Origin of the sequence: Marinoscillum pacificum (genome assembly GCF_024714495.1) — a bacterium.
In the GTDB taxonomy this organism is placed as follows: domain Bacteria; phylum Bacteroidota; class Bacteroidia; order Cytophagales; family Cyclobacteriaceae; genus Marinoscillum; species Marinoscillum pacificum.
The window spans coordinates 230,686-288,356 of record NZ_JAMZMJ010000001.1 but is presented as its reverse complement, the minus strand read 5'-3'; the positions used below and the strand labels follow the sequence as shown (position 1 = coordinate 288,356).

General features: G+C 39.3%; 48 protein-coding genes, 2 pseudogenes and 1 riboswitch (2 of these 51 only partly in view). Of the genes and pseudogenes, 23 read left to right on the top strand and 27 right to left on the bottom strand.

Translation table 11 applies throughout. From position 1 onward, the window contains the following. The 4 genes from NXS00_RS01205 to NXS00_RS01190 all read right to left on the bottom strand — a co-directional run. Positions 1-480: the 5' portion of a hypothetical protein gene (locus NXS00_RS01205; RefSeq protein WP_258097281.1), read on the bottom strand. 177 nt of this gene lie to the left of the window's left edge; the window shows 480 of its 657 coding nt (coding positions 1-480); the start codon lies at positions 478-480; its stop codon lies off the left edge, out of view. A gap of 36 nt (positions 481-516) precedes the next feature. Next, on the bottom strand, positions 517-1,095 hold the full coding sequence (locus NXS00_RS01200; protein WP_258097280.1) for a hypothetical protein: 579 nt from the start codon (positions 1,093-1,095) through the stop codon (positions 517-519). Then, positions 1,085-1,597 (bottom strand): RNA polymerase sigma factor, encoded by a 513-nt coding sequence (locus NXS00_RS01195; RefSeq protein WP_258097279.1) that lies wholly within the window; start codon positions 1,595-1,597, stop codon positions 1,085-1,087. The genes NXS00_RS01200 and NXS00_RS01195 overlap by 11 nt, the downstream gene beginning before the upstream one ends. Before the next feature lie 83 nt (positions 1,598-1,680). Beyond that, positions 1,681-2,811, bottom strand: a complete 1,131-nt coding sequence (locus NXS00_RS01190) for a hypothetical protein (RefSeq protein ID WP_258097278.1) — start codon at positions 2,809-2,811, stop codon at positions 1,681-1,683. Positions 2,812-3,049: 238 nt separating this feature from the next. On the opposite strand from NXS00_RS01190, the gene NXS00_RS01185 reads away from it, so the two are divergent. From NXS00_RS01185 to NXS00_RS01145, 9 genes are all read left to right on the top strand, one after another. After that, entirely contained in the window at positions 3,050-5,260 is a 2,211-nt protein-coding gene (locus NXS00_RS01185; RefSeq protein WP_258097277.1) for a methyl-accepting chemotaxis protein, read from the top strand. Positions 5,261-5,433: 173 nt separating this feature from the next. Continuing rightward, positions 5,434-8,673, top strand: a complete 3,240-nt coding sequence (locus NXS00_RS01180) for a SusC/RagA family TonB-linked outer membrane protein (protein ID WP_258097276.1) — start codon at positions 5,434-5,436, stop codon at positions 8,671-8,673. Positions 8,674-8,684: 11 nt separating this feature from the next. Further along, positions 8,685-10,112: a SusD/RagB family nutrient-binding outer membrane lipoprotein gene (locus tag NXS00_RS01175; protein WP_258097275.1), complete on the top strand. Its 1,428-nt coding sequence runs from the start codon at positions 8,685-8,687 to the stop codon at positions 10,110-10,112. Between the two features lie 14 nt (positions 10,113-10,126). Continuing rightward, the gene (locus NXS00_RS01170; RefSeq protein ID WP_258097274.1) at positions 10,127-10,897 is read left to right on the top strand and encodes an SGNH/GDSL hydrolase family protein; all 771 of its coding nucleotides are present in this window, start codon (positions 10,127-10,129) and stop codon (positions 10,895-10,897) included. Then, positions 10,887-12,377, top strand: a complete 1,491-nt coding sequence (locus NXS00_RS01165; protein WP_258097273.1) for an SLC13 family permease — start codon at positions 10,887-10,889, stop codon at positions 12,375-12,377. The genes NXS00_RS01170 and NXS00_RS01165 overlap by 11 nt, the downstream gene beginning before the upstream one ends. An 18-nt stretch (positions 12,378-12,395) precedes the next feature. Continuing rightward, on the top strand, positions 12,396-14,147 hold the full coding sequence (locus tag NXS00_RS01160) for a hypothetical protein (RefSeq protein ID WP_258097272.1): 1,752 nt from the start codon (positions 12,396-12,398) through the stop codon (positions 14,145-14,147). 38 nt (positions 14,148-14,185) lie between these two features. Beyond that, complete coding sequence (locus tag NXS00_RS01155) at positions 14,186-15,538, top strand: Ig-like domain-containing domain (RefSeq protein ID WP_258097271.1); 1,353 nt, start codon at positions 14,186-14,188, stop codon at positions 15,536-15,538. A 39-nt stretch (positions 15,539-15,577) separates the two neighbouring features. After that, positions 15,578-17,194 carry a phosphoenolpyruvate carboxykinase (ATP) gene (pckA, locus tag NXS00_RS01150; RefSeq protein ID WP_258097270.1) on the top strand — a complete coding sequence of 539 codons (1,617 nt, stop codon included), beginning with the start codon at positions 15,578-15,580 and terminating at the stop codon, positions 17,192-17,194. 151 nt (positions 17,195-17,345) lie between these two features. Next, entirely contained in the window at positions 17,346-18,635 is a 1,290-nt protein-coding gene (locus tag NXS00_RS01145; protein ID WP_258097269.1) for an adenylate/guanylate cyclase domain-containing protein, read from the top strand. Here NXS00_RS01145 and NXS00_RS01140 read toward each other — a convergent pair. Next, positions 18,632-19,861 (bottom strand): Pycsar system effector family protein, encoded by a 1,230-nt coding sequence (locus NXS00_RS01140; protein WP_258097268.1) that lies wholly within the window; start codon positions 19,859-19,861, stop codon positions 18,632-18,634. The genes NXS00_RS01145 and NXS00_RS01140 overlap by 4 nt on opposite strands. A gap of 49 nt (positions 19,862-19,910) precedes the next feature. Here NXS00_RS01140 and NXS00_RS01135 point away from each other — a divergent pair, with 49 nt between their 5' ends. Both NXS00_RS01135 and NXS00_RS01130 read left to right on the top strand, forming a co-directional pair. Further along, a complete protein-coding gene (locus NXS00_RS01135; protein ID WP_258097267.1) occupies positions 19,911-20,852 on the top strand; it encodes an SdiA-regulated domain-containing protein in 942 nt (313 codons plus the stop codon). Next, entirely contained in the window at positions 20,849-24,499 is a 3,651-nt protein-coding gene (locus NXS00_RS01130) for a metallophosphoesterase (protein WP_258097266.1), read from the top strand. The genes NXS00_RS01135 and NXS00_RS01130 overlap by 4 nt, the downstream gene beginning before the upstream one ends. On the opposite strand, the gene arsB is transcribed toward NXS00_RS01130, so the two are convergent. The 9 genes from arsB to metE all read right to left on the bottom strand — a co-directional run bounded on the left by arsB (position 24,496) and on the right by metE (position 32,685). Next, on the bottom strand, positions 24,496-25,539 hold the full coding sequence (gene arsB, locus NXS00_RS01125) for an ACR3 family arsenite efflux transporter (protein WP_258097265.1): 1,044 nt from the start codon (positions 25,537-25,539) through the stop codon (positions 24,496-24,498). The genes NXS00_RS01130 and arsB overlap by 4 nt on opposite strands. 5 nt (positions 25,540-25,544) lie before the next feature. Beyond that, positions 25,545-26,270, bottom strand: a complete 726-nt coding sequence (locus NXS00_RS01120; RefSeq protein ID WP_258097264.1) for an arsenate-mycothiol transferase ArsC — start codon at positions 26,268-26,270, stop codon at positions 25,545-25,547. A gap of 2 nt (positions 26,271-26,272) precedes the next feature. Beyond that, positions 26,273-26,896: a low molecular weight phosphatase family protein gene (locus tag NXS00_RS01115; protein WP_258097263.1), complete on the bottom strand. Its 624-nt coding sequence runs from the start codon at positions 26,894-26,896 to the stop codon at positions 26,273-26,275. Positions 26,897-26,939: 43 nt separating this feature from the next. Next, a complete protein-coding gene (locus tag NXS00_RS01110) occupies positions 26,940-27,275 on the bottom strand; it encodes an ArsR/SmtB family transcription factor (protein WP_258097262.1) in 336 nt (111 codons plus the stop codon). A gap of 121 nt (positions 27,276-27,396) precedes the next feature. Further along, positions 27,397-29,112: a DEAD/DEAH box helicase gene (locus NXS00_RS01105; RefSeq protein WP_258097261.1), complete on the bottom strand. Its 1,716-nt coding sequence runs from the start codon at positions 29,110-29,112 to the stop codon at positions 27,397-27,399. 95 nt (positions 29,113-29,207) lie between these two features. After that, positions 29,208-29,600, bottom strand: a complete 393-nt coding sequence (locus tag NXS00_RS01100; RefSeq protein WP_258097260.1) for an acyl-CoA thioesterase — start codon at positions 29,598-29,600, stop codon at positions 29,208-29,210. Continuing rightward, positions 29,584-30,084, bottom strand: coding sequence for a PAS domain-containing protein (locus NXS00_RS01095; protein ID WP_258097259.1), 501 nt, complete (start codon positions 30,082-30,084; stop codon positions 29,584-29,586). Before NXS00_RS01095 ends, NXS00_RS01100 begins: the two co-directional genes overlap by 17 nt. Before the next feature lies 1 nt (position 30,085). Beyond that, the gene (locus tag NXS00_RS26900) at positions 30,086-30,316 is read right to left on the bottom strand and encodes a cysteine-rich CWC family protein (protein ID WP_373418651.1); all 231 of its coding nucleotides are present in this window, start codon (positions 30,314-30,316) and stop codon (positions 30,086-30,088) included. A 53-nt stretch (positions 30,317-30,369) separates the two neighbouring features. Further along, on the bottom strand, positions 30,370-32,685 hold the full coding sequence (gene metE, locus NXS00_RS01090; RefSeq protein ID WP_258097258.1) for a 5-methyltetrahydropteroyltriglutamate--homocysteine S-methyltransferase: 2,316 nt from the start codon (positions 32,683-32,685) through the stop codon (positions 30,370-30,372). 146 nt (positions 32,686-32,831) lie between these two features. Beyond that, positions 32,832-33,027, bottom strand: a riboswitch (cobalamin riboswitch). Positions 33,028-33,343: 316 nt separating this feature from the next. On the opposite strand from metE, the gene NXS00_RS01085 reads away from it, so the two are divergent. Next, on the top strand, positions 33,344-33,649 hold the full coding sequence (locus tag NXS00_RS01085) for an HPF/RaiA family ribosome-associated protein (protein ID WP_258097257.1): 306 nt from the start codon (positions 33,344-33,346) through the stop codon (positions 33,647-33,649). Between the two features lie 83 nt (positions 33,650-33,732). Here the strand turns inward: NXS00_RS01085 and NXS00_RS01080 are convergent, their stop codons facing one another. Continuing rightward, positions 33,733-34,662, bottom strand: a complete 930-nt coding sequence (locus NXS00_RS01080; protein WP_258097256.1) for an SMP-30/gluconolactonase/LRE family protein — start codon at positions 34,660-34,662, stop codon at positions 33,733-33,735. Then, positions 34,655-35,998 carry an exonuclease domain-containing protein gene (locus NXS00_RS01075; RefSeq protein WP_258097255.1) on the bottom strand — a complete coding sequence of 448 codons (1,344 nt, stop codon included), beginning with the start codon at positions 35,996-35,998 and terminating at the stop codon, positions 34,655-34,657. Before NXS00_RS01075 ends, NXS00_RS01080 begins: the two co-directional genes overlap by 8 nt. A 213-nt stretch (positions 35,999-36,211) precedes the next feature. Here NXS00_RS01075 and yaaA point away from each other — a divergent pair, with 213 nt between their 5' ends. Further along, positions 36,212-36,976, top strand: coding sequence for a peroxide stress protein YaaA (gene yaaA, locus NXS00_RS01070; RefSeq protein ID WP_258097254.1), 765 nt, complete (start codon positions 36,212-36,214; stop codon positions 36,974-36,976). Positions 36,977-37,036: 60 nt separating this feature from the next. On the opposite strand, the gene NXS00_RS01065 is transcribed toward yaaA, so the two are convergent. From NXS00_RS01065 to NXS00_RS01045, 5 genes are all read right to left on the bottom strand, one after another. Next, entirely contained in the window at positions 37,037-37,801 is a 765-nt protein-coding gene (locus NXS00_RS01065; protein ID WP_258097253.1) for an SH3 domain-containing protein, read from the bottom strand. A 44-nt stretch (positions 37,802-37,845) separates the two neighbouring features. Continuing rightward, on the bottom strand, positions 37,846-38,976 hold the full coding sequence (locus NXS00_RS01060; protein WP_258097252.1) for an acyltransferase family protein: 1,131 nt from the start codon (positions 38,974-38,976) through the stop codon (positions 37,846-37,848). A gap of 44 nt (positions 38,977-39,020) precedes the next feature. Continuing rightward, on the bottom strand, positions 39,021-39,581 hold the full coding sequence (locus tag NXS00_RS01055; protein ID WP_258097251.1) for a redoxin domain-containing protein: 561 nt from the start codon (positions 39,579-39,581) through the stop codon (positions 39,021-39,023). A gap of 180 nt (positions 39,582-39,761) precedes the next feature. After that, positions 39,762-41,054 (bottom strand): M20/M25/M40 family metallo-hydrolase, encoded by a 1,293-nt coding sequence (locus NXS00_RS01050; protein WP_258097250.1) that lies wholly within the window; start codon positions 41,052-41,054, stop codon positions 39,762-39,764. A 64-nt stretch (positions 41,055-41,118) separates the two neighbouring features. Then, the gene (locus tag NXS00_RS01045) at positions 41,119-42,312 is read right to left on the bottom strand and encodes an MFS transporter (RefSeq protein ID WP_258097249.1); all 1,194 of its coding nucleotides are present in this window, start codon (positions 42,310-42,312) and stop codon (positions 41,119-41,121) included. A 139-nt stretch (positions 42,313-42,451) separates the two neighbouring features. On the opposite strand from NXS00_RS01045, the gene NXS00_RS01040 reads away from it, so the two are divergent. Both NXS00_RS01040 and NXS00_RS01035 read left to right on the top strand, forming a co-directional pair. Continuing rightward, positions 42,452-42,943, top strand: coding sequence for a VOC family protein (locus tag NXS00_RS01040; RefSeq protein ID WP_258097248.1), 492 nt, complete (start codon positions 42,452-42,454; stop codon positions 42,941-42,943). A gap of 53 nt (positions 42,944-42,996) precedes the next feature. Next, positions 42,997-43,830, top strand: coding sequence for a peptidylprolyl isomerase (locus tag NXS00_RS01035; RefSeq protein ID WP_258097247.1), 834 nt, complete (start codon positions 42,997-42,999; stop codon positions 43,828-43,830). A 22-nt stretch (positions 43,831-43,852) separates the two neighbouring features. On the opposite strand, the gene NXS00_RS01030 is transcribed toward NXS00_RS01035, so the two are convergent. Further along, positions 43,853-45,310, bottom strand: coding sequence for a gluzincin family metallopeptidase (locus NXS00_RS01030; protein ID WP_258097246.1), 1,458 nt, complete (start codon positions 45,308-45,310; stop codon positions 43,853-43,855). Positions 45,311-45,329: 19 nt separating this feature from the next. Further along, a complete protein-coding gene (locus NXS00_RS01025; protein ID WP_258097245.1) occupies positions 45,330-45,839 on the bottom strand; it encodes a hypothetical protein in 510 nt (169 codons plus the stop codon). 141 nt (positions 45,840-45,980) lie between these two features. Here NXS00_RS01025 and NXS00_RS01020 point away from each other — a divergent pair, with 141 nt between their 5' ends. The 6 genes and pseudogenes from NXS00_RS01020 (at position 45,981) to NXS00_RS00995 (ending at position 52,411) form a co-directional block, all read left to right on the top strand. Then, positions 45,981-46,691 carry a membrane or secreted protein gene (locus NXS00_RS01020; protein WP_258097244.1) on the top strand — a complete coding sequence of 237 codons (711 nt, stop codon included), beginning with the start codon at positions 45,981-45,983 and terminating at the stop codon, positions 46,689-46,691. Beyond that, positions 46,688-47,170 (top strand): annotated as a pseudogene (locus tag NXS00_RS01015) (helix-turn-helix domain-containing protein); the annotation flags it as partial. The gene NXS00_RS01020 and the pseudogene NXS00_RS01015, both read left to right, overlap by 4 nt. Before the next feature lie 66 nt (positions 47,171-47,236). Further along, positions 47,237-47,563 carry a helix-turn-helix domain-containing protein gene (locus NXS00_RS26990; RefSeq protein ID WP_506530933.1) on the top strand — a complete coding sequence of 109 codons (327 nt, stop codon included), beginning with the start codon at positions 47,237-47,239 and terminating at the stop codon, positions 47,561-47,563. Between the two features lie 34 nt (positions 47,564-47,597). Then, complete coding sequence (locus NXS00_RS01005; RefSeq protein ID WP_258097241.1) at positions 47,598-48,428, top strand: SDR family NAD(P)-dependent oxidoreductase; 831 nt, start codon at positions 47,598-47,600, stop codon at positions 48,426-48,428. Positions 48,429-48,675: 247 nt separating this feature from the next. Further along, positions 48,676-50,193 carry an amidohydrolase family protein gene (locus NXS00_RS01000; RefSeq protein ID WP_258097240.1) on the top strand — a complete coding sequence of 506 codons (1,518 nt, stop codon included), beginning with the start codon at positions 48,676-48,678 and terminating at the stop codon, positions 50,191-50,193. Between the two features lie 430 nt (positions 50,194-50,623). After that, entirely contained in the window at positions 50,624-52,411 is a 1,788-nt protein-coding gene (locus NXS00_RS00995) for a cellulase family glycosylhydrolase (protein ID WP_258097239.1), read from the top strand. A gap of 140 nt (positions 52,412-52,551) precedes the next feature. Here the strand turns inward: NXS00_RS00995 and NXS00_RS00990 are convergent. After that, positions 52,552-52,788, bottom strand: a pseudogene (locus NXS00_RS00990) (transketolase C-terminal domain-containing protein); the annotation flags it as partial. A gap of 235 nt (positions 52,789-53,023) precedes the next feature. Here NXS00_RS00990 and NXS00_RS00985 point away from each other — a divergent pair. Beyond that, entirely contained in the window at positions 53,024-54,016 is a 993-nt protein-coding gene (locus NXS00_RS00985) for a hypothetical protein (RefSeq protein WP_258097238.1), read from the top strand. Positions 54,017-54,055: 39 nt separating this feature from the next. Here the strand turns inward: NXS00_RS00985 and NXS00_RS00980 are convergent, their stop codons facing one another. After that, a complete protein-coding gene (locus tag NXS00_RS00980) occupies positions 54,056-56,128 on the bottom strand; it encodes an alpha-ketoacid dehydrogenase subunit alpha/beta (protein ID WP_258097237.1) in 2,073 nt (690 codons plus the stop codon). A 227-nt stretch (positions 56,129-56,355) separates the two neighbouring features. On the opposite strand from NXS00_RS00980, the gene NXS00_RS00975 reads away from it, so the two are divergent. Continuing rightward, positions 56,356-56,829, top strand: coding sequence for an Lrp/AsnC family transcriptional regulator (locus NXS00_RS00975; RefSeq protein ID WP_258097236.1), 474 nt, complete (start codon positions 56,356-56,358; stop codon positions 56,827-56,829). 2 nt (positions 56,830-56,831) lie between these two features. Here the strand turns inward: NXS00_RS00975 and NXS00_RS00970 are convergent, their stop codons facing one another. Together NXS00_RS00970 and NXS00_RS00965 are read right to left on the bottom strand one after the other, a co-directional pair. Continuing rightward, positions 56,832-57,569 (bottom strand): LytR/AlgR family response regulator transcription factor, encoded by a 738-nt coding sequence (locus NXS00_RS00970; RefSeq protein WP_258097235.1) that lies wholly within the window; start codon positions 57,567-57,569, stop codon positions 56,832-56,834. After that, a protein-coding gene (locus tag NXS00_RS00965) for a histidine kinase (protein ID WP_258097234.1) crosses the window boundary here: on the bottom strand, positions 57,566-57,671 show its 3' portion. The gene runs 1,760 nt beyond the window's last position; 106 of the gene's 1,866 nt are visible here — the last part of the coding sequence; its start codon lies beyond the right edge, outside the window — the gene reads right to left on this strand; it ends in the stop codon at positions 57,566-57,568. Before NXS00_RS00965 ends, NXS00_RS00970 begins: the two co-directional genes overlap by 4 nt.

Here is a 57,671-nt window from a genome sequence, read left to right as displayed (position 1 = left end):
CCTCATCTTGAGGGCTGTTGACTCAACCCCGAGTTCTTGCAATCTAAAATGTTTGTTGATTACGTTTGAGAGTTCATAATCCATTACCATAAACGCCTGTGATTGCTTAAAAGAGTCCCATGAAACCCTGCTTATAAAAGGAAAAGCGATGGTATTGCCATTTCTTTCAACTTGAGCAGAAAATAAGTCCATCAACGAATTTTCACCTATTCTATCTGGATACTCTTTCAGGCTATCATACAAGTATTGAAGATTACTAACTAAGGCATCATGATATATTTGTGATTTTTCTAACTCAATCAAATTACTTCTAAGCTCTTTGGTAATTGCCTCTATAGCAAGTGCTTCAACGTTTTCCAGCTCTTTTGTGGCGCGCCGTTCTGTTAGCCAGAAGGCAAAATAAACACTACTGAAAATGAAAATGAACTGCAATACATTTGTTGCAATAACAGAGTTCCAGTATTTAGGATTGAGCTTCATATAAATCGGAATTTAGCCCTAATTTAATAACTAGATTTACTTTTCGTTGCTCAACAGCATCTCTTTCAGCTGAACTAGTCTTCTCTTATGTCTTCTATGAATCATTCGGTGTTCTACTACAGATAAAGCCAAAGTGAGAATGAAGAAGATCGCTACACCTATCAGAAAGGCTGCTGATTTATCACTTTCATAAACGGAGAACCAAACCAGAACAAAAACAGGTATGCCATAGATAAAAGCAAAAATGGATAACCGCTCCTGATACGTTGCATTATTAATGGCATGGTTAATGTCTCCGAGCATTGATCGATCAAACTCATTTTCTCCTTTGATCCTTTTTTGTCTTTGCAGGAACATATACACCACAGAACCATATAAGACAAAGGACAATCCATATAAGTATACATTGTGCAAATCAAGAATAAGGTTTTTGCCCAGTATGAAGGAACCAACCAACAGGTTTACTCCTATCAAGAACATTTCCATTCGGTTGATCTTTCTACTCGCACCAATCTTCTTATTCAGTATTTTCTTTTGCATAGCGTCTTCATTGATCGCAAACGCATATTGCTGACTATCAGCATTCCATATTTTTTGCATGTCTTCAAATTCCATTGTTAGCAGTCATTTTTTCTGATTGTTCTTGCAAGTACTTTTTGATTCGGTGAATCTTCACCGCAACGTTGCTTTCTGATATCCCAACAATGTTGGACATTTCCTTATAACTGAAACCATCCAACAATAACAGACACAGTGATTTCTCCACTTCGGAGAGTTTACCTATCTGCTCATAGAGCCACGTAAGGCGCTCATCTTGATGCTTTGACTGAGCTTCAAGAACAGGTGCAGACTCCATGGATTGTCTTCCTTCCTGATGTTTTCGCTCTTTGCTGTGCCATCTTATTGCGGTATTGAAAGCAATTCGATAAATCCAGGTTGTCTCAGCAGACTCACCTCTGAAATTGGGAATAGACCGCCAGACTTGCAATGTGATCTCTTGAAAGAGGTCATCTCGATCTTCTTCATTATGAGCATAGGCCCGAACTACTTTGAAGAAGAGACCTTTGTGGCGATTTAACCAGTCATGAAGTATTTCCTGCTGTTTTGTTTCCGTCATTAATCGAACATTTGACCAACTAGTACAGAAGGCAGTGAAATTTCTTACAAATGATTAAAAAAAAATTCGAACGATTTAGAGATTTAATTTTCAGAAGTCTGGCATTTGTTCTTAATGAATTGATTATCAAGTACAAATGTCTTAGAATAATGGAATGAAACTCTATTTGTAGTTAATTGACAGCTAAAGCTCATTTCTGCCCCATCTTTGATATTATGAAAATCAACATCCGGAACAATAGCAGGGTTACAAGCTATAGGTCTTGAAAAATCTTCTAGTCGATTGCTAGCTATTCGATTAATTTCATTTTTTAAATCACTCACTTTTCTTTTATCGTCCAAACGAGCAATTAAAAGTTCTTCATCTTCAAATTCCAGATCTCTTCCTATCACTTTCCCAACACGTTGAATCAAACTATCTTCAATGGTAAATTCGTTTCTAAAAAAAGTATGTACCGTAGCTACTTTAACAAAGTTGTCAGTAGAACTGAAATCTAGGTTTTGGTAAAAATCCTGAAGCCTATTTCCATCCAATGTGAATGAATCTAGTGGTAATTCGTGAGTGTCATACCAGATTTCATGTTTTTGATATTCATATCCTTCCAAAATCTCCCCCAGTTCATTCTTTTCAGGCATGCATCGTGCATACATATTGACTTCTGTCGCCAGATAATGAAACCCATTGCGTTCTCTGAAAAATGGAATTTTATATCCTGTTTTCAACGCCCACTTACCCTGATACTTGTAGCAAGGAAAATCACAATCATCAGGAAGTTCATCTAATTTACTGAATGGATTGATAAAGGAAGTTTCAAAAGACCACTGTAATGTATTGTCCCGATCAGCCTGATGATTTACCTTTTTATTGCTCATGGAACGGACGTCCCAAAAAGAATATATTCCATAAACAAGTAGACACACTGCAATTGGAAACCAAAGGATGCTTCTTTTCCAATCAGATTTTGGTTTTCCTACTAACTCAAGTTGCTCCTCTAATTGAGATACTTTAATAATTCGATCAATATTTTGAATTGCACGTTGGTACTCTCCCTCTGTGGCTGTTTCATTTATTAATCTGGAAAATTGAGCATCACTATACCCCAATTCTCTAGAAATTTCAGAATTACTACGTTTTTCGAATCGTTTGTTGCTTTCATCAAACTTTCCGTAAAGTTTCTTGAGTTTAGATACAAAATCCGAATATAGCTCCTTCATAAGTAATTGTAAGTCTAACCATTTCTTTTAGATGGCTCAATAAAATTTGATAAAATTCGTTGAAATCCCTTATAATTTGATTCAAGGCCACTTTTTTCAAAATTCCTAAATATTATTACGAATCTCAATTGTTGATTTTTTTCGCCCTTAGCTTCAATTGAGTCTGTTTTCTGAATGAAAACCTTATCCATTGATGGTATTCTTCAGAAAGTAATTGCACCCTAACCAACGACCAAAAATGAACTTAAAACGCAAAGTTTTAGTATCACAGACTGTCCTACTTATTGGCACTATTGGTATTATCAGTGCAGTTAGTGTCTTCAGTATCTACAACAAAGGAAAGACGGATGTACAGTCATACCAAACTGCACAAATAGATGCGGCTAAAGAAAAGCTGATTACTTCTGTAGAAATGGTAGCAAGTCTTTTAGAGCATGCACTTAATCAAAATGATCCAGAAGTTCTTCAGCAGGCTTTTAAAGAAATTTCCACTATTCGCTATGACAATAACGAAGGTTACTTTTGGATAACTGACAACCAGTTACCCTATCCTACGATGGTTATGCATGGAATCCGTGAAAAGGATGCCGGTCAGATATTGGATAACGAAAAATTCAATACGCTGATAGACCACCCTGATAAAAACCTTTATCAATACCTGGTTGAAAATTGTAGATTAAATGGAAAAGCTTATGCAGATTATAAAATGCATAAACCTGGCGTGGAGGGATACATTCCGAAGATGGCTTATGCGTATCAGTTAAAAGACTCCAATCTCATCGTTTATACTGGCATCTATATGGATCAAGTAGCTAAAAATGTCGCTATTCAACAAGAGATCATCGAGGATCAGATATTCTCAATAATTTATTGGATTATAGGGTTAACTGTGTTCATATTAATTGGTTCCCTATTAGCAATCAATCACTTCAGTAGTCTTATCATTCATACGATACTAAAAGTCAAAGAAACACTCAAAGATTTGGCCAGAGGCCAGGTGGCAAACCGATTAGAGTTACAAGGAAATGATGAGATACACGAAATGGTTGATTCACTGAATCAATTGATTATCAAATTCAATAAGTATATACAGATAGCCAATGATATTGGTCATGGAAAACTATCAACAACCAATCATCAGTTTCAAAAAGAGGATCAATTAGGAATGTCTCTGCACGAGATGCAAATTAATCTGGCCACTGTGATTCAGGAAATAAAGGTTGTTATCAGAAGTATTGGAATAGAAGGAAACTTGCAGGTTGAGATACCAACAAAAGGTAAGACAAACTCCTGGAAAGAATTGGCAACCGGAATCAATGATATGACCAATGCCATTCGAATACCATTTTTATCTATGAATGAGTCGATAGCGAAAATGGCTATTGGAGACCTCTCATTCAGAATTGAGAATAATTATCCGGGTGAAATTGGAGAAATAGTTGATAACCTCAATGGTTCGTTGGATGAATTCAGTCACCTCATCAACCATATAACCGACCTGGTGGACTTTATTGAAACTGTTTCTGAAGAAAACGCTTCTTCTGGAAATGAAATGAAGATAGCAAGTAATGAAATGAATTCAGCTATAACAGAAATCAGTAATGGAGCAAACAGCCAAGTTTCAAGGATTGAAGCCTCTTCACAGCGCATTGAGAAGATCACCAGTTTTTCAGCAGAATTAAATACAGAAATTGAGAAAATTTCCAAGAAAGCCTCACTAGGTAAAGGTGAAAGCGAGCGAGGGCTTTCGATCATGCGGCAGATGAAAGAATCATTTAGCACCGTTTTAAATCAGTCTTCAGATGCGCACAAATCTTTCGAAATACTAAGAAACAGATCTGTCGAAATCAATAAAATAGTTACAGTTATTTCTGAAATAGCTTCTCAAACGAATTTATTGGCCTTGAATGCGGCAATTGAAGCTGCTCAAGCTGGCGAGGCTGGAAGAGGTTTTGCAGTGGTAGCTGATGAGATTCGTAACCTTGCGGAGAGTTCTAAAAAATCCGTTTTAGAAATAGAGTATTTAATTCAGGGCATACAACAAGAGACGAGCATCAGCATGGAGTACATTAAAAGTATGACATCTGGTATCCAAACTAGTGAGCAATTCACCAAAACCGCCTCTGATAAGTTTCATTCAATAGACGAATCTACCAAGGAAACAGCTTTATTATCCAAACGAATATTAGAAGCATCTAATCAGCTGGTAGAAGATACAAGACAAATAGTTCATAATACAGAATCAGTTATTGTTATAGCCGAACAAACTGCCTCAGGAGCAGAAGAATTAACTACCTCTTCTCAACAGTTTTCGAACGGTATGGAATCCTACTTGGAAAAGAGTGAGTCACTGCATGAGAAAGCTTTGAGGCTTAAACAAAAGCTGTCTTCAATAACTGTAATCAAAAGTCTTGATACTGTTGGTTATTACCTGACCACTGAAGCTTGATAAAATTTGATAAAAATGCTTATAATCTATTTAAATGAGGTTTTTATAATATGCAAACGATATCATTACAAATCATTAAATACATAATCAATTCAAAAACCATAATTAACAATTCATTACAAAACACCCTATTTAGTGGATTGCTCTAACTTCAAAAACACTAACTAACAAATATGAAGAAACACATACCAATAATGATGATGACGTTCCTACTGCTGGTAATAATTCCATACCAGTTGAGAGCCCAGGTAAAGGTCTCCGGAACGGTGAGAGATATTAACAATGAGCCTGTAATAGGTGCTACTATTGTGGTAGAAGGAACATCTAATGGAACAACCACTGACATTGATGGTCGATATGCTTTGTCAGTACCTGAGGACGCTACTTTGGTTTATAGTTTTGTGGGCTTTGTCACTAAAAGAGAGGTAGTCAATAACAGAACCACTATTGATGTGAGTTTAGAACTTGATCTGGAAGAGCTGGATGAAGTGGTAGTAACAGCCTTAGGCTTTAAAGAAGACAGAGATAACTTGGGTTATGCCAACTCTGTGGTTGATAATGAAGCGGTAAAAAAAGCAGCTGAAAGTACTTTGATTAATTCTTTGTCTGGAAAGTCTTCTGGGGTACAGATCTCCAGGAACTCTGGTGATCCAGGCGCTGGAGCCTATATCCAGATTAGAGGCATGTCTACTATTACACGTGATGCACAACCTTTGATTGTTGTGGATGGTGTACCTATTAGTAATGATGTGCGAGGAAATGGAGCTGGTAGAATCGCTCAACAATCCCGATTAAATGACATCAACCCTAATGACATTGAAAGTGTTACTATTTTAAAAGGAGCTTCTGCAGCTGCTCTATGGGGTACTCAAGCCCTTGGTGGAGTAATAATGATTACAACGAAAAGTGGTAAATACAACCAGGAGATGAAGGTAACGATCAAATCTAGCTATTCCATAGACCAGATCAATCGAAAGTATCCTCTTCAATCCTCTTTTGGCCAGGGTAATAATGGCATTTACAACAGCAGAGCTCGTGATTCGTGGGGTGATAAAATCTCAGAAAGAGCCGGTGGAGCTGATGAGTTCAATACTTCTGGTGAGTACTTTGTTGATCAGGATAACAATATCTGGTATCCTGTTATTGCTAAAAACTCTCAGCAGGTTTACGATGATTCTAACTTTGATCAGGTTTTTCAGAATGGTCATTTCCTTGAAAATAACATCAGCCTAAGTGCTGGGAACATGAACAGCACTGCCTTTTTCAGTATATCTGATCTGGATCAGCAAGGTATCATGCGTAATAATTCTGATTACCGAAGAACCACTGTGCGATTTAATGGAGAGCACATGATGAATGAAAAATTTAGAGTAAATGCGAATACCACATTTACACGTTCGGAATCAAACCGAATAAGACGTGGAGCTAGCTCGTCTGGATTTTATCTGGGACTGTTACGTAATGCTCCAGATTTTGATATTTCTGGCTATCGAGGAGATTATTATTCAGATCCGAATGCGGCACCAGTATCGAATAGGCACCGTAGTTACAGAGAACCATTAGGAGCAGATGCCACCCCTACTTATAATAACCCTCTGTGGACCATTAATGAGCAAGAAAACTTAGCTAAGGTTAATCGTTTTATAAACACACTAAAATTCACTTACTCACCAACCAGTAAAATAGACCTGATCGCAAGATTTGGACTAGATCATTACAGTGAGCAACGTGAGGAATTTATAACCCCAGGTTCGGCTGCAGGTGAATTCAGGAATGGATTGTTTAGCAGTGAGTTAGCTTCGAACACCGTATTTAACATGGATTATATAGCTAAAGCCTCCAGAGATATCACAAGCAAATTGAATATCTCAGGTTTGGTAGGATTTAACTTTAATCAACGATCGCTCAAAGTTGATGGTAGTGAAATTTCAGGATTTATTCAGTTCACAGATGTCGCGAGTCCAACTAGAGATATTGACAATGCACTTCCTGAAAACAGGTTGGTACAAAGCACTTATGGTATAGAAAGAACTGTTGGTATATACTCTTCAGTGACTCTTTCAGCATATGATCAATTATTCTTAACCGGAACCATCAGGTCCGAAACTGCTTCCACATTCGGAGATCAGGCAGATAATACGTTCCTCTTCCCTTCTACCTCACTGGCGTGGCAGTTTCAGGACTTGCTGGATTTCGAGCCTATCAGTTTTGGTAAACTGAGGATATCATACGGGGAAGTAGGTGTTCAACCAGCCCGATACAACACTACGAACAATTTTGTTTCACCTACTTATTCAGACCAATATGGTGGTGGATTAAGTCTGGGATTATATGGAAATGGAGGATTTGTACCAAGTACATCCAGAGGTAATCCAGCACTGAGACCAGAGCGAAAGAAAGAGTTTGAAGTAGGTACAGATTTGAGATTCTTTAAAGACAAAGTCTCTTTGAGTGGTACATTCTTTCAAAATACCACGGAGGATGTGTTAATGGATTTTCCAATTGCCAACTCTCGTGGTTATAACTCCATTTATTCCAATGCGGCAGCTATACAAAACAAAGGAATAGAAGCAGATTTGGGAGTTCAGTTAATAAACACCAATGATATCCAGTGGAACGCCAATGTGATTTATACGCGAATCAGAAACGAAGTAACAGATCTAGCGGGTGTTGAGTCACTATTCATGGGTGGATTGGATGCCGTCAATTCAAGAGCTGTAGAAGGCGAGCCACTTGGAGTGCTTTGGGGCTCTCGTACACTTCGTGATGAAAATGGAGACATTGTTTATGATGAAAATGGATTCCCAGTTCAAGATGAATTGGAGGGAGTTATTGGAAACCCTAATCCAGATTGGCAAGGATCTTTTAGCACCTCCATTAGTTACAAGGGTATCACTCTATCTGCATTATTTGAGACATTTCAGGGGGCTGATATCTATGCAGGAACCAAATCAGTACTATATGATCTAGGGCGATGGAAAGATTCTGAAACTCAAACTACCGCCACTCAGAATTTACTAGACTACAATGGAAATGTGATTCCTATGGGTACTACTTTCCGTGGCGTTGTTCATGATTTTGGATCTGGGCCAGTAGCGCTAACAGAACCATGGTATCTCGGTGATGGCGGTTTCTTTGGCAATGGTAATGACGAGTTATATGTCGAAGATGGTTCATGGACAAGGCTTCGTGAACTGGTATTGTCCTATAACCTATCTACTACTTGGATGCAGAATGTTGGTGTAAGTTCAATAGAACTATCAGCAACAGGCAGAAACCTCATTTTGTGGACAGAATTTGAAGGAAATGATCCTGATACTAACTTAAACGGAGTAAGTGCAGCACGTGGTATTGATTACTTCAATAACCCAGGCACTAAATCTTATGTGTTTACGATAATTCTTAACCTTTAATACCCAGAGTGATGAAAAAAATAATCCTAGCAATACAGATCTTTTCACTACTGGTAATTACCTCTTGTAGTGATTTAGTAGAAGGGTTAAATGACAACCCAAATAGCCCAACAACTGCAGCTTATCAGAATATATTGACTGGTGCAGAAGTAGGCAACATCATCCTACAGACTGGTGAAACCGCTCGAAGAGCCGGAATCTTCTGTGGATACTACACAGGAATTCAGAGACAGCATCAGGGATTCAGTAACTATACAGTGACTACTAGTGATTTTGACGAACTTTGGGATGACGGCTTTGTTAATGCCCTTAGGAATGCTAAAGTTGCTGAGGAAGCAGCTTTGGAAGAAGGGTTGGATGGAATTGCCATTGGAATAGTGCAGGTCTTACAAGCATTAACGTATGGCACCGAAACCTCATTATTCGGAGCCATTCCATTTGACGATGCTGGAAATATCACTATTGAAAATCCTGTTTTTGAAGATCAATCTCAGGTATATAGCAAAATACAATCTCTACTAGATCAGGCAATACAAAACTTGCAAATGGAAACAGGTAGACCAGCAACTGGAGCGGAAATCTACTTCAACGGAGACCCTGACGCATGGATAGCTGTTGCTTACACACTGAAAGCGAGATACTTTATGCATACCAAACAATATGCTGAAGCATATGCTGCGGCACAGAATGGGATTTCTTCTGCTAACAATTCAATGTATGCTCCACATGGCAGTGGATTAGATGAAAACAATCTGAGCTACCAGTTTTTTGCAATTCAGGTACGAGGAGCGGATTTGATTACATCCGACTTTATGACAAGCCTGGTGGCTCCTAGTGCAGAGACCAGCCCGGATTTCACCGCATATCGTGGTAATGCCAAGACTAACGAATCCGGACGTTATGGATTCTATTTTCAAATTAATGACGTAGGTACGCAACCAAACACAACTAATGGACTTGCTGCACCTGAAGCTTCTGCCCCTATTGTAACATATCAGGAAAACCTGTTGATCCTGGCTGAAGCGGGATTCAGAACAGAGGGTTTTACTACAGGGTTGGCAGCGCTTAATAACTTCCGGGCTTACATGAATGCTGGTGGTTATCTGACCAATGCCGATGCTGCTAACATTCAGTATGACGCATATGATGCTGCTGATTTTAGTAACGGTGGAATTGAAAATCAAGACAATGTATCTTCCGACAATGCTTTATTGAGAGAAATACTGGAAGAGCGATACATTACCTTATTTGGACAGATTGAAGGGTTTTGTGATGTCAGAAGAACACAAAATGAATCAATAGTTAAGGTTCCTGTTCAACCAAATACTGGTAGTGAATTACCACAGCGATTCATATATCCTCAATCTGAAATAGATAGAAATGATAATATTCCAAATCCTATTCCAGGTTTATTTGAGCTAACTGAGATCAATTTATAAGAAGCTAAAGAATTATGTTAAAGCAATTAAAGTATGCGATCTTTTTACTGGGTCTGGTGTTCGTTGCAGACCTCCAGGCTCAGCAGAAAGATACATTGAAGGTGTTGTTTGTTGGAAATAGCTATACATACTTCTGGAATCTACCCCAAACGGTAAGGACAATGGCTGGCACAAAGGGAATCCCGATATTCACTAAAAAGTCAACGGTCGGTGGAACAAACCTTAAGCAACATTGGGATGGTGATAAAAACTTGAAATCCAGAGAAATGATTGAATCTGGAAACTGGGATGTGGTAGTGCTACAAAACCATAGCATGAGTGCTATCAATGATGAACAGGAGTTTATGGAGTACGGTAATAGATTTATAGACCTAATTCGTAAATCTGGTGCCATTCCTATGCTCTACATGACCTGGGCAAGAGAGTTTAACCCATTAATGCAATCACAAATTTCAAAAGCTTATAGGGAATTGGGCGACCAAAAAAATACTATAGTTGTACCTGTTGGAGAAGTTTGGGAACGAGCAAGACAACTAAAACCAGAGTTTAGACTGTATGATCCGGACGGCAGTCATCCATCAACCATAGGAACATATCTAACGGCTCTGGTTTTTTTCAAATCCTTAACCGGACTGGATGTCTCAGACATCCCAAACAGGTTGTCAACAGTGGATATGAACGGTGAAGAGCTATTCTTTTCTATAATGAGTAAGGAGGACGTGGCCTTTATGCAACAGTTAGTGGATTCATATCAACTAGAGAAATTGAGTACTAATGACAAATAGAATTAGAAAAGTACTATCAATTTTTGCAGGACCGGCTGCTTTTATTCTAATGGAAGTGATCGGTAAACCGGAGACCCTAAGTATAGAAGCCTACCACGTACTTTCAATTACTACGTGGGTGGCTCTGTGGTGGGTTACAGAAGCAGTACCCATATCCATAACGGCCTTGCTACCAATTATTTTGTTTCCTCTAACTGGAGCTTTAAGTATCGCTGAAACAACGGGTTCTTTTGGACACAAGTACATTTTCCTGTACATGGGTGGCTTTATGCTGGCCATTGCAATTGAAACCTGGGGATTACACAAGAGAATTGCCTTGAATATTATCAATATTATCGGCTCTAATGTCACGAACATTATTTTGGGCTTCATGATTGCAACGGCATTTTTATCCATGTGGATATCCAATACGGCTACTTCAGTGATGATGCTTCCTATAGGTACAGCCATAGTGTCGCAATTCAAGAAGAGAACCAACGGCGATATTCATGATGGAAATTCGTTCGGCAAAGCATTGATGTTAGGCATTGCGTATAGTGCATCCATTGGAGGGTTTGCTACTTTGATTGGTACTCCTCCCAATCTTGTACTTGCTGGTATTCTTCAACAGATTTACCATGTAAAAATCAGTTTCATGCAATGGATGATGTTTGGATTACCAACATCACTGCTTCTGCTATTCTTATGTTGGTGGTATCTTACGAGGCATGCTTTTTCATTTGATCAGGTCTCTTTCCCTGGAGGAAAAACCGAAATTAAAAAGATGCTCCTTGACCTTGGCAAGATCCGATACGAAGAGAAGCTTGTTTTAATTGTGTTTGTGATAACTGCTCTTGCCTGGATGTTCCGTTCATTGTTAGAAAAGATCATTCCAGGCCTTGATGACACCATCATCGCTATGGTGGCCGCTGTTACGCTGTTTTTAATTCCAAACAAGGATAAGACAAGAAAACTGATTAATTGGGATGAGGCGGTGAAGCTACCATGGGGTATCATTCTTCTATTTGGTGGTGGAATGGCATTGGCTAAAGGATTTACTTCTACAGGACTTGCTGAATGGATAGCAGGACAAATGAGTCAGTTAGATGGTCTTTCCATGATACTATTGATACTGATTCTGGTAACTGTGGTCAATTTCCTTACAGAAATAACCTCAAACCTGGCTACTACTGCTATGTTGTTGCCTGTATTAGCACCAATGGCTGTATCATTTGACATACACCCTTTTATGATAATGGTTTCAGTAACCATAGCAGCATCATGTGCTTTTATGCTGCCTGTGGCCACTCCTCCGAATGCAGTCGTATTTGGATCTGGATATTTAAGAATACCAGATATGATGAAGGCCGGTGTATGGATGAATATTGTATCAATCGTTTTGATAACCATTACCACCTACTTCTTGCTACCCTATTTATGGAATATGGACCCCAATCAATTCCCTGAGTCATTTAAGGCTCACCTAAACCTAACTAATTGACCAAAATATGATGATCTCATGAAAAAGATTAATATTATAAACTTGATAGTTGTATTCCTCACTGCCATAGTATTCAGTACTAGCTGTGAAGAGGAAGATCAGCAAATATCCAATGAATTACGTCTGTTAACTGCCACAATCAATGGATATGACGTGAAAAATGAAGTCGCAACCATTAATGCAGAAGGAGAAGTAGTGATGGAACTAGTGTTTTCTCATTCTCTGAATACAGCATCTTTCGAGAGTGCTTTCAGCCTAACGAACAATGCGAATTATTCAATAACCTATGATGAGACAAACTCTTACGTGACAATTACATTTGTCAACCTCGCTTTCGATACCGAGTATGCAGCTACCATTAGTGCAGGTAATTTCGGTGAAGGTAGTGATCCCATGAAAGACACCTATGTACTCAATTTCTCGTCTCGGGCATATGTAGCTCCATTGGTCACATTATCAGCAGACAATACGAGTCTTTTGGAGGGGGAATCAAGCACCATTACAGCATCTATTGACAAAGAAGCTCTGGGTGATGTGGTGATTGACTTCACTATTGCAGGATCTGCTTCAGCTGAAAATGACTTTTTAATTGCCAATTCTATCACTATCCCATTAGGTGAAACCAGTGCGTCAATTCAATTGACCCTCAACAATGACTCAGAAGTTGAAGGTGAAGAGTCACTTATTTTGACGATTCTTTCTGTAAGTAATGCGGTAGAATCAGGCACACAGCAATTAGCCTTTACATTTATTGATGAATTACCAGCCTTGGCTTTAAAAGGCATAATGGCAATGCGCTGGTCCACTGAAACTGATGGGAATAGCGGAAAAGCTATTCATTTAGTAGCAATGGAAGATATTGCTGATTTAAGTGCCTATGGAATCGGTGTAGCAAATAATGGTGGCGGTACTGATAGTGTGGAATTTAGTTTTCCTGCAATAGCTGTGAATGCCGGAGATGACATTCTATTGGCTAGAGATCCTGCTGCTCTTCAAGCGTATTTTGGCGGATGCTATGATAGTTTTGAACATGTTATTCAAACTGACGAAATGTCTCAGAATGGAGACGATGCGATTGAACTATTTAAAGGTTCAGCAGTAATTGAAACCTATGGTGATGCGAATGTAGATGGTACCGATCAGGATTGGGAATATTCCAGTTCGTGGGCGTACAAATTCGGTAACCATTGGACCAGTGGCTTAGTAAATTGTACAGAAGGATCTACCACCACCAATGATTCTGGATGTATTTATCCTATTTGTGACAATCCTTTGATTTTAAAAGGCATTCTAGCTTTGGTTTGGGATGGCTCTGGCACCAATGGAGGTAAAGCAGTCCACTTGGTGGCTACTAGAGACATTGCTGATTTATCGGTTTATGGACTTGGCGTGGCTAATAATGGAGGCGGAACAGATGGCGTAGAATTTACCTTCCCTTCTATAGCAGTAGCTGAAGGTGAACATGTACTCTTAGCACGAGAACAAAATACCCTTGCTGGCTATTTTGAAGGATGTTTTAATGGATATGATCATGTCATCGAGACAGATGCGATGAACCAAAATGGTGATGATGCTATCGAATTGTTTAATGGAACTGACATCATAGAAGTATTTGGTGATGCTGATGTGGATGGTACGGATCAACCATGGGATTACTCCGGGTCCTGGGCATATAAAATAGGTAGTACCTGGACATATGGTGGGGTAGATTGTGCTGCTTCGGCTACAACCAATTCCACTTCAGAGTGTGTTTATACATTTTGTCAATGACTAAATTAGGGGTTGGTACTTCCAACCCCACTCCTTTTATGAAGAAAACAGATTTCCTTTTATTATCTTTCATAGTTTTCATTCTAGCCTATGGCTGCAAAGAAGATGACGCAACCAGTACTATTGAGGTAGTTAGTTCATCAATCAATGGCTATTCATTTGAAGACGACCTGAACAACATACCTAAAGATCTAAAGATCGAAATCGTCTTTGGTAAAGCGGTAGATTTAACCGCGTTAAAGAGTGCCATTTCAATTGAAAGCAACAGCACTTCTGTGGAGGTTCTTGTTCAATTATCAAATGCTGGATCTAAAGCAACCATAGAGGCTACACTAGATTATAATACTAGATATGTGTTCACTATTGCATCGGAAGTCCTCACTGGCGATGGTGCTTCACTGGAGAAGTCAATTCAATTGGAATTCAGAACATTGGAAGATGATGTAATTCGTTCGATGGCTCCTTGTAGAGGCACCGTAGATTGCCTTGAGAGTGTTGAGTGGAATATAAATGGGGCTGAAGTTTCATTTTGGGTATACGCTAATTATCCATTCGACCTTGAAAACGCAGCATGGGAAGACCTCAAGCAGGCAATTATTGTCGTCCATGGACAAAATAGAGATGCGGATAACTATTATCAATTCGTATCTGCTAGTCTTGATGACCTCAACCTTAGTGAATCCACCTTATTAATTGCTCCATGGTTTAGAGATGCCAGCAATACGTCTTCTAGTGATATGTACTGGTCCTCTTCTGCCTGGAGGGAAGGCGGCAACACCAGTGGTTCCACTAATATTAGTTCTTTTGTGGCTATAGATAGTTTGTTAGGGTTATTGAATAACAAAAATCATTTTCCTGTGATGGAGAATGTAATCATAACTGGTCATTCCTCTGGGGCCATGTTTACTGACATGTATGCTTTGGCAAATTCCACTGAAGAGTTAATTGACCCTAAAATAAATTACGTGGTAGCCAACAGTCAATACTTTTATTATCCGCTTGATTACCGATACAATGAAAGTACTCAGACATTCTATATACCAGAGGATTGCAGTGGTTATAACAGTTGGCCATACGGTTTCACGAACCATCCTTCCTATATATCTGGGATTGATGAAGAACAAGTTAACAACCGATTTGCAGGAAGATCTTTGACCTATCTGCTAGGTAATGATACGAGTAACGATCCGGCGTTAAACACCACTAATTGCAAAGCAACACTACTGGGTTCTTCCAGATATCAACGCGGAGAAAACCGGTATGCCTTTATGAATGAGTTCTTTCCAGAAAACCAACACTCAAGGGTAATTGTCGAATCCATCGGACATGATGGAGAAGGAATGTACAAATCAGACTCCTTCAAAGCCTTACTAACTGATTTAATCAAGTAGTCTTAGCTCATTATTAATCAAAAAACATATACATCTTCAATGATAGAATTTGGAATTAAGTCATCTAAGTCCAGCTTGACTTCTATTGGCATAAAACAAGTAAAAGAAGCTCATTGGAACCTAAGCCCATCAGAACTTACAGAAGCTGCACTTCAAAATATGGAAGGTGTGCTTAGTGAAACGGGTGCCTTGATGTGCGATACAGGTAGATTTACAGGCAGGTCTCCAAAAGACAGGTATATTGTAAAAGATAATTTAACTGCAGAAAACGTTTGGTGGGGAGATATCAATATTCCCATTTCAACTGAAAGCTTTGATAGACTCCATGCTAAAATGCTTGGTTTCTTAGCAGATAAGAAGGTCTATGTGAGAGATGCATTTGCGGGAGCCGATAAGACGCATCGTATCAAACTCAGAGTAGTTAATACTGAAGCATGGCACAGTCTATTTTGCTATAACATGTTCATCCGCCCTGAAGAATACCAGCTTAAATCATTTGAACCCAATTTTACTATTATTAATTGCCCTGCGTTTGAGGCAGACCCAGAAACTGACGGAACCAGACAGCCAAATTTTGCCATCATCAATCTGACCAAAAGAATCATTTTGATCGGAGGTACAGGCTATTCTGGAGAAATGAAAAAAGGAATATTTTCAGTTCTCAACTACTTACTTCCGATTAATGACCAGGTTTTCCCAATGCACTGTTCAGCCAATATTGGCAAAGAAGATCGAGATACGGCTATATTCTTTGGATTATCTGGAACAGGAAAGACCACTCTTTCTGCTGATCCAAATCGTCTATTGATTGGTGACGATGAACACGGGTGGACTGATCAAAATGTGTTTAATTTTGAGGGAGGTTGTTATGCCAAGACCATCGGTCTGACAGAAGAAAATGAACCTGAGATTTATCGTGCAATCAAATTTGGAGCCATATTAGAAAATACCAGGTTCATTGAAAACGATCGTAAAGTGGATTTTGACAATACATCAGTAACAGAAAACACAAGGGTCTCTTACCCTCTACATCATATACCAAATGCCTTAAGTCCATCAATTGGCGGAATCCCCAAGAATATTTTCTTTCTGACCTGTGATGCCTTTGGTGTAATCCCTCCTATTCAAAAGCTATCCACGTCACAAGCCATGTACCATTTTATCTCTGGTTATACCTCCAAAGTGGCGGGTACTGAAGACGGTATTACGGAGCCCGTTCCAGTGTTCTCTGCTTGTTTTGGAGCTCCATTTATGCCTCTACATCCAGCGAAATATGCAGAACTTCTTGGTCAGAAATTAGAAGCCAATGACACCAATGTATGGCTAGTGAATACTGGTTGGACTAATGGACCATATGGAGTTGGAAGTAGAATTAAACTAAAGTACACTCGAGCAATGATCACAGCTGCACTCAATGGTGTATTGAGTAATGTGGGTTACCGCACGCATTCCTTGTTTGGATCTGAGATACCTACAACCTGTCCTGGAGTGCCTTCTGAAATACTAAGTCCTAGAGAAACTTGGAAGAATGATGAAGCTTTTTATAAAAAAGCTAATGAGCTTGTCCTGAAGTTTCAAAGGAATTTTGATAAGTATCGAGATCAATCAGATGATTCGATTTTGAAGGGAGAACCACAACAAAACCTTAAATTCTAAAGTTAAAAGCCGGACAATTGTTCGGCTTTTTTGTTTTTAAATCGCACATTTTGATGTTTCATTCGTCTGAATGAAAACAATTGTTTTATTTAGATCGTACGACTATAAGATTTCATCATCAAATGATGGAATTTGTGACCAACCAAACTGAATGATAAGTAAGCGAGCTGCAGATCTGTCTGTGCGTGAGAGATTTTTTAATTCTGAGCTGATCAAGACCGAAAAACGTCGATTGGATGTTTTTATCGCTTTTTTGATTGTGGCTTCAGTTGTAGCTGTCATTTTCCAGGTAGAACATCTGGATATCCTTCGAGACACTTTTACCAATCCCGCTTCTTACCCATTGATCATATTCTTCACATTTGTGATGATGGGATTGTTTTTCCTTGGCAAAAAGTATGTTATCTGGATAGAAAAAAAGGGGCTAAAACTCTCTCGTTGGTATTTCTACTATACCGTTTTAATGGAAGTGTCATTGCCCTCTATTTGGTTGGTAATGGAGTCTTCTATGGAAAAGACTTCCATCTTTCTGGATTCGCCAATGACTTTTATCTATTTCGTAATTATCATTGTATCGTCATTACATCTCGATTTCTGGATCAGTGTGTTGATGGGCATTTTGGTTTCTATTTTTATCAGTTGGTATACCATGTGGGTGACTGACGCCTATCCTATTCAGTTTCACTTGCCACTGGTGGTCTATCAGATCCGTTCGTTCATGTTTTTAATGGCAGGAATCTGTGCTGGATTTGTAGCGCATGAATTAAAAAAGAGAATGCGCAGCACGTATGATCAGATTCAAGAGAAAGAGAACATAGAAGGCTTATTTAATCAGCAGATCTCCAAGGAAATGGTGGGTGTGCTGAAACAAGAAAGTGATTATACCGCCAAGATGGAAGTGACGGTGATGTTTCTGGATATTCGTGATTTTACACAACGTGTACAACACTTATCCCCAGATGAGGTGAATAAGTTTCAGAATGCCTTCTTCGCTCCTGTCATTGAGATCATTAACAATTCCAAAGGAACTGTTAACCAAATCATGGGGGATGGAATCATGGCTACTTTCGGAGCTCCGGTAACTGATAGAACTCATTACTTCTGTGCATGGATGGCTGTCAAAAATATTCTTTCCTTTCTGGAAGAGTTCAAAAAGGATTATCCTCAGTATGAATCGATCGATATCGGTTTGGGATTACATAGCGGTGAGGTATTCATCGGTAACATAGGCACGGAAACCAGAAAACAGTTATCTGTATCTGGTACCCCTGTAATTATTGCTTCCCGAATCGAACAGTTGAACAAAGACTTAAATACTCGAGTACTTGTCTCAAGATTATTCTTTGATCTAATCAAAGAAGAAGTTCAAGACTTCAAGCCAATTGGTCATGTGAAAATGAAAGGACTAGATGAAGAGATCGAAGTGGTTCAAGTATTTTAGTATGGCGTTGGAAGCTTGAAAAACACCTCAGCGATTACAAATGCAAGTATCGAAATCACGAAGCCAAACATGAAAACGGAGTAAGATACCCGTAACAACTTGTACTTTCTACCTAAAACAACGCCTAGATAATAGATGTCTTTAATTAAACTGGTGTACAGGTAATCAGCATCTTTCATCATCTCTTTCATTCCCCATTGGTACTTGTCTAAATCCATTTTGTGGAAGTTGCCAAAAAACAAAAGGTTAGTCTTCTTATTCAAGATATCATCCTCAGTAAAGGTTCCTTTTGATACATTGGGTAACGTCGCCAGAATGGCAAATACAATGGTTGTCAAACAGACAATGGTCAGTAGAATTGCAGGAATGGTATAATGCGGGTACTCTTCTAACTTCCTAAAAAGTAAGGAAACCACTACAGAAAGAATAATGGAATTCACCGAGATCATGATGTTAGCCTTCGTGTCTGCCATACTACTCAGGTCCAGGTGATTTTTAGAAGTTAAACGAAACATGGTCTCGATACCTCTTGATGGAGATTTATCTTTCTCTTTTGCTTTGTTTAGTTTCTTCTGAAGTTTCTCAACCTCCTTTTCAAGAGATTGGATATCCTTTTTCGGTTCCGACATTTTAGACAGCCTTTCGTTTACTTTTTGCAGGTTAGCAGCTACAGCTTCTTTGAATCGGTTTTTGGCGTAATCTGTGAAAAAGCTGTGCTCGTTGATGAAGTGAATATTGCCCTGATACCAATCCACGTCCGAAATCTCCTTACCTCGAAGCTCTTGTAGTTCTTCTTGCAGCAACTCAGACTTTTCGCAATAGTTCTCCTTTGCTAAATGAACCAAATCTGCATCACATAAGATTTCTTCCAGGATGTTTCTTGGATTTTGAGGCATTTTGGTTGCCATAATACACCCAATCACCCGGGCAGCATCTTCATCTGGTAAGCCAATTGATGACATGTATTCCAGAGCAATCTCGGCGCTAGCTTCTTCGTGGTTATCCAGTGACTTACTATAACCCAGATCATGAAACCAGGCAGCCATTTCGACAATCATGGAATCGGCATCAGAAACCTGACTATTTTCAGCAATTTCTTTCGTCGCTTTTACCACATCTCTCGTATGATCTACAGAATGATATTTCAATTCTGAAGGTAGATCTACCAGAATAGATTCAGCAAAATGCTTTACTTGATCAATTATTTGTGACTTAGAATCCGCCATTTAGAGTTTGAAAATAGCATATTTACATTGATATACCGGCAAGTCCTTCATGTATTTATACAATATTAAAAGCATTCTGGTTCTTATGATCACATCTTGTGCGGGCATGTTGTTGACTATCAGCATGTCTACGAGCTGTTCCACCATTCCTTTACGAGAAAAAGCAGACAGCCTGTTTTTAATAACTGATAATGTGAATGTTTATTATGATTTGAAAAGACCCGATGATAAACATTTTTTACCATATGTTCTTACTGAGGTTTCAGGTCTAACATTGTACAATGACATGCGAATTCTTTGTGTGGAAGATGAAGGTGGTAGAGTCTATGAATATGACTTAATATCACGGAAAATAGTCAATGCGATCACATTTAGCGATCCGGGAGATTTTGAAGGAATTGAGATTGTGAGTGATACCATCTATGTGCTGGAAAGTGATGGTGATTTGTACCAATTTCCTTACACTACCTTGGATATTGCGCAAAAGCCTATAAAGTATGAAAATCCATTAAGTAAGAAAAACGATACAGAAGGTTTGGGTTATAATCCCAAATCAGGGCGCTTGATGATCAGCTGTAAAGAGGAAGAGGATATTAAAGGAATCAACGCAAAAGGTAAAACGGTCTACGAGTTCGATATACGTTCAAAGGAGTTGGTACGTAATCCTGTGTACGAGTTAACTGCTGGCCAAATGGATACCTTCTTTGAAGCGAATCGTGATTATACCTACGATAAAGACAGGATCAAGTTTGAACCATCAGGAATTGCCTACAATCCATTGGATGGATATTATTACTTGCTCGCTTCAGTTGGAAAGATGTTGATTGTCTTAGACGATATGGGCACAATCAAGGCAACCTACCCTATTGCTCCTCGGATATTAAGCCAGCCTGAAGGCATCGTTTTCGACAGTAAAGGAAATCTTTACATCTGCTCTGAAGGTGAAGGAGATCGTGGATATATCGTTTTATTCAAACCGAAGCGTAAATGATAAGATATCTACTGCTTTTCATATGTTTTACTTCCCTTGTGATGGGGTTTTCGCAAGAAGTATCTATTTATATCATTGGTGATGCTGGAAAACCTAAATTTCCAGACCCAACCCTTACCTACCTTCAAGAGATTACGAAAGAAGCATCTGAGAATGATGTATTGATCTTTCTTGGAGATAACATCTACCCTAGTGGAATGCCGCCAAAAGAAGCTCCAGATCGAAAAGAAATGGAAAAACGTCTGGCGGCTAGTTTGGATGTAATGAAGGCTTTCAAAGGAAAAAGCTACATTATTCCCGGAAATCATGATTGGGATGAAGGTGGCAAGCATGGATGGGAAACCCTCGGATACATGCAGGACTTTGTGGATGAGTATTTAGGTGATAAAGGTGTTTTCCTGCCTCGAAATGGCTGTCCCGGCCCTTTAGAAATAAACTTGAGCCAAACTGTTACACTAGTGATTGTAGACACTCAATACTTTTTGCATCCTTGGGATAAACCTGGAGAGGAAAGTGATTGTCTGGCAAAGTCCACCACCGATGCATTGACGCAATTGGATGAAATTCTCAAGGCTAATCAAACGAAACATGTAGTTGTGGCTGCACATCACCCCATATTCTCTGATGGTCAACATGGAGGTAAATACACACTCAAGCAGCATCTCTTTCCTCTGACAGATGTCAACAGAAGTCTTTGGGTTCCTCTACCTGTACTAGGTAGTATTTACCCTGGGTTTAGAAGTTTACTTGGAAGCAGGCAAGATATTACCAATCCAAAATATCGGTTGATTCGTAAAACCATATTAGAGTCTGCCAGTCAAATGGATCATTTGATTTGGGTCAATGGGCACGAGCATTCGCTGCAGTACATTATGCGGGATTCCATGCACTTCATTACTTCAGGTAGTGGATCTAAGAGTTCTATAGTTATACCTGGAAAGTTTTCAGAATTCGCAGCATCTGTTCATGGTTTTGGCAAAGTAACTATTCGTGGTGAGTCTGCCCAGCTCGCATTTTATGATGGGGATCATCAAACAGAACTGTTCTCTGAGGTGCTTTACACCAAATCAGTTCAACCTGTTCAATCTCTTGTTGATTTTGATTTTGAGGATAGCACAGTGATTGAACCCATTTCGGATCGATATGCCAATGATAATAAGCAATACAAATATTGGTTAGGTGACAATTACCGGGAGGCCTGGGAAGCACCTGTGGAAATGCCGGTATTCAACATTGGCAAAGAACATGGAGGTCTTGAAATAGTAAAACTTGGCGGTGGAAATCAAACGAAATCACTTCGACTGGAGGCTAAAGATGGTCGTCAGTACGTTCTAAGATCGCTTGATAAATATACCGAAAAGCTCTTACCATCAGGACTTTATGGTACGTTAGCTGCCGATGTGCTTCAGGATCAAATTTCAGCAGCCAATCCATATGGAGCATTTGCCATTCCGCCATTAGCGGATGCTGCAGGAATCTATCATGCCAATCCGAAATTAGTATACATTCCAGATGATCCAAGGTTTGGAAATTACCAACAGCTATTTGCTGGCTTGCCTGTTCTCTATGAAGAGCGTCCTAACGATGAAGCATCAGCGGATAAACACTTTGGTGGTGGTGAGAAAATCGAAGGTACTCCAGACCTCATTGAACTGTTGCATGAAGACAATGACGAAGTAGTAGATCAGGAGTTTGCTTTAAAAAACCGCTTGTTCGATATGCTCATAGCTGATTGGGATCGACATGAAGATCAGTGGCGCTGGGTAAGATTTGATAAAGAACCTAAGGGGCATCACTGGAGACCTATTCCACGAGATAGAGATCAGGCATTCTTTGTCAACGAGGGACTTTTTGGTTGGTTTGCCAGTCGTAAGTTCGCCTTGCCTAATACGGAAGGATTCGATGAGCATATGGACTTCCCTCCTGGTTTCAATGCCAGTGCTCGTTTCTTTGACAGAACTTTTTTGAATGGTTTGGATTGGGAAGATTGGAAAAAACAGATCGATAAACTTCAGTCGGAACTAAGTGATCAGGTAATCCAGGATGCATTTAAAGTATGGCCCGACACCATTCAGCAATTAGAAGCAGAAGAAACCGCCAGAATTCTAAAAGCCAGACGAGATGACATGATGCGATTCGCTCGCATTCATTACGAGTTCTTATCTCAGGAAGTAGAAGTGGTTGGTAGTAATAAGCATGAATACTTTCTGGTAGAGCGTCTTGATGATCAACACACCAGAGTTTCAGTTCACAAGCGCAAGAAAGATGGAGAGGTTTTGCAAGGGCTATATAGTAGAACTTTTGATCATGAGATCACCAAAGAAGTTCGTCTGTATGGTCTTGGAGGTGAAGATGTATTTGAGTTAAATGGAGAAACGAAAAAAGGTCTCAAAATACGAATCATTGGTGGTGAAGATAAAGATGTGATAGATGACCAATCCATAGTGCATGGTATGAGTAAGTTGACCAAAGTCTATGACCTTCAGACAGGAACTGAACTAAGCACTTCAAAAGAGACCAGGTCCAAACTTAAGGACAATCTGAACATCAATCGCTACAATCGTACCGCATTCGAATACAATAAGTTATTTCCACTAATCAGCGCTCAGTTCAACGTAGATGATGGACTGTTTCTTGGTGCAGGATTCATGTATACCAAAGAAGGTTGGAGAAAAGACCCTTATGCCCAGAAGCATGAATTTAAAGGAAACGCTGCCTTTGCCACTGGAGCGATTAATCTGTATTACAATGTCATTTTTACCGATGTGATTGGTAAATGGGACTTGGTGGGCGATTTTTATCTCCAAAGACCCTATGCAGTGTTGAACTATTTTGGGTTGGGAAATGAATCTGTTTACGACTTCCGTCAATCAGGATTTGCATCCAGTGAAGAAGACGCCATTGATTTTTACCGTGTTCGCTATGAGCGATCTAAAAGCTTTGTTGGAATTGGAAATCAAGTTGGTAATAAGGGCTATTTTCAGATTGGGCCGGAGCACATATCGTTTGAGATGGAAGATGAAGTTTCTGGTAAATACATCAATCTGGAACGTGGTAGTGAAATCCTTGAGTTGCAGGAAAGCTATCAATTCCTTGGTGCATCTACACTACTACAAGCAGATACAAGAAATCATGAGCACATTCCTACTTCAGGTGTGTTTGCTAAAACGAGTTTCCAACATTATTACGGACTCAATGATCGGTCCGATGATTTTTCAAAATTACAGGCTGAGTTTAGGTTTTATCTAAGTACTCAACTACCAACCAGGCTAACCCTGGCTTCGAGAACTGGTTTTGAATACACCAATGGACAGCTGGAGTATTTCAATGCTAGCAATTTGGGCAAAAGCAATTTGAGAGGTTATCGCAGAACGCGATTTATGGGAAATACGAGCTTTTATCAGAATACGGACGTCCGGTTAAAGTTATTTTCATTCCGAACATACCTGTTCCCTGGTACAGTTGGCTTATTAGGATTTCACGATATTGGTCGAGTGTGGCTGGATGGTGAAAACTCAGACAAATGGCATCAAAGCAAAGGAGCTGGCTTGTGGCTGGCTCCTTTGAATCAATTTGCATTTGCTTTTAATATGGCGTTTACTGAGGAAGAAAACCTACCGAGTGTTACTTTCGGTTTTCAATTTTAATTCGTAGCCCCATAATACTTTGCCTTCAACCAAAAAGCAACACGGACTAACAGGATTAAGGCTGGTACTTCCACTAACGGACCAATTACTCCTGTAAACGCCTGCCCTGAGTTTAAACCAAAAACTGCGATAGCCACCGCAATAGCTAGCTCAAAATTATTTCCTGCTGCTGTAAATGAAATTGCAGCATTTTGATTGTATGATGCACCTAATGCCTTGCTAATGAAGAAACCAATAAGGAACATCACACCGAAATAGATTAGCATAGGAATGGCAATTCGAATGACATCCATCGGTATCCCAACGATGAGCTCTCCTTTTAGTGAAAACATTACGACAATAGTGAAAAGTAGGGCAATCAAAGTTATTGGAGATATGGTGGGAAGAAACTGTTTTGTATACCACTCTTCTCCTTTAAGATTAACCAAAATCAGACGACTTATAAATCCCATCAAGAATGGAACTCCTAAATATAAAGCCACACTTTCAGCGATAGTTCCTATCGAAATATCAACTATGGCTCCCTCTATACCAAAATACGGGGGTAATTCCGTAATGAACAGCCATGCATAGAAACTATACCCAAATACCTGAAAAATACTATTCAATGCTACCAATCCCGCTCCATATTCCGCACTTCCTTCTGCCAGGTCATTCCAAACCAATACCATGGCAATACATCGAGCCAGGCCAATGAGTATCAACCCAACCATGTATTCAGGATAATCTTGTAAAAAGATCACAGCTAAAGTGAACATAAGAATTGGGCCAATGATCCAATTCAGAACTAATGAAATGGACAGCATTTTAACATTTTGAAACACTTTTGGCAGAAGCCCATAATTGACTTTAGCCAGTGGAGGATACATCATCAGTATTAAACCAATGGCAATTGGAATGTTGGTACTACCTCTACTAAAGGAATCAATAAAAGAGGAAGAAGAAGGAAAAAAATAACCAATACCTACTCCTATGGCCATCGCAAGGAAGATCCAGAATGTTAGGTATTGATCAAGGAAGTTTAATTTCTTTTTAGGCACTATTCTTATCGTTTAGTTACTTCATAATTAATAATCTGCTCACTCTTAATGTAGTCTGCCAGGTAAAACATCTCTACAGCGATTGTTCTTAATGCCTGGTCGTACTTAGTCTCTTCAGCATATGTACCATCATAGTATCTTGGATCATCATATGGTAAGGCAAACCTCGCTGATGCCCCAGGAACTAGAGGACAAGATTTGTCAGCATCAGAACAGACCATCACTGCTATAAAATTTGATGCTGGATTGATTGGATGACTGAAATGCTTTGACTTCATTTTCCAAACAGGAAATTTGCCAGGAGAAATGGAAACCACGCGGTTTTCAACCTCTTTGTTATAATGAATGGTATATCCTGCTCTTTCTAAAGCATTAATTGCACTTAAGTTAAAAGCCGTTTCTTCTAACCCACCTGTGAAGGACTGAAGACTATCAACACCATAAAATAATGATGCATATTTAAACCAGGTATCTGCTAAATGACTCCTTCGTGAATTGTGTGTACAAACAAACAACACGGAAAAAGTACCTTCATTTTGTAATTTGCTAACCAGAAAGTCACCGATTTCTGTCAGCTGATCCTTTCTTTCCTTAGTAATCTCATCAAAGCTGACAACCAATTGATTCGTATAAACTTTCAGATCTTTATTGATCTCCAATTGGAATTGGGCATAGGACTGTAAGGTGATAAGCATCAGAATGAGCCCTAAAATTGGTTTGGTGGATTTCATTGCTATTTCGTTTTGATTTTAGAGAATACATAAAACATTTCAGAGGCTATTTGCTTGGATCTTTCATCATACATTTCAGATTCTGCCGGTGTGTCATCAAATTCCTTCGGATCATCGTATCGCACAGGTATTCTTTGTTCAGTACCCGGAATAAAAGGACAGTTCTCATCTGCGTGTGAACAGGTCATAACAGCAGCAAATTGCTTGGTATTGTTAATGGCGTCATTAAAAAGCTTTGAGAATGCTATAATTGGCTGAACGTCATCAGAATTAAATATGAAATACACAGGGTTTTCCATGCCTTTGGATGATACTCTAAACCCACTTCTTTTAATAGAATCGACGGCACGTTGATTGAATGCAGTTACTTCTACGCCTCCTGAGTAACAATTGGCTGGTATGCCATAATAGTCAGCTGCCGTTTGAGCCCAGATCTGTGAGAACTGACTTCTACGAGAGTTATGAGTACAAATAAAATTCAGATTGACCACCTTATTCATATGTACTTTATCTTGAACATATTGAATTAAAGGTTCCAGTACTTCATTTCTTTCTTCAGAGATATCGGTTTCTAAGATGTCAGAAACTGATTTGGAAAGCTCAGGATGTAGTGTTAGTTTTTTCATATTTATATTATTGCAATGTTACGATGGATGTAATAAAATTTTTTTAACAACAATCGTTGGTATTAGGAGATTCCAGCTGATCAAATAGTTGATTGAACTGGTTTTTTATTTCAGCCCAACGAACAGGGTTAATGCAATAGCTTACTCTAACACCATCAATCGTTCCCTGAATAATACCAATATCTTTTAATTCTCTTAGGTGCTGACTTATAGTAGCCTGAGCCAATCCAAGTTCCTGAACCAAGTCACCATTTATACATGCATTGGCTCTAAGTAAATGCTCAATTATTGCAACACGCGCAGGATGTGCAAATGCTTTGGCAGCAACAGCAATGTTATTTTGAACTTTTGAGAATAAATCTGTTTTGGTAACTCCCATTTCCACTTTTATTATATTGCAATAATACGATATACCCTTGAATACTAACCAATCTCCTTATTAAAATTTGATAACATTGGCTTAGCAACAAAAAAGGCCAGCAATTATGCTGACCTTTATATTATCTTCTTCCTCTTCCGCTTCGTCTTCCGCCATCACGCCTTTTGTCAGGACGTGGACGATCTTTGCGTTTCTTCTTCTTAAAGCCTCCTTTGTCGGATCCACCACCGAAACCTCCGGAAGGTCCCTGGTCATCTTTATTCACTCGGATAGCTCGTCCATCAATTTCAATTCCTTCGAATTTCAAACTGATACCTCGATCCTTTCCTGAGTCAATATCTACATAGGATCTATTCTTTTGCATGGTAATGTCACCAAAGTATCGACGCTCAATACCACTGATGTCTGCCATGTAATGTACAAGATCAGCTTTGGTTAAGCCATCAATAGATCCAACATTGATGAAGTATCTATTGAACTTACCTCTATCTCTCTTATCAGGAGAACCGCCATAAGCTTCATTGAGATTATCTTCTTCTCCACCACCTGAAGTTAGGTGATCCAACTGTGTGGTAATCAATCTTTTAAGAAGGTCTTCTTTGCTAAGATTACCAAACAAATGAGCTACTTCATTTAGGATATCTCCAGATTGTTGATCCACATTGGTATTTACTATGATATTTGCCCAGTTATGAATACGCTTGGATTTCAACTCATCTAAAGTAGGTACTTCAACACGCTCGAAAGAAACATTAAGCTTCTTCTCAAGTTCCTTGATCTTGTTACCTTCCCTAGGGTTGATAAACACCATAGAAACCCCTTTCTTACCTGCTCTACCTGTTCTTCCACTTCGGTGAGTGTAAGATTCTAGTTGATCAGGAAGTGTATGATTAAATACGTGCGTCAAGTCATTGACATCAATACCTCTTGCCGCCACATCTGTTGCTACCAACATCTGCATAGAACGCGTCTTAAAACGCTTCATAACAGCATCTCTTTGAGACTGAGACAAATCACCATGAAGTGCTTCTACGCCATAACCTAACTGGCCAAGCTCATCCGCAATTTCCTGTGTTTGCCACTTGGTACGACAAAACATAACCGCACGCATTTCTGGTTGTAAATCCAGGAATCGCTTGATAGCTGCCAATTTGTTGTTGTTTTTGGTAATAACAAACTGGTGCGTAATGTCTTTATTACTTTGCTGAACAGTATTTACCGCTACTTCCAGCGGATTGTTCATGTACTTAGAGACGATCTTGCGCACTTCATTCGGCATGGTAGCCGAGAAGAGCCAGGTCACTCTGTCTTCATTGGTATAAGAAAGGATTTCATCGATATCCTCCTTAAAACCCATATTGAGCATCTCATCTGCTTCGTCCAATACCACATACTGGACTTTTTCCAACTTCACAGCTCTCCTATTGATCAAATCTTTCAGACGACCTGGTGTCGCCACAATGATTTGAGTAGGACTTTTTAATGCTTTCATCTGGTTGGTAATGGCTGCTCCACCGTATACCACTTCGATATTTACTGACTTAATACCCTTAGAAAAGGACTCTAGCTGCACTGCAATTTGTTGACCTAGTTCACGAGTAGGTGCCATTACGAGTGCTTGTGTACTATTGTTATCCTCAATCAGATCAATCAGAGGCAAACCAAATGCCGCAGTTTTACCTGTACCAGTTTGTGCCAGTCCGATAAAATCTGTTGGGTTTTGATTCAATAAAAGTGGGATTGCTTTCTCCTGAACCGGAGTCGGGTTCTCAAACCCTAATTTTTCAAGGTTGTCAACAATTACTTGCGACAGCCCTAGTTGACTGAATTTATTCAAAGATCATTTATTAATTGAACTGCAAAGTTAGATATAATTCCATGTGTTAGTGTTCGTTTGAGCAATTAATTCGTTTTGAAAGGGAAAAATGGATGTTAAATGATCTTTGTGGGCTTTTTATGTTCATCAATTGCAACGAAAGTAAACTCGCCTGTCACAGCCTGTTCCCTTGACAAAGAATACATCTCTTCTGTGTAAATTTCGACTCTCACTTTGAGACTGGTATTTCCTACCGTGGAAACTCTGCCTTTTAACTCTACGATTGTTCCAGATGGTATTGGTTGTCTAAAATCGATCTTATCACTACTAATGGTAACAACTCGCTGGCGACTAAATCTAGTTGCTGTAATGAATGCTACCTCGTCCATGAGTTGCATGGCAGTACCACCAAAAAGCGTGTCGTAATGATTGGTAGTATTTGGAAAAACTGCCTTGAATATACTGGTTTCGGAAGCCCTAATTCTTTCCTCCCTATTTAATGATTTCATGTTCTAATGCTAAAAAATGAGTTATTTCTTCTTGTTCATTAACTAATGGATAGATTTCCAAACGGCAGGTATAAGCCTCACCATTCTTTCTATAATTGATTATATCATGTTTGAATGGTTGCCTAGTCTTTAATTGATCCTGAATGGCCATTCGTGAGATCAAGGTTGTTTCAGGGCCTTGAAGTTTACGGGCTGTTTGACCGATCACTTCTGTTGCCTCATAACCTGTCATACCTTTAAAACCGCTACTTACCCAATCAATTACTTGATGTTCATTGGTTACAACCAAAGCATCAAAAGATGCATGCTGTACAAAATCAATATCAGTTAACCATTGATTGACTGAGTGTAATTGTTTCAATTCCTCTATATCTTCCTGAACTGATTGAATTTGTTTGTTTTTCGACAATTCCAGTATGTGTACATCCCAACACATTAATGGCATTATTTTATCCGCTTTAATTGTTCCTTTGATATCCATCATCTTAAAATTGTTTTCCTAACTTCTTTAATTGACCCACGAACATTTCTTGTTGATATTGATGCTTAACCTCTTCCATACAAGTTGTGCACAAGCAATCTGAAAATTGCTCTTGAATGAATTGGCGTTCCTCCAGAGTGAGTTTTACCTGCCAGCATTGGCACTGCGTGATTGATCCTACTTTACACTCAAAGGGAGACTGACATCTTGGACAAGACTTTAATTCGTGTTTCATGATCTAAATATTTAAGTAAGTGGGTAGACACTTTGACCTACCCACTTTGACTATCATTGATAAACGGAGACCTTTTCTCTTAGGTCATGTGCGGCACCAACCATCTCTATGAGTGCCTGTTTGGTTTCCTCCCATCCTCGAGTTTTTAGTCCACAATCTGGATTAACCCAAAGTTGATCTTCAGGAATTACCTTCATAGCTTTGGTCAATAAATCAACCATCTCTTCCCTACTTGGAACTCTCGGAGAATGAATGTCATATACTCCAGGTCCGATTTCATTTGGATAATTGAATTCCGCGAAAGCATCTAACAATTCCATCTGAGACCTGGAACACTCAATTGTAATTACGTCAGCATCCATTCTAGCTATGGAGTCAATAATGTCATTGAACTCCGAATAACACATATGGGTATGAATCTGTGTAGAGTGTTCTACTCCGCTCGTTGCAAGCTTAAAGGCATCTATAGCCCAATCCAGGTAATCTATCCAATCAGCACGCCTCAATGGCAAACCTTCTCGGATGGCAGGTTCATCAACCTGAATGATTTTGATGCCGGCTGCCTCCAGATCAATCACTTCATCTCTAATGGCCAAAGCTATCTGGTTGCAAGTGGCTGATCTCGGCTGATCGTTTCGTACAAAGGACCACTGAAGGATGGTCACCGGTCCTGTGAGCATTCCTTTCACGTGTTTCTCCGTCAAGGACTGAGCGTATTTAGTCCATTCCAAAGTCATTGGATTTGGTCTACTTACATCTCCATAAATTATTGGAGGTTTCACACATCTGGAACCATAACTCTGCACCCAGCCAAATTGCGTGAAGGCAAAACCATCGAGTTGCTCTCCGAAATACTCCACCATATCATTTCGCTCAAACTCTCCATGAACCAACACGTCCAGACCTATTTCTTCTTGCCATCTGATAGCAAGAGCGGTATGTCGCTCTAAGAAGTCATGATAATCTGAGTTGGATAATTCGCCTTTCTTGTTTTGAAGTCGGGCCTTTCTCACTTCGCTGGTTTGAGGGAAGGATCCTATAGTGGTGGTTGGAAAATGAGGTAAATTCAGTGTTTCCTGTTGTACCACTTTCCTTTGCTTAAAGTCCAAACCACGCTGGATATCAGACTTACTAACATCAGCTACTCTCTGCTTTACCGCTTGATTATGAATCAATGTAGATGCCTGACGTCTGGCATGTGAGGTCTGATTGTCTTGAAGTTTAGCTTGTAACACTTTATCCTCAGGGTTTTGAGATAGATGAGCTAACAAAGCAATCTCTTCTAATTTTTGTCTGGCAAAGGCCAACCAATCTTTGATCTCTGCTGAAAGCTTGGACTCGTTCTGCTCTAATTCTAAATCACACGGAGAGTGTAACAGCGAACAAGAGGAAGCGATCATTACTCGCTCCTCTCCCAATTGGTTCTTTGCTCTGGAGATAAATTCGAGTGATTTGTCAAAATCGTTTTTCCAAATATTTCTACCGTCGACTACTCCAAGTGAAAGCTTCAGGTCTGAGCTCAAGTTGAGCGAACCTAGTATATCCTGGAGTTGTGATGGACATCTTACTAAATCCAAATGCAAAGCCTGAACTGGTAAGCTCAAAACCGTTTCAAGGTTATTGCCGTAGCAATCAAAGTAGTTGGCTAGCAAGATGTTGAGCTCAGGAGCCTCGAGGGCAATTTTTCCATAAAACTCTTTTATTGCATTCAATTCAATACCAGATAGATCTGTAGCCAAAATAGGCTCATCAATCTGCACCCATTTGGCTCCTGCATCTGCCAGTTGTTTCAATATGGACCAATAAACCGGTAGCAGCTTCTTCAACAAGTCTATTCGGTGAAATCCAGCTTCTTTTTCTTTACCTAAAAGTAAGAAAGTGGCTGGTCCAATGATTACTGGTTTGGTTTCTATACCCTGTAATTTTGCTTCATTGAATTCGTCAACGATTTTGGTAGAATACAATTCAAATGACTGGTTCTTAACAAATTCTGGAACGATGTAATGATAGTTGGTATCAAACCACTTGGTCATCTCCATGGCTGTGATATCCAGCCCATCCTTTTGATAGCCTCTAGCCATTGCAAAATAGAGCTCCATCTCTCCTTTTGATTTGAGAGATTCATAGCGATCAGGGATTGCTCCCACAGTTAGCGCCATGTCAAGGACCTGATCATAAAACGAAAAGTCATTGGAAGGAATCAGGTCAATTCCTGCTTCTTTTTGTGTCTTCCAGTTTTGTAAACGGATGTTTTTGCCTGCTGTAACGAGTTCATCCAAACTCAATTTCCCAGCCCAAAACAGCTCACTGGCCTTTTTGAGCTCACGTCGGTCACCAATCCTAGGGTAACCTAAATTGTTCTTCAGCATACTTCAGTTTATTTTTTAGATAAAAGAATGCGACACATCCACTCAGATGTGAAGTTGATTGAAGTATGCTTTCGGAATTGTGATAGGTAAGGTAAAATGTACGTGGTGTACATGTTGCCTGACAACTACTTCAAATCGCGAAAGCATTTGTCAATTCGTTTAGGGCAAGTATCCTGGCTTGTCTGACTGCAATTGGCCTTCCCAACCGCCTGTTGGCGATCAGTGACCTGTGGTTAATTGCAGCGTTTTCAGACTTACAGTTGCGCGACAGCTCATGATTTTCACATGATTCCTTTTTAATCCGAATTCCTAGGAACCGGAACCTCAAACGGCTTGAGAATTAATATAAGAACGCGGAATGATTGCTCATTCCTTGGCAAATATTCAGAATAAGCATTGTATTGACAATGATTGATGAAAGTTTATTTGCTCATGACTGAAAAGGAGAATTGACTGAGAGCCTTACTTCTTGTTTGAACATAAGCATCAGATTATAAATTCTCATATTCCAGTTTCGGGATTGTAAATCCTTAAAAACATACGAATGGCTAGTAGAATATTCAGGTTCTTGCCTAACATTTGGGATCTAAACTTGGTTAATTATGCAGTTCGGTGTTCTATTGGAGAGCATCATGATAATTAAAATTAAATAGACAAAATGATTCCAATTAATATAGAGTTTAAGGATGTACAACTAAGTGAAGGTCAGAAAGAGCATTACAAACAAATGTTTGAAGACCTGGACAAGTTTAATGACATGGCCGTGAATGCTGATTTATACCTTAAAGCAGGCTCTGAATCGGCTAAAGAAGATCATGAAGTGAGTATTAGAGTGAATATGCCTGGAAAAGATATTTTCATTGCTAAGCAAGCTGTTGATCTAGGAACTGCTGCACATGAAGTACATGATGCGCTAAAAGTAGCCCTTAGACGTCATAAGGAAATGCACAAAGAGCATCATTAGTCTGAAAAAAATCATATGACCCTGTAAAACATAAAAGGTCTGAGTTGAAGCTCAGACCTTTTATGTTTAATAAGGCTTTCAATTTACCATCTCACCCCATGAACATTCATCTTCAAAGTGAAGACAGAGTTCATTGCCGTAATGAATAAAATATCCTGATCAGGGCCACCAAACGTTACATTGGCTGTCCAGCTTCTATCAATTGGAATATGGTGGATCTTTTCCCCTGAGCTATTGTAAACCGTCACACCATCTCCTGTGATATAAATATTACCTTCGTTATCTATTGTCATCCCGTCAGATCCAGTATCTGCGAAAAGCATCTTATTCTGAAGATTGCCATCAGCTCCAATTTCATAGCGGTAGAGTTTCTTACCTGTATTGTCAGCTACATACAAATATTTTTGATTCGGAGTGCCAATGATCCCATTTGGACGAATCAACGTAGTATCCTGCACAATTGGTGTATCAGCTCCTGGAGGAAGATAGAATACATTGCAAGTCGTTTGTTCATACAAGGTATCCGTCCAATAAACTCTTTTGTACAATGGATCGGTGAAGTAAATACCACCTTTCTTATCCAACCACATATCGTTTGGACCATTGTACTTCATACCTTGCCAACCCTTCAAAAGCACTTCGTGTGATTTGTCTTGTAGATTGATTTTCCATAGTTCATTGTCCTGATCTGCTGCAGCTAACAAATAGCCTTCATCATCAATGTATAACCCATTGGAACGACCTGTGGTGTCCATAAACTTGACCAAAGAGCCATCAGGAGACCATTTCCAGATGTCATCATTTGGTTGGTCTGTGAAGTAGACATTACCTTCTTTATCACTCGCAGGTCCTTCGGTGAATTTGAACTGATCAGAAACAGTTTGAAGCTCCGCTCCTGTTGCAACGATGCTATTCGTCTCTTCTTCCGAAGGAGTTTCTTTCTTAAGTGATGAACAGTGGACGGCTACTAGCGCCGAAAAGGCTATAAGCCCTAGTGCATGCATCTTACGCATAAATGATCTTAGGTTTATTTTTAGATAAATAGGTTTGAATTATGGTTATTTTCTCTGCAGTCTGACTATCTGGGTTCACTCGATCTTTGAGGGAATGAAAGTCTCCGATTCCTTCTTCTTGTATATCTACCAGCCCGTATCCGATGTATTGATCATCTTCTACTAAAATGAATGGCTGATCATGGTTCACAGATTGTCTTTGATCCAATATGATAAAGCTACTACGATCAAAGTTTCTTGATTGCAAGGCGGATTCCACTCGATCATTATAGGAATCTGACTTCTCCTGTTGTTTACAAGCTCCTAAACATGCGCCTTCACAAGCAGACCCTAAACCTACCAATGGTTTGCAGAGGTGATAGTTTTTAGTGACTTTTTCTAAAAAGGTTAACGCTTCTTTCTTGGAAATAAAGGCTTGTCCGTTGCCTGATTCACCAGGAATAACCGTAAGGTTTAAATAGCCAAACAAGTCCGGATGAGTAGCGATTTGCCATTTGGTCTTAGACTTCACATAATTGAAATGTGGTTCCAGTCGCTCTCTTTCCTCTTGCAATCTTAGCTGAGCAATCAGTTCACTTCCAGTCAACTCAAAATCAATATCTGCAATGACAGACATCAGATCTTTAGACTTTTTAGAGGTGCTTTGTATTTGTTTGGTTACCGCTTTGAATACATTCTTATTCGCTCCGACATATAATGGACTTCCTTCGGCATCGTACAGATAATATAAACCTGGCTCCTCTGGCAATCGATCAATGAGCTCTCGATCCATGTGTGCTGGAAGCGACTTAACCCACTTTTCATTAGCCATGGTCGGATGACCACCAGATTCCTGATAAATGATCTTGAACAATTCCACAGTAGCTTCTGCATCGCCTCGAGCTCTGTGTCTACCATTGATTGGAATCCCTAAATCCTGGCAAATTCTACCTAAGCTGTAACTCCGATGATCTGGCAAAAACTTTCTGGACAATCGAACGGTACAGAGCTTTTTGCGCTCATAGGTATATCCTAACAGTGCAAACTCGTGCTGCAACATGCCATAGTCAAAGTTGACATTGTGCGCTACAAACACCACATTATCTGTGATTTCGACGATATCCTTGGCTATTTCTTCAAATCGAGGAGCACCTGCCACCATTTCATCATCTATACCAGTTAACTGAGTAATAAATGGTGGAATAGGAATGCCTGGATTGATGAGGGACGAATATTCATCTAAAACCTGTTCACCATCTGTGATAAAAATGGATATATCCGTCAGTTTCGAAAACCTTGGTGTACCACCAGTGGTTTCGGTATCAATAACGGCATATAGGGTTTTGGAAGGGTTCATGAATCTATTGCAAGATACAAATTAGACCAAAGACATGTGAAGATAGCTCAAGAGTTTTTCCTGATGAGTTCTATGTTTTATTGAAGTGCTAACAAGGTCATTAAGAAATCCTTATTAGGTATAAGATTTAGTTAACCTGAGCCTTTTATCTTCGCATCCAGAAACTGAGTCGTTTCCGTTGATCGTAGAGAATTAAAAGCATTAATAGATAAAATGATTGCAATCGTATCCCCAGCTAAGACATTAGATTTTGAAACAAGAATAGATGGTGAACGCACCAAAGCGCGCCTTTTTGGTGATGCGAAGGAGCTTCTTGAAAAGATGAAGGAGAAGTCTGAAGAGGATCTTCAGCAAATGATGAGCATCAGTGACAATCTTGCTTCTTTGAACGTAGAACGATTTCAAGCCTTTTCTTCCAGACATACGGAGAAGAATTCTAAGCAAGCGATGTACGCTTTTCAAGGTGATGTTTATGTAGGGTTGGATGCCGCTTCATTTGATGAATCAGATGTTGCCTATGCGCAAGATCACTTCAGAATTTTGTCTGGACTATATGGCTTGTTGAGACCTTTGGATGCTATACAGCCTTATCGACTAGAAATGGGGACTTCAGTATATGTAAACGGTTCTAAAAATCTATATGATTACTGGGGAGATAAAATTGCCAAGAAACTAAGACGAGACCTTCGCGAGCAAGGTGATAATACATTGATCAACTTAGCTTCACAAGAATACTTTAAAGCCGTTGATTTAAAGGAGCTTAAAGCAAATGTGATCGATGTTGATTTTAAAGATTATAAGAATGGAGAGTATAAAATCATCTCCTTTTTCGCTAAAAAAGCACGTGGTTTAATGTCTCGTTACATTATCAAGAATAAAATCACTGATGTAGAGGATCTTAAAGCGTTTAATTACGAGGATTACTACTTCGATGAGGAGAGTTCCAATGCGAACCTCTTCGCATTTAAGAGAGGGTAAAATGAAAAAGCCATCGTGACACATTGAACACGATGGCTTTTCTTTTATTCCTATAGGGTCTTATTCCCCAATTGCTTCTTCGCTCACTTCTGTTAAGGTATCAGAAAGCATCATTTCTTCACCAACACCAGAAATTTCATTTACTGCAGCCCGCACATCAGTCATGATGGAAGACTCTTTTAAGTCTGGGTTTTCAAGAATCATATTTAGCGATTCAAGACTCTCTTCCTCAGTGTCTTTGGATAGAGCATCCTTCAAGAACTTGGCTGCAGCGATATCAATTGGTTTAAAAGATAATTTCCCCTTTTTAATCCAACCGCTATCAATCCATTTGCCTTCAGATCTCTTACCAATCACTTCTTGCCAATCGTCTTGTGTGTTTTGAACCGCTATGATATCTAGACGCTCATACATTTTATCACTTTTCGTTAACAAGTCCGGACGATTGTAAATGAATGTTTCTTCTAAGAAAACACCGATTTCTCCTTCAGGAATAATGAAATCAGCAGCGGACCAACCTTCAGTGCCATCATTCAACTGTACTTTCATGTATTCACGGTTCTTATCGCTGCTATCTATAGCTGTAAGTCCAACATAGGTTAATGACTCCCCCAAACTAATAGAGGTTAACCACTTACCTTTTGCTGATGGAGTCTCACGGACAGAAATATTATCCCAGATACAAACAGCAGGTTTTTCTTCAACAGCAACAACCTCTTCTTTTGTTTCTTCTACAGTTTCAGACTCTGTATTAGATTCCGTTTTTGGTGATGAACAAGCAAAGGTTAAGGCCAATGCCACATAGGTTAGGTTATGAAATTTCATTGGTAGATATGATTAGTTAATAATTACAAGAATAAACAATCTGATTATGAGCGCCCAATAAACTTATTTGTTAGCCACTTTCTCACCGGTGCATCATACCACTTAGCAATAAAGAAAGCGAGTACTATACTTATAACGAACACCGCTGATGCCATCAGGATGTTTTTTGTAGAGTTGATTTCAACGTTATTTCTAGTAACCCAGGCCATGTAAGTGTAGACCACTGTGTAATGTGTGATATAAAGTGGGTACGATAGATCACCTAGAAACTTATTGAAAGACTTTAACTTTCCACTCACGGTACCTGAAGCGCCCAAATAAATCACTATTGGGAATATGAACAGAATTACGGCAGATTCATAGATGCCGTTCATCCACTCAGATTCAGGGGTACCTAATCGCGGCATTGCCAGTGCAACCACCAGGATTAATGTACAATACAAAAAGGCATTTTTAATATTTCCAGGTTTTACCAATCGAGAGATTAACATCCCTGTTAAAAATGGATATAGCAACCTCACAGAACCAATCCATATTTGCTTAGGTGCAAGAGACCATCCTCCTATTACATCACCACCCGTTGAAAGAGCCATATGTACCAAGGCAATACCTGACAATACTGCTAACACTCCCAAAATCACGTTGGACAATTTGCGAAGAGCAACAGCATACAAAATATTAGCTACATACTCGAAGAACAAAGACCAGGCTGGCCCATTCAACGGGTGCATCTCGTGCCATCCTCGTATGTCCATAGATGGAGGAATTGGAATCAGCGTAAATCCAATCAATGTTACTAACAGCATTTGAAGTATCGGTGTGTCAGCTATTGGAGGAAACATTGGACTATCCTGGAAATAGAATAAGATGGCCCCTACCAACATCCCCATGATGATCATTGGGTGTAATCTGATTAATCTTCTTTTGGCGAATTCTTTGAATGACATGGTTGACCAGCGATCATCATAGGCATAGGCAATTACAAAGCCTGAAAGCATGAAAAAGAAGTCTACGGCCAGATATCCATGGTTAACAAGTTGCTTGTAGGGATCTCCAATGGCGAATGTTTCCAAGATATGAAACATTACTACCATGATTGCTGCAATTCCTCTAAGTCCATCCAGAATAACGTAATGGTTCTTAGAATCTCTAAAGGTGGTTGATAAATCGGTCATGTTTAGGTTGTTGAAACTCCTAAATTAATCATAAACTTCATTTACTACCCTACGACCAATTGTCTGGCGAATGCTTTTATCTGTTCTATGGGTAAATGATCTCTTACATTCTTACCATAATGAGCTGTGTGGATGTATCCCTTTTCATCAATAAGAAAGTCTGCAGGAATCAAACTTGCTCGTAGATGCTCTTCTTTATCTGTTGGTGTTTCAAATGAATTTCCTTCTTTCATTGCTGAGAAAGCTCCTTTGGTAAACATCGTTTTCAACACTTTGCCAGTGGACGATTCTACGCCGTATTGATCATACATTTTATGTTCCGGGTCTGGGACCAATGGAACTGGATGTACCTTTCGGTGATGAGTACTTTTAGTCAGCAACTCACCTGTGCTTTCAAAAAAGAAGATCATTTTAAGGCCTAAATCTTCTAATTCTTGTTTTTTAGAAGACAGAAAATGGACTCGTAAGTTGCAGAAGGGACAAGTAACGTCTCTAAAAAAACTGACGAGCACTTTTGATCCCTTAAAATCTTGTAAATCAATAGTGCGACCGCTAGCGTCTTGCATGCGGAAAGGCTTGGCTTTTAGCCCTGCAGTTAATTGCATAATTTCGTAAAGTGTCTAAATGATAGGTTATGGATGGTATAATATCAATCAATATCGCTTAAGTACTGATTGATCATACACACTAAAGTAAGCTATCAATAATTCAGATTACCTAATGGTAGGTGTCGTGTGAATGGGAATATACACGAATGAATGGGAATATTCCCTAACGAACGAGTATTAGTCTTGTAGCAAACGATACAGCAAAACAGCAGTTCTCTTGGATTGCATAGGAAGTGCCCAGGTATATCCTATTTCATCTATCGAATGGTCATTGGCGCCACTCATACCCATTCCGTCTATTCCACGATCAACAAATTCGGCGGTGAAGGAAATATCTGCTGCACCTGCATCTGCAGGGTTAACTGCTGTTACTTCACCGAATCCCAGGTCTGAACTTACCTGACTAAATTGCTTCATCAGTTCGTAGTTGCCGTCCTTAGGAGGAAATGGAGGATAGCCTTCGTTAAATGTGATGGTAGCCAATGTTTGAGGTAAGTTTTGCGCAACAATTTCTGCCATCTTATTTTGTGTTCGTTTTAGCTGCTCCATGCTTAAGCAACGAATGTCACCAGTCACAATAGCTGACTGAGCTATGACATTATTCTTACCAAAAGCTTGTCCAGACTTGGTTTTAGCATCATAGGAGGTTTCAGTTCCTCCTACGATGGCACCAGGATTGAACGTCAAAAACTCTTCTCCTGATAGCTCTTCATAGAACTGATACAGAATTCTGGAGGCTTCATAAATAGCCCCCACTCCTCTTTCTGGCTTGAATACCTGCGAAGAATGACCTGCTTTACCTGTAACTTCCAATTTCCAGCTTGAGGAGCTTCTTCTGGCTACATTGACTGTCTTAAAGTTGCCATCAGCATTCTCAAAACCTAGAGCAATATCCGCCCATTTCGCAGCCTCAATTAACTCCGCTTTAGATGCGGACAATGGACTTCCACTAAGTTCTTCATCGCCAGTCATCACTACCCAAATATTCATATCTTTCAGTAATCCTTGTGCATGAAGAGCGCTTAACGATTGCAAGATGATGACATCTCCACCTTTCATATCGGCAATTCCTGGCCCACTGATTGTTTCATCATCTACTTTTTTCCATTTCTGAAAAGAACTATTCGGTTCAAAAACGGTGTCCAAATGCCCAATCATTAAAATTTTAGGTCCTTTACCTCCTTGAATCCTGGCAACTAAATGCCCAGCACGATTGAATGAGCTTCCATCTGTAAACTCGACTTCCATTCCCAGAGCTTCAAACTTTGGCATTAAAGCGTCAGCAACAGCTTTTACTCCTTCAAAATTCATGGTTCCTGAATTGATATTGACCAGATCTTCCAGAAAGCTCATGGCTTCATCGTTGTGATCATCGACCCATTTGACCAGTTTCTTTTCAACTTTATTCTTTTGAGCCAAAACGGGCATTGAGCATAAGATAACTGCAACTAAAAAAGTGATGTATTTCATACGATTAACGATCAATTGGAATCATTCAAACTTAGAGACTACAAGATATAAAACCGATAGAAAATTAGTTGAACGGTCGTCGGATAATGATAAGAACCACTATCAATAAAGGAACAGAGATCATCAGATAGCGTAAGCCCATATCCATTGTAGTTATAATTTCGCCAGATGAAGCAATAACGAAACTACTGAGGGAAGTCACTATGTACAAAAGACCTCCCATTAGTCCACCGGCAATTCCAGCATTCTTCGGGAAAAACAAGAGGTTATGCGTAAAGAAATTAGTGAATAGGAAACCTGAGCAGATGTGAATCAGAAAACCAAAACCAATGAGTAAGACCAACCAATCTGAATACCCGGCAATGGCTATTAACAATCCGATAAGAGCAACTTGTGATAAGGTGCCTATTAGAGTTTTGGCATTGAACTTAAGGTGTATGGAACGCTTACTGATAATACCTCCAAGCATCCAGGCAATTCCTAATATCAAGGTACAGTAACCAATCACTACCGAATTGAAACCAAAGTGCTCTTCTACCACAAATGGTCCTGCTACGTTGAAAACCATGGTAACCGAATAGGATAATCCCAACACCAATATACCTAAAACAAAACCACTGTTTTGGAGCATGGTACCGTATAGGTTGACAATGGTTTTAAAATGAAATTTTGACTTTGCAGGAACAGTTTCACCTCCCACGGATAGTTCACCAATCAATAAGATGATCGCATAGATAGCTAGAAACCAAAAGTTCGATTTCCAGCCAATGAGATCTTCCAAATATCCTCCTAAAAAAGGTGCTATAATGGGACCTGCTGACCATACAATGGTGAAATAACTCAAATAGCCCTTCCGTTCTTCAGCTTCAAATAAGTCAACGAAAAAGGCCCTTTTTGCTACCACAATAAAGGCAGTTGCAATTCCTTGAACTATTCTCAAACTGATAATTAACGATACATCTTTTGTCAAGGCAATTCCAATACTACTAAGCACCAGTGTGACTAATGAAATCAACACAGGCTTTTGCCTCCCAACACTATCCAAAACGCTTCCTACTAGCAATTGAGCAAACCCATAACTTAGAAAAAACGCCGTTAAGGTTAATTGAATACTGTGTTCTGAAACATTTAGATTATTCGCCATCGAAGGAAAAGAAGGCAAATAAATATCAGTCATAAAACCAGAAAATGGTATAGTGACAAACGTTAATAGAATGGCTAGCTTCTTTCGCTTAGGAGAAGCATCATTTAAATGCATATTCAAAAAATCGACAGTGGTAGATGATTAACTGGTAAAAACTAAGAACAATTTACGTCCGAATTAATTCCATGTACGTACACATTCATAAAATTCTACTAACTTTTATAAGAAGTTATTGTCCATCTATTATTTTAATATGTCTAACATATTCAAGCTTCCATCTGAAACTAAAATTGGTCATGTTCATCTTAAGGTATCCAACCTACAGAGATCCATCGACTTTTATTGTGGCGTCTTAGGGTTTGAATTGACCTTTATTCAAGACGGTAGAGCAGCATTTGTTTCGGCTGGTGGATATCATCATCACATTGGGTTGAATGTCTGGTATAGCGAAAACCTGCCTCCTTCTCCTAAGAAATCTGTAGGCCTATTTCACACAGCTATTTTATTGCCAACAAGAAAAGACTTGGCCCAACTATACAAACAACTTAAAGAAGCTAACTACCCGTTAACATCAGCCTATGATCATGGTGTTTCTGAAGCACTTTATTTGGATGATCCTGACAAAAATGGCGTAGAACTCTACTGGGACAGACCTCAAGATCAGTGGCCAACCCACGAAGATGGTTTACTGTACATGTATAGTGATAAGCTTGATCCTGAGATTCTTCTAAAGGAATTCGAATAATTGGACTGTAATACGAAAAGCCTTATCTTGAAATTCCATCTGAACCATAAATTATGAATCGATTTTTCCTTTCTACAGTAATCGCCGTGATGGCAGTTGCCTGTAGCACCAAGCTCTCTGTTCAAGAACAAACAGCGACGGAAACTCAAGTAAAACTGACCACTTCCAAAGGAGAAATTACCATCCATCTCTACAATGAAACTCCACTGCACCGAGACAACTTTATCAAAATTGTAGAAGAAGGTGTGCTGGATAGTTTATTGTTTCATCGAGTGATAGAAACTTTCATGATTCAAGGTGGAGATCCTGATAGCAAATTGGCGGGTTCAGACGATACACTGGGTAATGGAGGGCTTGCTTATACCATTCCGGCAGAGTTTCACCCGGATTTATTCCATAAAAAAGGAGCCTTAGGAGCTGCTCGGGATAATAATCCTGAAAAAGCTTCCAGTAGTACGCAGTTTTACATTGTACAGGGACGAGTTCTGAATGATAGCCTCATAGATATGAATCAGGGACGAATTAACGGCTGGTTAGCTGAGAGCTTTTTAAGAAAAGACAGCAGCTATATGACTTATTTTGATTCCATGAATATCGCTATGAAAAACAGTGATAGAGAGACCTATAGGCGAATTGCAAATTTCTTTAAAGAAGAAGCTGAGCAAATCGAAGAGTTTGAAAGCTATGAAATCCCAGAAGCACATCGACAAGTTTATCGAACGCTCGGTGGTACTCCTCACCTTGATCAAAATTACACGGTATTTGGTGAGGTCGTTTCGGGAATAGAAGTGGTAGATTCTATTGCCGCTGTAGCAACAAATTCATTAGATCGTCCAATTCAGGATGTGCGAATATTAAAAGCTGAGGTGATTCAAATTCGAGATTAAAAAGCATTCTACTGTGGATCCACTATAATTCTCTGATGTAGGTCTCTACACTGTTTTCAAGTGATGCCCATTTAGATGGGGTTTGCTGATATTTCAACCAGTTGGTAAACTGTATATTCAAAGCTGAAATTCCATATCCAGTTTTCTGAACTAACAGTTTGGCTACATCCTCCGATTCATTGTAGTTATAGGATTTCAATCCGGAATAAATTGTCGAGAGCCAACCTTTATCTCTCAAAAACATCACAAAGTAGCGAGCTGTAGCCGCATAGAGCATGGCTTGCTCACTTTCATTAAATTCATCTCGATCGGCCGCAATCAGTTGATCCAATGTCAGCATTTTACCATATCGCAAAGCTTGCTTCAGATAAATCAATCGGTAATTATCCATAGGGTAGTAATTATGACTGGTCTCTTCGAACATAGACGCAAAACCTTCATTGAGCCAACCGGGAATCAATGCATAGTCCTGCAGTAACATGGCATGTACTATTTCATGGTTTAAGGTACCATTACCTGTAGCTTTCCAGGCTACTACACTCAGGTCTATTGGGTTAAAGTAGGCAACTCTTCCAGCAGCGGATCTACCGTGTACTTGATATGTGAAATTAGAAAAAGCCTCATAACCCTCACGATCCAGATCTGAATCAAACAAATAAACCGGGATATAATAATCCGGAGTCCCTACTTGATAAACGCTTTTTAGATGTACTAACAACTCATTTAATTGTTTTTCCAAACCTTGGTCTGAACTTCTGCTGCCAATTCCGGTTGAAGTGCGCTGTTCAATCTGCCTGGCGCCACCTTTTGTTTTGGTTTGAGGATACTGAGAAGGAACCTGTACTTGCTGCTGCCCAGAATCCTGACCTGAGGAAATAGATTGATTGTCATATCCTATTAAGATAAAAGGACCTTGAATAAGAGACTTTTTGGTCCCTACTAACTCTTTAAAATAGGTTGTATATTCATGAACCTGACCAGAAGGATAAGTCAACCTCCTTGCTATCAGTCGTTCATATTCGATGGCAGAAAAAGGCCTGGAATTTTGATCATCAAAAGTTGCAGCATCAACTACTTCTTCCAGATAATTTCCCTTACCTGAATAGGAAGCTCCTCTTCCTACCCGATTGGAAGCTGTATAGCCATTTAGCGAATGCTTAAATGAATAACAGTTGTTGTAATAGGATGGATAAGCACTACCAGCAAACTCCATACAATAATCGCAGGTAACTCGAGCATGTTCGTACTGTTGAGCATCCACATAGAGTTTCAACAGATTATAGGTCCAAATAACTTTAGTCTTTTGATCTGAAATAGAACTTATACATTCTACAAGCTGAGTGGATAATAATCTGGCTGCACTGGCATTAGGTGAACCATTTTGATATTGTTTGTACTGCTCCCTGACCTCTTCACAGTTCACCTGTGCAGTCAAGCTCAATCCAGACAATATGAAGACAACTACTAACTTATTTTTCATAGGGCGGTATTTTAAAAGATTAATTCTTGAAGTCTACAATGGGTAAAGTGTCTGAACTGGAGGGTTGGTTATCTAAATTTAATGAAGGCAATCCAGAGTCCAAATCAGGTAGATCTGGTAGTTCAGGAAGTGGTTCAGGACCCAAATCATAGTCTATTCTAAAGGTGGCGCAAACCACTATAATAACAGTAGCACATAGTATGACAAACAAACCTGGTGATAATTTGGCAATATTGATTTTATAATCACCTTTAGAAGCGTCTACATCTACATCTCCTTTGGCTTGGATTAAGAATAATGAAAACCCCAAAAAACCAAAAGACATACCTATGAAGATGGCCGTTGACAATAGTCTCAGTCGCCTATCTGCAGTCAACCCCAGCAATCTAATTTCTGAGTTAAAATCCACTGCCTGTGGTCCGGTTGTAATAAACACAAACAGGTAGATTGCTGATCCCAGCAACCCAAGAAAGGCCAGAACAATTCCAGCCCGATACCCTAATCTAAGAAACTCATCCTTGTCTCGCATAGAGTAAATCTAACCGTTTTTTGTAAATGTCAGATTCTTGATGATCATGTAGCACTACATTAGCAATGATTTAATTGATCTAGATTTAATTCATTCATTAATAATACTGACGATTATGTAACTTAGAATAAATCTCGTCTTATGAAAAGCTCTGTCTATTTTGCAATCATTTTTCTGACAATATCCGTATCTGCACAATCACCCATCGGTGCCTGGGAAGGTGATTTTAAAGGTGCTAATGGAGAAGAACAGAAAGGCGTCGTTATCTTCTCTGAAGGTTATCAAGCCATTACAGTGTATAATGCCGAAACTGGTGCTTTTGTAAGCACAAATGGTGGAAAATGGCGTCTGGAAGGCAACATCATGACGGAAACAGTAGAGTTTGATACCAAAACTCCTGAACGTGTAGGTTCAGAAGTGACCTTCGATATTGCCATTACAGATTCTACGCTGGCAATTATTGGTAGTACGATGATACTGAAACGGATTGATGATGGTACACCTGGAAAACTTCAAGGAGCTTGGCTTATGTCTGGCCGTATAAGAGATGGAGTAACGCATATGAGAGACACCTCAATACCCAGAAAGACCATGAAGCTGCTTTCCGGAACGAGATTCCAATGGATTGCATACAATACCGAAACCAAAGAGTTTATGGGAACTGGAGGTGGCACCTACAACACTGAAAATGGAAAATATATGGAAAACATTGAGTTCTTTTCACGTGATGATAGTCGAGTTGGTGTAAGCTTATCATTCGACTATGATCTAATCGATGGCAACTGGCATCACAAAGGATTATCTAGTAAAGGAGACTCTATTCATGAAATTTGGAGGGTTAGAAAGCCATGATTGTCAATCATCAACATTTTAACTTTCACAATAAATGTCTGATTGAAAAAGTCAAGGTAAAAGCTCCTTTTCGGTTTGAACTGGATTTTCCTATGGATGCCTGTTTCATTCATTTTCGTGAAGGGAAAACGACCATCAATGGTACAACAGAACAAATTTCCATCAGGGCGCAAGAATCTGTTGTACTCAAATGTGGAAGGTATTTCTCGAACCTTCAGCCACGTTCAGGAATTGAAGCCTATGAAGTCTTTGTAGTGCATTTATCAAAAGAACTACTAACGGAGATCTATCAAAAAGAAGTGTCAGCATTCCCTAAAACGATGGTAGGCCAATCCATGTAAGTGATATCAGAGCAAGCTCTTATTACAGAATTCATTACCGGTCTGGAATTTTATTTTAAGAATCCTCAAATTGTCAACGATCAACTGCTGGAGCTGAAGGTGAAGGAATTGATTTTATTGCTACTACAAACAAGTAATGCTAAATCAATTGCGACGTTGTTTTCGCAGCTTTTTTCGGAACAAGAAATCAATTTAAACGAGATTGTGAACAGTCATTTATTCACCGATTGTTCTATTCAGGATCTTGCCTATCTGGCTCACATGAGCGAATCCACTTTTAAACGGCGGTTTCGGGAATTGTATAATGATTCCCCTGCCAACTATTTCAAAGTCAAACGTTTGGAACGCGCATCAGAGTTACTTCAACTTCCAAGGCTTTCAATTACAGAAATTACATATCAGGTAGGATTCAACGATGTAGCACACTTTTCCAGATCATTCAAGTCCGTTTATGGACGTTCACCAAAGGCTTACCGTGAACAGTACATTGACCGAAACGAACAAAAAACTGAACCACATAGTCAAGCATAAGGAATAGGCAAAGGACAATTTTGCTTAAAAACTTATGTATAAGCGATTAAAATTGGATCAGTTCGGACCATGGGCTCTGGTAACAGGAGCATCCTCAGGTCTTGGAAAAGAGTTTGCACATCAATTAGCCCAACAGGGATTTAACCTTGTGCTGGTGGCTAGAAGACAAGCCCTATTGCAGAAATTGTCACAGACCTTAATAGAAAAATACGGTATCGAAACACTCGTGATAAAAGTTGATCTTTCTGATCCAAACGAAGTAGACCACTTAATACATTCTACAAAACACCTTGAAGTGGGATTATTAGTCTCCAATGCGGGCTCAGGACATCCCGGGGAATTCATTCATAAGCAAGAAGATGACTTACTTAAAATGATCAATACGAGCGTTATAGCACACTTGAAACTCGTTCATCACTTTAGTCCTCATATGGCTAGAAAACGAAAGGGTGGAATCCTATTGGTTAGTGCCATGGGAGCCAGTCACGGACTACCATTTATGTCCAATGATGCCGGAACCAGAGGCTATATTAACAGTCTAGGATTGGGACTACATGAAGAGCTCAAGAGATATGGCGTGTATCTCACAGTAATGATCACCTCTCCTACCAAAACTCCAATCGTGTCACATCTTGGATTTAATGAGAACAAAATGCCAGCACCACCTTTGTCAACAGCTCAGGCCGTGACTGAGACTCTGACTGCATTAAGAAAAAACAAGTCAACTATCATACCCGGACGATTGTATCGAATAATGAATGCCATTGTACCATCAAGTATATCACGTAGAATGTTTGGAAAAATGCTTGCTGAAGGGAATAACATCAAATACCATAACCCAGAATATGAGATGATAAACGGCTAATATTTCACGGGATTAAGGTATTGCTGAGACCTCCTTTATAACATCATTTATACAAAAGATGAAGAATAGATTTATTGCTTAATTTATGATTAACAGCCAGGGGTTAAACATTTCTTGCCATTTATTTCGGAGTAAAATTCAAAGTAATAATCAATAATTTAGTTTCTAACACTCTGTAACTTAAATCCAAATGACCCGTAAGTTTACTCTTTGTCTGAACAACCTAACCTAAAATCTCCACAGACTGATGAAAAGCGTTTTCTTAAGAGTAGTCAAATACTTATTAAGCATTATTATCTTACTGGCTATTTTGATTTTTGCTTTGTGGGCATATCCATTGGCTGATCCTCTAGCTCAAAAGGCTGAAGACCAATCCTATCTCATCCAGCATATCAACATCGTAGATGTGACTAATGACTCCATTCTGGCAAATCATTCGATTTATATTGAGCGAGATCGAATCATAAGCATTGCACCTTCTGATTCATTTCCTGACATTCCCAACGCGATGAAAATTGATGGTACAGGACAGTTCGCCTTATCAGGACTTTGGGATATGCATTCCCATTTGGCCTTTCAGATCGCTCCCCAAGTGATCATGCCACTACATATAGCTAATGGTGTAACCAACATTAGAGACATGCAGGGCATTGTACATATCAATGAAGAGCGTATGCAGTGGAGAAATGCGATTAAAGCAGAACAACTACTAGGCCCGCGTTTAATTGGTTTTGCGGATGAGATAGTTGGAGCCAACTATGATGAGCAAGATGTTGTAGCCCTGGTCAATCGTACCTCCAATGATCCAAAAACCTTTATCAAAGTTTACTCAGGGATTTTAGAAGATCGGTATTTTCAGCTAGCAGAAGAAGCGAATAAGAAAGGTGTTGTTTTCGCTGGTCATTATCCGAACGCCATCAATCCCATAGATGCTTCCAATGCCGGGCAACGAAGTTTTGAACATGCGCATTTGTTCATTAAACATGCAAATCCATTGGCAGAACAAAATCGAGCATATTATCAAGCGATGTATGCTGATGATGAGAATTCCGATATAGATCGTCCATCTCCTATCGATATGTTAGCCGGATTTGATGAAAGCAAGTTTGATGAACTAGTCGACGTGATGGTTAAAAACAACACCTACTTCTGCCCTACTCACATTACACGTCAATACGAAGCTTTTGCAAGTGATGAGGCTTTTCTCAATGATCCCAACCTGGCTTACATTCCTCCAATGGTTTCCATGATATGGAATGATGACGTGTCAGGAATGCAGGACTATGCACAGCAAGATGGGTATCAAGAATACCTACAGGACTTCTATCAAAAGGGTTTGGAGTTAACTGGTATAGCCCATCAAAGAGGTGTCAAAGTGTTAGCTGGAACAGATTCCTACGATCCCTATTCATTTCCAGGCATAAGTTTGCATCGTGAGCTAGCAGAACTTGTCAAGGCAGGTCTATCTCCTGCTGAGGCACTTTCTTGCGCTACGATTAATCCAGCTGAATACTTCAATGTCTCACAAGATTATGGAAGCTTGGAAGAAGGTAAAGTAGCAGATCTCTTGATTCTGAATCAAAATCCACTGAAAGACATCCAAAATACTACATCAATCAATAAACTTGTATTCAATGGCAACCTATATGAACAGCAGGATTTGGACAACATGAAAAGCTATGTCCAGGAAAATGCATCTGGAATAAAAGGGTTATCTATATCGGTTAAGATGTTTTTTCGTTTGATGACTGATAATAGACATTGAGCCAACAAAGTCATTTAGCGTCTCCATTTGATATTGCAAACACAAAACCTATGAGGTCTGCTTGTAATTGTTACTCGAACCCAACGTGGGAAGGTACTTGATCAAATTCCTCCTAAGTACCTATTAATAAGTGAATACTTGGTATTTCCAATTTATTAGAATAACCCCTTATCTCACAACTAGACTCAAATACTCTATTGCATGGATTTGTAAAAGCTAATCTACTCTTTGTATCTATTTTTCTTTCTTAGGCTGTATTTCACTTTAAGTAATGCTCGAAAAGATATAAATCATTTTATGTACTTAATAAAGACAAAATATCACTTATTCCAGTTTTCAAGTCATTAACTTTATTTTTCATGTATAACGTATCCATATTGTTTAATTAATACAATAACCTGTATTCAATAAATCAATAAACAATACCATTATGAAAAATCAGTTAAAAAAAATCACTCATCTATGTATTTGGCTACTAGCCATTAGTCTGGCACATGCTCAAACACCGGTTTCCACTCATGGACCTCTTTCGGTTAACGGAAATCAAATCGTTGATCAAAATGGTGCGCCATTAAGTCTAGCCGGTAACAGCTTTTTTTGGAGCAATACTGGCTGGGGTGCCGAACCCTTTTACAATGCACAAGTAGTTAATTGGCTCAAGAATGATTGGAACAGTGCCATTGTTCGTGCTGCGATGGGCATTGAAGACAATGGAGGGTATCTGACAGACCCTACCGGCAATAAAAATCGAGTCAAAACGGTTGTGGATGCCGCAATAGCAGAAGGTCTTTATGTACTCATTGACTGGCATTCTCATCATGCTGAAGACTACCAACAACAATCAATTAGCTTCTTTCAGGAAATGGCCACACTCTATGGTGGCTATGACAATGTGATTTATGAAATTTACAATGAACCGATCTATAGCAATTGGAATAATGATATCAAACCCTATGCAGAAGCGATTATTGCAGCAATTCGAGCTATTGATCCTGACAACTTAATCGTTGTAGGTTCATCTACCTGGTCCCAAGACGTGGACATTGCCTCTCAAAATCCGATTTCGGGATATAATAACATTGCCTACAGTCTTCACTTCTATGCAGGAACTCATGGACAATACCTTCGCAATAAAGCGAATACGGCTATGAGCAATGGAATTGCCATCATGATCACAGAATACGGAACTGTGAACGCAGATGGTAACGGAGCCGTGGCTACTCAATCTACGAATGAATGGATGAATTGGATGGAACAAAACAACCTAACCCACCTTAACTGGTCCGTTCATGATAAAAATGAAGGTGCGTCTATTGTATATCCTGGATCAAGCCCAACAGGTGGTTGGACTCCAAGCAACCTAACTCCATCAGGCACTTTAGTTAAACAAATCATGCTGGACTGGAATGATGCACCTACAGGCAGTACTGATCAGCTCAATGTATCGAACTCATCACTTTCTCTAGATGAAACAGCTTCATCAACTAGTGTTAACGTCACTGCTAATCTCAACTGGTCAGTAACTGCCAATCAAAGTTGGATTAGTATAAATCCAACATCAGGAAGTGGAAATGGTAGCTTTAACATTGCTGTATCAGACAATACTTCTACCAATGCAAGGAGTGGTAGCGTTACCGTAACAGGTGGTTCAATTTCTAGGACGATATCTGTTAATCAGGATGGAGAAGACAACACTGGAGGCGGAGAAACATGCGATAATCCAAGTATTGCTTCTCTTCCATACTCCCATGATGGTACCGGTAATTTCTGTCTAGAGATTGAAGGAACCATTGGTCATGTCAACTCCTGGAATACAGATCTGGTAGAGATCAATGAAGTTGACTACACTAACAGTTGGAGTAACAGCATGCCTCCAAAAATCAACGGAAAGTACTATGTTCACTATGTTGGTAACTTTAACTGGTCACATCTGGAGTTTTCAGGAACAGATGCAAGAGTTAGTTTCATTTCTGAGCTGGCTAATGCCGAGGATGTGATTTTATACCCTAACCCAACAAGAGGCAAGGTAATGATCAACAACCTGAATGATTATGAAACAATAACGGTGAGCAATCTTTCTGGGAAGGTGTTGCATCAACAATCATTAACTGAAACAAAGACGACTTTAAATCTGGAGCAATTAAGTGCTGGAACCTATTTGGTTACAGCTACTAGCACCGCTGGTAATCAACGTGTCATCAAATTGATTGTAGAATAATATATTCTAAACATCATACGCACCTGTTGATGATTATAACGGGTGTGTATTTTTTACTTATTGCTTTCAGGCTAAAACTCATTTTTGATGACTTGATCATCAAAACTCTCGCACCTATCTTCTAAAGTATATAGTCTACTTCACCCCCAATAATCAAACAACTCTTCGATCTTCTGAGTGACTTTTGCTGCGCTAGGCAGCATGGTTTGTTCTAATGTGCTGTTTAGAGGAATGGCTGGCATGTTTTCAGACCCAATGGTCACCACAGGAGCGTCCAAATGCTTGAAGCAATGTTCCTGAATGTTGCCAGATAAGCTCATCGCAAAAGTGTTGTTTCGTGGCTCTTCGGTTAACACCATGCATCGGTTGGTACGTTTTACAGAGTCGCTTGTTTGAAAATAATTATTTCAATGACCATTAATTTTCAGATAAATAACATTAAAGTATTCAAAGTTTAGGTATTACGGCTATTCTATGCACTTTACCCATATTGTTTAGGATTGTAGCATTTCCATCAATAACTATTGCCTATTCTATGTTGATCTGCTAATTTGCATCTATTAGGGTTTAATACTCTTTGTTTTATAGCCATAGGAACTTAACTATAGAAAAATGCTAAAAAATCATGCAGCTAGTAAATTGGTCAACTTTTTGTTTGCCAGCATAATCTTGGTTTACACCTCAAGTTGTTTTGATAAAGAAAGTCAGAACAATCCAATTCCATCTTCAAAAGCAATCAGTGTAACTCTTCCTTTGAAGATTCAAGAAAGTACTGTATTTGTAAGCAATGGTAGAGCCCAAAATGTCTCTACCGAAAGCATGGATTTATTTGCTATTTTGATAGAATCTACTGTTGCAGGCGAAAACTCATATTCAACTTATGCGAATGGCTTATTCTCAAATGTGCCAGATTCGATTTCCTTCCATTTTCTTTCAGGCTACGATTACATTATTAGAGCATTCTTATACAATAACTCGGTGGACTCGGTCTATGAAGGTACAATTGCAAGTTATCTAAATGATCCAGGTCTGATCAATGAACTGTGGTATGATGAAGACGTTATCCCCTTCTTCGATAAATTTACTATTTACGCTGAAGGGGCAGTTTATTACAGAACGTTATCTGACTCATCATTTGTCAGCCGTATTACTCAGTTTCCTATGATTGATCATTATTTTACTGAAATACAATACTCTCCTGATGCTGACACCTTAGAGGAACTCGAATTTCTTCAAGAAAACACACGATTCGAAATCAATGTTAATAATTCAACAGTTAATTCGAAAATCACACTTAAAGTTGAAAACTTTGAATCATTACCTATCACCTCTGACACAACCTTTAATTTAGATATTAAAAGACATTTCTCATCGGCACATACGGGAAACAGAGTTAAGGTATCCGTCACTCATAACTTTTCTACAGAAGAGAATAATATTTCTCAACTACTATATGAGGACAATATAATTCTAGATAGACTTGAGATTATCAGGTTTGAAATTAATACTCCGAATATTGATAGTACCAGTAATGCTCTTAATTCTGGTTTTGTAATTATTGAAGAGCAGTTCATCAGAGGAGACACAATAAAAATAGGTGGCTGATTTATTCGATATAGAGCTCATCCAACTTCGGAAATCGAATTACCCCCAATAATCGAACAACTCTCCGATCTTCTGAGAGACTTTAGCTGCGCTAGGCAGCATGGTTTGTTCCAATGTACTGTTAAGTGGAATGGCCGGCATGTTTTCAGAGCCCATGGTCACTACAGGAGCATCCAAATGCTTGAAGCAATGTTCCTGGATGTTTCCAGACAAACTCATGGCAAAAGTGTTGTTTCGTGGCTCTTCGGTTAACACCATGCATCGGTTGGTACGTTTTACAGAATCATAGATCGTATCAAAATCAATTGGATTCAATGTTCGCAAATCAATGATTTCAATTCTTCCTTCAAAGTCCTTAGACGCATTCAACGCCCAATGAACGCCCATACCATACGTCACGATAGTCATGGCTTCATTTGCTTCAATAGCTTCTTCATAGGCTTCCTGGAAGATATTCGCCTTACCAAAAGGCAATACATAATCTTCGGCCGGCTCATGGGTTTTGGCTGCCAGCGTTCCCGGTACTTTTGACCAGTACAAGCCTTTGTGTTCAAAGATCACCACAGGGTTTGGATCATGGTAAGCCGCCTTCATCAACCCTTTTAAGTCAGCTCCTGTACTTGGATAAGCGATTTTCACACCACGGATGTTAGCTACTACAGACTCTACACTAGAAGAATGGTACGGACCACCACTTCCATAAGCTCCAATAGGAACACGTAAAATCATGCTCACAGGCCATTTGCCGTTACTTAGATAGCATGAACGACTCACCTCTGTAAACAGCTGGTTCAATCCTGGCCAGATGTAATCTGCAAATTGTACCTCTACGATTGGCTTCAACCCCACTGCGGACATTCCTGCTGTAGACCCGATAATGTAGGCTTCCTGAATAGGTGTGTTGAATACACGTTCTTTACCAAACTTCTGAGAGAGCGTTGCGGCTTCTCGAAATACACCTCCCAAACGGTGACCAACATCCTGACCATACAGCAAACAGTGCTTGTCAGCCTTCATCAGTTCTTCCACTGCATGCAAAGCACTATCCACCATCACAGACTTTTCCGCTCCAGCAGGTTTACGTTCTCCTTGCTCCTCTGTGATTGGAGTTGGAGCGTAATCATGAGTGTAAAGATCTTCTGCAGTTGGATCTTCGGCTTTTAAGGCTGCTTCGTAATCTGCAGCAACCAATGCTTTGGCTTCTGTTTCTATTTTGTTAATTTCCTTTTCACTGAATCCAGCTTCTTCCAATTGCTCAATGAGGATTGGGTATGGATCATGAATTCGGTGTTCGTCCAAATCATCACGGTACCACTCCATACGTACACCGGAAGTATGATGGTTCAATAACGGAACTGAAGCATGCACCAAGAATGGTCTTCTCTCCTTCCGGATGGTTTTGATAACCTTCTCTAACGCGTCATAACATTCGCTAAAATCGTTGCCTTCTACATGGATAGCTTCTAAACCTTTAAATCCTTTTGCATAATGCAAGGCATTATTTGCTCGAATCTCATCAGCACTCGCAGAGATATCCCAACCATTATCTTGTACCAAAAATAAGATTGGCAACTGTTTTAAAGCTGCCATTTGAAAGGCTTCGGCCACTTCTCCTTCCGTCACACACGCATCACCTAAGCTACAAAGTACCAAAGGGTGATCATTGTTGTCCAGTCCTTGCTGTTCTTTGTACTGCATGCCCATCGCCGCGCCAGTAGCTGGAATTGCTTGCATTCCAGTTGCTGAAGATTGATGAGGAATCTTAGGCTTGTCTGGATCATTTAAACTTGGGTGCGCATAATAGGTTCTTCCACCAGAGAAAGGGTCATCCTTCTTCGCCAACAGTTGCAGCATCAAATCATACGGACGCATACCGATTCCTAATAGCATAGAATCATCCCGGTAATAAGGATAAGCATAATCCTGTGGTTTCAACTGCATGGAAGCAGCCAACTGAATGGCTTCATGACCTCTGGATGTCGCATGTACATATTTGGAAACTACTTTAAAATGTTCCTCATACAGTTCCGTCATCGCTTTGGCTTTTGCCATTTTGAAGAACGCTTCTTTGAGGACTTTTTTACTAACTCGGGGTTGTGTTAGAGTTTCCATATTTGATACGATTATTGAGGGGTATTAATGTTTCGTTTCTACTATAAATTTAACGTATCAAAGAGGATTTTGATTAATATGAGGAATTATAGTAGTTTTATTCTGATTTAAATATCACTGTTAGAATAATCGAATATTAATATGTGATTAATCGATGAATAAAAGAATAATATTCTACTTCGATTTTTAACTCATAGTTTGGATAGTAACAAAGCTCATTTTTCAGGATGAAAGAAATCAAAAAATTAGACGAGGTAGATATTAAAATTTTACAGTTACTGCGAGAGAATGCACGAATAACGGTAAAGGAAATGTCCACTCAACTTAATCTCTCCACCACTCCTGTTTTTGAACGAATCAAGAAATTGGAACAGGCCGGCATCATAGATCACTATACAGCGGTAATCAATCATGAATTGCTTGGGCAAAAGTTTACAGCATTTGCTCACATTTCATTCAAAGACCATTCGAAAGAACTCATCAATGAGTTTGAAGATCGCATTTTAGCATTACCAGAAGTGTTGGAATGTCACTACGTAACCGGAGCCGCCGATTTCATCATTAAAATCCGCTTGAGAGACATGGAGGAATACAAGGAGTTTGTTACCGATAAGCTATTCGGGATCCCCAATATTGCCAGAATTGAATCCTTCCTATCTCTGGATGTAAAGCGCGGCAGGAATAAGAAGTTGAATATTTAAGTTTATAGTGCTTTCAAAGCATCTAATAAGTCATCTTTCTTATTTCTACTAACTTCTAACTCTTCCTTATTTGACAGGATCAGTTTGCCGTCTCTACCCTTTTTGTACTCTTTAATGTGATGGAGGTTCACCAAATAAGATTTGTGTACTCGTAAAAATTGAATTCCACTTAAGAGCTTCTCATATTCAACCAATGGTTTTGAAGCAATCAATTTTGAATCCACCATGTGAAACTCACAATAATTCCTATCTGCTGATAAATATAGAATATCTTCTATTTCAACCACCTGGATACCATCTTGTGAATTGATTACAATTCTTTTAGGTTTTTCTTCCTTGAGAATGCTTTGAATTAGTGAATAATTATTGTTTTTTTTATGAGTACGAAATCTCTTAACTGCATCCTTAAGTTCAGTAGGATCAATAGGCTTCAGCAAAAAATCAAAAGCAGATAACCTCAATGCATTAATAGCATGTTCCTGATGAGCTGTAGTAAACACTACCTGTACATCGATTCCTTCTAGTCGCTCTAATAATTCCAGACCTGTTCCGCCAGTCATATTAACATCCAAAAAAATCAAGCTTGGTTGGAATTCAACCATCTTTCGATATGCTTCATCTATATTTTCAGCGGTTGCCAAAATTTCGACTTCTGGACAATGCTTCGTGAGCAACAATTCCATAATACGTATGGCGCGATCCTCATCATCTACAACCAAACACCCTATTTTCTCAATCATACTAATTCATTTGAAACTCTCAAAACAACTTTAGTTCCATGACCTAACTCGCTGTTTACTTCCAGCACTGAGTCCAGACCTTGCGTTTTGCCCAATAACTCC

Excerpts from the sequence above, each read along its gene's own strand:
- NXS00_RS01060 (WP_258097252.1), bottom strand. The coding sequence starts at position 38,976 with ATGACCGATTTATCAACCACCTTTAGAGATTCTAAGAACCATTACGTT.
- NXS00_RS01180 (WP_258097276.1), top strand. The coding sequence starts at position 5,434 with ATGAAGAAACACATACCAATAATGATGATGACGTTCCTACTGCTGGTA.
- NXS00_RS01050 (WP_258097250.1), bottom strand. The coding sequence starts at position 41,054 with ATGAAATACATCACTTTTTTAGTTGCAGTTATCTTATGCTCAATGCCC.
- NXS00_RS01020 (WP_258097244.1), top strand. The coding sequence starts at position 45,981 with ATGAAAAGCTCTGTCTATTTTGCAATCATTTTTCTGACAATATCCGTA.
- NXS00_RS01055 (WP_258097251.1), bottom strand. The coding sequence starts at position 39,581 with ATGCAATTAACTGCAGGGCTAAAAGCCAAGCCTTTCCGCATGCAAGAC.
- NXS00_RS01140 (WP_258097268.1), bottom strand. The coding sequence starts at position 19,861 with ATGGCGGATTCTAAGTCACAAATAATTGATCAAGTAAAGCATTTTGCT.
- NXS00_RS01065 (WP_258097253.1), bottom strand. The coding sequence starts at position 37,801 with ATGAAATTTCATAACCTAACCTATGTGGCATTGGCCTTAACCTTTGCT.
- NXS00_RS01075 (WP_258097255.1), bottom strand. The coding sequence starts at position 35,998 with ATGAACCCTTCCAAAACCCTATATGCCGTTATTGATACCGAAACCACT.
- NXS00_RS00985 (WP_258097238.1), top strand. The coding sequence starts at position 53,024 with ATGCTAAAAAATCATGCAGCTAGTAAATTGGTCAACTTTTTGTTTGCC.
- NXS00_RS01135 (WP_258097267.1), top strand. The coding sequence starts at position 19,911 with ATGTATTTATACAATATTAAAAGCATTCTGGTTCTTATGATCACATCT.
- NXS00_RS00975 (WP_258097236.1), top strand. The coding sequence starts at position 56,356 with ATGAAAGAAATCAAAAAATTAGACGAGGTAGATATTAAAATTTTACAG.
- NXS00_RS00970 (WP_258097235.1), bottom strand. The coding sequence starts at position 57,569 with ATGATTGAGAAAATAGGGTGTTTGGTTGTAGATGATGAGGATCGCGCC.
- NXS00_RS01095 (WP_258097259.1), bottom strand. The coding sequence starts at position 30,084 with ATGATGGATATCAAAGGAACAATTAAAGCGGATAAAATAATGCCATTA.
- NXS00_RS01005 (WP_258097241.1), top strand. The coding sequence starts at position 47,598 with ATGTATAAGCGATTAAAATTGGATCAGTTCGGACCATGGGCTCTGGTA.
- NXS00_RS01130 (WP_258097266.1), top strand. The coding sequence starts at position 20,849 with ATGATAAGATATCTACTGCTTTTCATATGTTTTACTTCCCTTGTGATG.
- NXS00_RS01080 (WP_258097256.1), bottom strand. The coding sequence starts at position 34,662 with ATGCGTAAGATGCATGCACTAGGGCTTATAGCCTTTTCGGCGCTAGTA.
- NXS00_RS01145 (WP_258097269.1), top strand. The coding sequence starts at position 17,346 with ATGATAAGTAAGCGAGCTGCAGATCTGTCTGTGCGTGAGAGATTTTTT.
- NXS00_RS01155 (WP_258097271.1), top strand. The coding sequence starts at position 14,186 with ATGAAGAAAACAGATTTCCTTTTATTATCTTTCATAGTTTTCATTCTA.
- NXS00_RS01200 (WP_258097280.1), bottom strand. The coding sequence starts at position 1,095 with ATGGAATTTGAAGACATGCAAAAAATATGGAATGCTGATAGTCAGCAA.
- NXS00_RS01175 (WP_258097275.1), top strand. The coding sequence starts at position 8,685 with ATGAAAAAAATAATCCTAGCAATACAGATCTTTTCACTACTGGTAATT.
- NXS00_RS01085 (WP_258097257.1), top strand. The coding sequence starts at position 33,344 with ATGATTCCAATTAATATAGAGTTTAAGGATGTACAACTAAGTGAAGGT.
- NXS00_RS00980 (WP_258097237.1), bottom strand. The coding sequence starts at position 56,128 with ATGGAAACTCTAACACAACCCCGAGTTAGTAAAAAAGTCCTCAAAGAA.
- NXS00_RS01040 (WP_258097248.1), top strand. The coding sequence starts at position 42,452 with ATGTCTAACATATTCAAGCTTCCATCTGAAACTAAAATTGGTCATGTT.
- NXS00_RS01165 (WP_258097273.1), top strand. The coding sequence starts at position 10,887 with ATGACAAATAGAATTAGAAAAGTACTATCAATTTTTGCAGGACCGGCT.
- NXS00_RS01195 (WP_258097279.1), bottom strand. The coding sequence starts at position 1,597 with ATGACGGAAACAAAACAGCAGGAAATACTTCATGACTGGTTAAATCGC.
- NXS00_RS01045 (WP_258097249.1), bottom strand. The coding sequence starts at position 42,312 with ATGCATTTAAATGATGCTTCTCCTAAGCGAAAGAAGCTAGCCATTCTA.
- NXS00_RS26900 (WP_373418651.1), bottom strand. The coding sequence starts at position 30,316 with ATGAAACACGAATTAAAGTCTTGTCCAAGATGTCAGTCTCCCTTTGAG.
- NXS00_RS01025 (WP_258097245.1), bottom strand. The coding sequence starts at position 45,839 with ATGCGAGACAAGGATGAGTTTCTTAGATTAGGGTATCGGGCTGGAATT.
- pckA (WP_258097270.1), top strand. The coding sequence starts at position 15,578 with ATGATAGAATTTGGAATTAAGTCATCTAAGTCCAGCTTGACTTCTATT.
- NXS00_RS01120 (WP_258097264.1), bottom strand. The coding sequence starts at position 26,270 with ATGAAATCCACCAAACCAATTTTAGGGCTCATTCTGATGCTTATCACC.
- metE (WP_258097258.1), bottom strand. The coding sequence starts at position 32,685 with ATGCTGAAGAACAATTTAGGTTACCCTAGGATTGGTGACCGACGTGAG.
- NXS00_RS01110 (WP_258097262.1), bottom strand. The coding sequence starts at position 27,275 with ATGGGAGTTACCAAAACAGATTTATTCTCAAAAGTTCAAAATAACATT.
- NXS00_RS01000 (WP_258097240.1), top strand. The coding sequence starts at position 48,676 with ATGAAAAGCGTTTTCTTAAGAGTAGTCAAATACTTATTAAGCATTATT.
- NXS00_RS01190 (WP_258097278.1), bottom strand. The coding sequence starts at position 2,811 with ATGAAGGAGCTATATTCGGATTTTGTATCTAAACTCAAGAAACTTTAC.
- NXS00_RS01170 (WP_258097274.1), top strand. The coding sequence starts at position 10,127 with ATGTTAAAGCAATTAAAGTATGCGATCTTTTTACTGGGTCTGGTGTTC.
- NXS00_RS01160 (WP_258097272.1), top strand. The coding sequence starts at position 12,396 with ATGAAAAAGATTAATATTATAAACTTGATAGTTGTATTCCTCACTGCC.
- NXS00_RS01100 (WP_258097260.1), bottom strand. The coding sequence starts at position 29,600 with ATGAAATCATTAAATAGGGAGGAAAGAATTAGGGCTTCCGAAACCAGT.
- NXS00_RS01115 (WP_258097263.1), bottom strand. The coding sequence starts at position 26,896 with ATGAAAAAACTAACACTACATCCTGAGCTTTCCAAATCAGTTTCTGAC.
- NXS00_RS01035 (WP_258097247.1), top strand. The coding sequence starts at position 42,997 with ATGAATCGATTTTTCCTTTCTACAGTAATCGCCGTGATGGCAGTTGCC.
- NXS00_RS01030 (WP_258097246.1), bottom strand. The coding sequence starts at position 45,310 with ATGAAAAATAAGTTAGTAGTTGTCTTCATATTGTCTGGATTGAGCTTG.
- NXS00_RS01185 (WP_258097277.1), top strand. The coding sequence starts at position 3,050 with ATGAACTTAAAACGCAAAGTTTTAGTATCACAGACTGTCCTACTTATT.
- yaaA (WP_258097254.1), top strand. The coding sequence starts at position 36,212 with ATGATTGCAATCGTATCCCCAGCTAAGACATTAGATTTTGAAACAAGA.
- NXS00_RS00995 (WP_258097239.1), top strand. The coding sequence starts at position 50,624 with ATGAAAAATCAGTTAAAAAAAATCACTCATCTATGTATTTGGCTACTA.